At 49.8% G+C, this 46,798-nt stretch carries 39 protein-coding genes and 1 pseudogene; 22 read left to right on the forward strand and 18 right to left on the reverse strand.

What is annotated here, in order from left to right:
• From IQ260_RS02035 to IQ260_RS02045, 3 genes and pseudogenes are all read left to right on the forward strand, one after another.
• Positions 1-624: pseudogene (locus tag IQ260_RS02035) on the forward strand (hypothetical protein); the annotation flags it as partial.
• A 96-nt stretch (positions 625-720) separates the two neighbouring features.
• Positions 721-1,668, forward strand: coding sequence for a lysylphosphatidylglycerol synthase transmembrane domain-containing protein (locus IQ260_RS02040; protein WP_193990379.1), 948 nt, complete (start codon positions 721-723; stop codon positions 1,666-1,668).
• Between the two features lie 119 nt (positions 1,669-1,787).
• A complete protein-coding gene (locus IQ260_RS02045) occupies positions 1,788-3,161 on the forward strand; it encodes an AAA-like domain-containing protein (protein ID WP_193990381.1) in 1,374 nt (457 codons plus the stop codon).
• A gap of 21 nt (positions 3,162-3,182) precedes the next feature.
• Here IQ260_RS02045 and IQ260_RS02050 read toward each other — a convergent pair whose 3' ends face one another.
• Complete coding sequence (locus IQ260_RS02050) at positions 3,183-4,217, reverse strand: TIGR00341 family protein (RefSeq protein WP_193990440.1); 1,035 nt, start codon at positions 4,215-4,217, stop codon at positions 3,183-3,185.
• A gap of 262 nt (positions 4,218-4,479) precedes the next feature.
• On the opposite strand from IQ260_RS02050, the gene IQ260_RS02055 reads away from it, so the two are divergent.
• Positions 4,480-4,881 (forward strand): BON domain-containing protein, encoded by a 402-nt coding sequence (locus IQ260_RS02055; protein WP_193990383.1) that lies wholly within the window; start codon positions 4,480-4,482, stop codon positions 4,879-4,881.
• 86 nt (positions 4,882-4,967) lie between these two features.
• Here the strand turns inward: IQ260_RS02055 and IQ260_RS02060 are convergent, their stop codons facing one another.
• Positions 4,968-5,957, reverse strand: coding sequence for a sugar transferase (locus IQ260_RS02060; protein WP_193990386.1), 990 nt, complete (start codon positions 5,955-5,957; stop codon positions 4,968-4,970).
• A 506-nt stretch (positions 5,958-6,463) separates the two neighbouring features.
• Here IQ260_RS02060 and IQ260_RS02065 point away from each other — a divergent pair.
• Positions 6,464-7,051, forward strand: coding sequence for a GIY-YIG nuclease family protein (locus tag IQ260_RS02065; protein ID WP_193990388.1), 588 nt, complete (start codon positions 6,464-6,466; stop codon positions 7,049-7,051).
• Here IQ260_RS02065 and IQ260_RS02070 read toward each other — a convergent pair.
• Positions 7,048-8,028 carry an ABC transporter ATP-binding protein gene (locus IQ260_RS02070; protein ID WP_193990389.1) on the reverse strand — a complete coding sequence of 327 codons (981 nt, stop codon included), beginning with the start codon at positions 8,026-8,028 and terminating at the stop codon, positions 7,048-7,050. The genes IQ260_RS02065 and IQ260_RS02070 overlap by 4 nt on opposite strands.
• A 475-nt stretch (positions 8,029-8,503) precedes the next feature.
• Between IQ260_RS02070 and IQ260_RS02075 the strand changes: the two genes are divergently transcribed.
• A complete protein-coding gene (locus IQ260_RS02075) occupies positions 8,504-8,884 on the forward strand; it encodes a DUF4864 domain-containing protein (protein ID WP_193990391.1) in 381 nt (126 codons plus the stop codon).
• A 67-nt stretch (positions 8,885-8,951) separates the two neighbouring features.
• Here IQ260_RS02075 and IQ260_RS02080 read toward each other — a convergent pair whose 3' ends face one another.
• Both IQ260_RS02080 and IQ260_RS02085 read right to left on the reverse strand, forming a co-directional pair.
• Complete coding sequence (locus IQ260_RS02080; RefSeq protein ID WP_193990393.1) at positions 8,952-9,740, reverse strand: alpha/beta fold hydrolase; 789 nt, start codon at positions 9,738-9,740, stop codon at positions 8,952-8,954.
• A gap of 7 nt (positions 9,741-9,747) precedes the next feature.
• Positions 9,748-10,470, reverse strand: a complete 723-nt coding sequence (locus IQ260_RS02085) for a lysophospholipid acyltransferase family protein (protein WP_193990395.1) — start codon at positions 10,468-10,470, stop codon at positions 9,748-9,750.
• 194 nt (positions 10,471-10,664) lie between these two features.
• Between IQ260_RS02085 and IQ260_RS02090 the strand changes: the two genes are divergently transcribed.
• A complete protein-coding gene (locus IQ260_RS02090; protein ID WP_193990397.1) occupies positions 10,665-11,717 on the forward strand; it encodes a hypothetical protein in 1,053 nt (350 codons plus the stop codon).
• Positions 11,718-11,767: 50 nt separating this feature from the next.
• Complete coding sequence (locus IQ260_RS02095; protein WP_193990399.1) at positions 11,768-12,739, forward strand: hypothetical protein; 972 nt, start codon at positions 11,768-11,770, stop codon at positions 12,737-12,739.
• A 19-nt stretch (positions 12,740-12,758) separates the two neighbouring features.
• On the opposite strand, the gene IQ260_RS02100 is transcribed toward IQ260_RS02095, so the two are convergent.
• A complete protein-coding gene (locus IQ260_RS02100; RefSeq protein ID WP_193990401.1) occupies positions 12,759-13,577 on the reverse strand; it encodes an alpha/beta fold hydrolase in 819 nt (272 codons plus the stop codon).
• A 297-nt stretch (positions 13,578-13,874) separates the two neighbouring features.
• On the opposite strand from IQ260_RS02100, the gene IQ260_RS02105 reads away from it, so the two are divergent.
• The 3 genes from IQ260_RS02105 (at position 13,875) to IQ260_RS02115 (ending at position 17,071) form a co-directional block, all read left to right on the forward strand.
• Positions 13,875-14,501, forward strand: a complete 627-nt coding sequence (locus IQ260_RS02105; RefSeq protein ID WP_228015401.1) for a DedA family protein — start codon at positions 13,875-13,877, stop codon at positions 14,499-14,501.
• Positions 14,502-14,667: 166 nt separating this feature from the next.
• The gene (locus tag IQ260_RS02110) at positions 14,668-15,960 is read left to right on the forward strand and encodes a glucose-1-phosphate adenylyltransferase (RefSeq protein WP_193990403.1); all 1,293 of its coding nucleotides are present in this window, start codon (positions 14,668-14,670) and stop codon (positions 15,958-15,960) included.
• 223 nt (positions 15,961-16,183) lie between these two features.
• The gene (locus tag IQ260_RS02115) at positions 16,184-17,071 is read left to right on the forward strand and encodes a metallophosphoesterase (RefSeq protein WP_193990405.1); all 888 of its coding nucleotides are present in this window, start codon (positions 16,184-16,186) and stop codon (positions 17,069-17,071) included.
• A 115-nt stretch (positions 17,072-17,186) separates the two neighbouring features.
• On the opposite strand, the gene IQ260_RS02120 is transcribed toward IQ260_RS02115, so the two are convergent.
• The 6 genes from IQ260_RS02120 to IQ260_RS02145 form a co-directional block, all read right to left on the reverse strand.
• Entirely contained in the window at positions 17,187-17,996 is an 810-nt protein-coding gene (locus tag IQ260_RS02120) for a hypothetical protein (protein WP_193990406.1), read from the reverse strand.
• A gap of 306 nt (positions 17,997-18,302) precedes the next feature.
• Positions 18,303-18,668: a hypothetical protein gene (locus IQ260_RS02125; RefSeq protein ID WP_193990407.1), complete on the reverse strand. Its 366-nt coding sequence runs from the start codon at positions 18,666-18,668 to the stop codon at positions 18,303-18,305.
• 493 nt (positions 18,669-19,161) lie between these two features.
• Positions 19,162-20,511, reverse strand: coding sequence for a TrkH family potassium uptake protein (locus tag IQ260_RS02130; RefSeq protein WP_193990408.1), 1,350 nt, complete (start codon positions 20,509-20,511; stop codon positions 19,162-19,164).
• Between the two features lie 62 nt (positions 20,512-20,573).
• The gene (locus IQ260_RS02135) at positions 20,574-20,828 is read right to left on the reverse strand and encodes a hypothetical protein (protein WP_193990409.1); all 255 of its coding nucleotides are present in this window, start codon (positions 20,826-20,828) and stop codon (positions 20,574-20,576) included.
• Positions 20,829-21,111: 283 nt separating this feature from the next.
• Positions 21,112-22,113 carry a DUF3616 domain-containing protein gene (locus IQ260_RS02140; RefSeq protein ID WP_193990410.1) on the reverse strand — a complete coding sequence of 334 codons (1,002 nt, stop codon included), beginning with the start codon at positions 22,111-22,113 and terminating at the stop codon, positions 21,112-21,114.
• 159 nt (positions 22,114-22,272) lie between these two features.
• Positions 22,273-23,565 (reverse strand): hypothetical protein, encoded by a 1,293-nt coding sequence (locus IQ260_RS02145; RefSeq protein WP_193990411.1) that lies wholly within the window; start codon positions 23,563-23,565, stop codon positions 22,273-22,275.
• Between the two features lie 315 nt (positions 23,566-23,880).
• Between IQ260_RS02145 and metG the strand changes: the two genes are divergently transcribed.
• Entirely contained in the window at positions 23,881-25,572 is a 1,692-nt protein-coding gene (metG, locus tag IQ260_RS02150; RefSeq protein ID WP_322744877.1) for a methionine--tRNA ligase, read from the forward strand.
• Between the two features lie 5 nt (positions 25,573-25,577).
• The gene (locus IQ260_RS02155; RefSeq protein ID WP_322744874.1) at positions 25,578-26,624 is read left to right on the forward strand and encodes an ABC transporter substrate-binding protein; all 1,047 of its coding nucleotides are present in this window, start codon (positions 25,578-25,580) and stop codon (positions 26,622-26,624) included.
• Positions 26,625-26,630: 6 nt separating this feature from the next.
• Here IQ260_RS02155 and IQ260_RS02160 read toward each other — a convergent pair whose 3' ends face one another.
• Positions 26,631-27,236 (reverse strand): hypothetical protein, encoded by a 606-nt coding sequence (locus tag IQ260_RS02160; protein ID WP_193990413.1) that lies wholly within the window; start codon positions 27,234-27,236, stop codon positions 26,631-26,633.
• A 186-nt stretch (positions 27,237-27,422) separates the two neighbouring features.
• Here IQ260_RS02160 and IQ260_RS02165 point away from each other — a divergent pair, with 186 nt between their 5' ends.
• From IQ260_RS02165 to IQ260_RS02180, 4 genes are all read left to right on the forward strand, one after another.
• On the forward strand, positions 27,423-28,295 hold the full coding sequence (locus IQ260_RS02165; protein WP_193990415.1) for an ABC transporter permease: 873 nt from the start codon (positions 27,423-27,425) through the stop codon (positions 28,293-28,295).
• A 9-nt stretch (positions 28,296-28,304) separates the two neighbouring features.
• On the forward strand, positions 28,305-29,090 hold the full coding sequence (locus tag IQ260_RS02170) for an ABC transporter ATP-binding protein (protein ID WP_193990417.1): 786 nt from the start codon (positions 28,305-28,307) through the stop codon (positions 29,088-29,090).
• Between the two features lie 575 nt (positions 29,091-29,665).
• Positions 29,666-30,622, forward strand: coding sequence for an RNA polymerase sigma factor, RpoD/SigA family (locus IQ260_RS02175; protein WP_193990420.1), 957 nt, complete (start codon positions 29,666-29,668; stop codon positions 30,620-30,622).
• A gap of 147 nt (positions 30,623-30,769) precedes the next feature.
• Positions 30,770-31,759, forward strand: a complete 990-nt coding sequence (locus IQ260_RS02180) for an aldo/keto reductase (protein WP_322744875.1) — start codon at positions 30,770-30,772, stop codon at positions 31,757-31,759.
• Positions 31,760-31,852: 93 nt separating this feature from the next.
• Here the strand turns inward: IQ260_RS02180 and IQ260_RS02185 are convergent, their stop codons facing one another.
• Entirely contained in the window at positions 31,853-35,497 is a 3,645-nt protein-coding gene (locus IQ260_RS02185; protein WP_193990422.1) for a PAS domain-containing sensor histidine kinase, read from the reverse strand.
• Between the two features lie 232 nt (positions 35,498-35,729).
• Here IQ260_RS02185 and IQ260_RS02190 point away from each other — a divergent pair, with 232 nt between their 5' ends.
• Positions 35,730-36,530 carry a peroxiredoxin-like family protein gene (locus IQ260_RS02190; RefSeq protein WP_193990424.1) on the forward strand — a complete coding sequence of 267 codons (801 nt, stop codon included), beginning with the start codon at positions 35,730-35,732 and terminating at the stop codon, positions 36,528-36,530.
• A gap of 49 nt (positions 36,531-36,579) precedes the next feature.
• Here the strand turns inward: IQ260_RS02190 and IQ260_RS02195 are convergent, their stop codons facing one another.
• A complete protein-coding gene (locus IQ260_RS02195; protein ID WP_193990426.1) occupies positions 36,580-38,853 on the reverse strand; it encodes a caspase family protein in 2,274 nt (757 codons plus the stop codon).
• A gap of 56 nt (positions 38,854-38,909) precedes the next feature.
• Between IQ260_RS02195 and IQ260_RS02200 the strand changes: the two genes are divergently transcribed.
• Complete coding sequence (locus tag IQ260_RS02200) at positions 38,910-39,062, forward strand: hypothetical protein (RefSeq protein ID WP_193990428.1); 153 nt, start codon at positions 38,910-38,912, stop codon at positions 39,060-39,062.
• Positions 39,063-39,416: 354 nt separating this feature from the next.
• On the opposite strand, the gene IQ260_RS02205 is transcribed toward IQ260_RS02200, so the two are convergent.
• The gene (locus IQ260_RS02205) at positions 39,417-41,003 is read right to left on the reverse strand and encodes a glucose-6-phosphate isomerase (protein WP_193990430.1); all 1,587 of its coding nucleotides are present in this window, start codon (positions 41,001-41,003) and stop codon (positions 39,417-39,419) included.
• A gap of 388 nt (positions 41,004-41,391) precedes the next feature.
• On the opposite strand from IQ260_RS02205, the gene ccsB reads away from it, so the two are divergent.
• Positions 41,392-42,378, forward strand: coding sequence for a c-type cytochrome biogenesis protein CcsB (gene ccsB / locus IQ260_RS02210; RefSeq protein ID WP_193990432.1), 987 nt, complete (start codon positions 41,392-41,394; stop codon positions 42,376-42,378).
• 273 nt (positions 42,379-42,651) lie between these two features.
• Here ccsB and IQ260_RS02215 read toward each other — a convergent pair whose 3' ends face one another.
• The gene (locus IQ260_RS02215; RefSeq protein WP_193990434.1) at positions 42,652-43,305 is read right to left on the reverse strand and encodes an SDR family oxidoreductase; all 654 of its coding nucleotides are present in this window, start codon (positions 43,303-43,305) and stop codon (positions 42,652-42,654) included.
• Between the two features lie 494 nt (positions 43,306-43,799).
• Here IQ260_RS02215 and IQ260_RS02220 point away from each other — a divergent pair, with 494 nt between their 5' ends.
• Positions 43,800-44,474, forward strand: coding sequence for a DUF1997 domain-containing protein (locus tag IQ260_RS02220; RefSeq protein ID WP_407657712.1), 675 nt, complete (start codon positions 43,800-43,802; stop codon positions 44,472-44,474).
• 8 nt (positions 44,475-44,482) lie between these two features.
• Here the strand turns inward: IQ260_RS02220 and IQ260_RS02225 are convergent, their stop codons facing one another.
• Positions 44,483-45,289, reverse strand: a complete 807-nt coding sequence (locus IQ260_RS02225; protein ID WP_193990438.1) for a DUF362 domain-containing protein — start codon at positions 45,287-45,289, stop codon at positions 44,483-44,485.
• On the opposite strand from IQ260_RS02225, the gene folP reads away from it, so the two are divergent.
• Positions 45,288-46,406 (forward strand): dihydropteroate synthase, encoded by a 1,119-nt coding sequence (gene folP / locus IQ260_RS02230; protein ID WP_322744876.1) that lies wholly within the window; start codon positions 45,288-45,290, stop codon positions 46,404-46,406. The two genes, IQ260_RS02225 and folP, sit on opposite strands and share 2 nt — an antisense overlap.
• The last annotated feature ends 392 nt before the right edge of the window (positions 46,407-46,798 follow it).

Consider the following 46,798-nt stretch of genomic DNA (forward strand, 5'->3'; position numbering starts at 1 on the left):
GGCCGAGTCTGGTTCCCTAACGCTCGTATTCTGATCGACCAGCGAGACGACACAAAACTCTATCTAGCCTTAAATAAAGGCGGAGCCTTTAAGTTTTTTCGCCATAACAAACTGGTGCTCTCAGATACCCAATTTTCGCTACAGGTGCGGGTAGGCAGCAACGTAAAAAATGCCGTGGGTCATCTGGTCGGCGATTACCAATACGACATCCAGGATGACCAAATCACCATCGAAGGTCCTTTAGGCTGGGCCAAGCAAAAACAGATGACCCCACTGAATCTTATGATTCTGCGAGTAGTGATGCTCACCGTTGGCCGATTCTTTCCCAATCTGATCCGTAAGCTGTTGCAAAAGATGCTGATTACGGGCAAAAATGATGCCCCTTTCCGGTTTCAGCGCACATTTCACTGGCAGGATGGTCATTGGACCCTTAACGATCAGCTGATTGCCACCGATGGCTGGAGCAAGGTTCTGACCGCAGGCATTGGCAGTGACCAAACGTCGATTTATGTGGTGATGAGTCGTACATTTCAAGCAGGTCAGCTGCAGCCCTGGAAGGATTTAACCAGTGAAATAAATGCTCTCTCTTCTAACCAGCCTCTGGAGGTAGAACGACAGTTATAGATAATCTTTTTTGGACACTGCTCTTTCTGGTGGGCGGTGCCCGCCCTGCACAGGCGTTCCATGGAACACCTCTTCATATCTCTACCAAGATTTTATATGAAACGCTTTATATCTATCTTCGTTAGCACTCTAATTTTAGTCATCTTGTACAACAAGATTGACTTTCCGGAGCTGATTAAGGTCTTTCGAGAATGCGACCCTTTCTGGATGGTCATTAGTCTAGGCATGGTCATACCGATTACATTCTTTACGGGTTGGCGGCTAAAGCAGCTGATTCCGGTACAGGCAAAACTAAGTATCTGGGAAACCAACAAACTAATTTTGGCCGCCAGTGTTCTCAATATGGTGCTGCCCTCCAAAATGGGCGACATTGCCAAGTCGTATTTTATGAAAGAGCGGGGCAATCTTAGCGGCACGCTTTCCCTTTCCATCGTGATTTTTGAAAAAGCCTGCGACATGCTGTCACTGCTGCTGTGGTGTGCCTTTGGCCTGCTGCTATATCCACAAAAAGACGCCTTCTTTTGGACCATGACCGCCGGTATTCTCGGCGGTTTAGTTTTTGGCCTCTTAATGCTGGGTTCTAAAGACTTTGCCCGACTTGGATTTACCACCATGCGTCGCATTGCTCCTGGCAAAATTGGCAAAAAGCTTGCCTCGTTTCAAGAGTCCTGGGATGAAATGCACGATTACTTTTGGGGTAATCCAGCCCAGCTGACGCGTATTGCTGGCATGTCAATTTTTGTTTGGTTTTTACACCTGCTACAAATCTGGCTATTTATTTTGGCCCTAAACGCCTGGGCACCTCCGGTCATTAGCTTTGCTTTGGCTCCCTTGGCCATTCTAGCCGGTCTTCTACCCTTAACCTTTGCCGGAGTAGGTACCCGAGATGCGGCCCTGGTTGCTCTCTATGCCCCCTACTTTAGCGCTGCCACCGGAGCTGCGTTAGGCGTACTCTGCACCTCTCGTTATTTTTTACCCGCCATCGGTGGTCTCCCCTTTCTCAATCAGTACCTCAGCACTGTCAAACGATTCAAAAAAGCTTAAGCAATTTTCAGCCGTTTAAGAATGCTGGATACTACAGTCCGTTGCCTATGAGAGTGAATGCAGCCCAGTTTCTGGGATCGGAATGTTGCTTCACTGTCACCAGTATGACCTTTTGAATCATGACCGAGCCCCATGAGCAAGTCTTAGAAATTCTTGAACAGGACTGGATCAAACGTCCCTTAAGCTCACTAGAAAAGTTTGTCTTTGCTCAATCCTGGCAAGGACGTAACTACGAGGAAATTGCCACACTCTCAGGCTATAGCCTCGATTATATGAAGCAGATTGGCTCGCTTTTGTGGGTTGATTTATCTCGAGCCGTGGGTAAATCAATCACCAAAAAGAATCTTAGGTTAGTGCTAGAACCTCTGATATCAGATGGCTTTGAAAGTGATAGCTTGTCATTTAGCTCGCTGCCTAGCTCTTTATTGACAGCCTCGAATCCTACGGCCAACCCAGACTCTCTTCGTCGTTTTCCGTCTGGTCCACTGCCCTTAGACTCCCCCCTATATATTGAGCGTTCTCCGATAGAACAGATTACCTATGATGAGTTGCTTCGGGATGGATGTTTGTTGCGGATTAAAGCCCCGCGTAGAATGGGAAAAAGTTCGTTACTCAAACGCTTAACGTGGCAAGCCCAACAGCATGACTACCATGTTGTCACCCTAGATTGTCAAGAAGCCAATGAAGAGTTATTAGCCAGTACTGAGATCTTTTTACAGTGGTTTTGTCGATATATCACCCAGGCCTTACGCCTAGACGATCAGCTTGAAGCCGTCTGGATTCCTGACATGGGGAGCAAGGTCAATTGCAAAAATTATATAGAAACTTGCATCTTAGGGGTTCTACAAACGCCACTGTTGCTGAGCATGAATGAACTCAATCGGCTCTTCGAATTTCCTCAGCTGGCTCGAGATTTTCTATCCATGCTGCGATTTTGGCACGAGCAGTCAAAAGATAATCCCCTCTGGCAAAAGCTGCGTTTGGTGCTGGTCTATTCTACCGATGTCTATGCGCCCTTACAGCTAAAAAAATCGCCATTAAATGTAGGCACACCGATACGACTCCCCCCGTTTACATTCGACCAAATTCGGACATTGTCCCATCGATATGGCTTAGCTTGGCCAGACGATCAGCTCTCAGAGCTTCAGTCTTTACATCAGATGGTGGATGGGCATCCCTATTTGGCAAGTTTGGCCTTTTATTATTTGCAGCGAGGTGAGATTTCTTTGCGGAAGCTGCTGAACACGGCCCCCACATCTGAGGGTATCTATCGTAGTCACCTACAGGAGCAGTTGATTACGCTAACAGAAGATCCTGCATTGGCGGATATGTTCAAAACTGTTGTTGAGTCAGAAACTGGGGTTGTGTTGGATGCGATCGCAACCCATAAACTAGAAGGCATGGGACTAGTTCACCTTAAGCAGGGTAAAGCTCAGCCCATTTGCGATCTCTATCGCCTCTATTTCCAGGAACAGCTGCGAAATTTGCAGTAATCTGTACGCATATGGGGCAGACTATTCTTCGCTGACGGGTTCACTACTGGCAGGTTGCACCTCTTCCTTGGTCACCTCTTGTACCTGACTCACCTCAAAAATCAACGTAAAGTCTCGTTTCATGCGCCGACTTACATAGGCTTCTAACAAAGCAACCTGTTTTGGCGTCACAGGCTCCACGCTGTATACCGTCAACCGCACCTCCGGTGGGCTGGCGAGCCAGTTAATATTACTGTCGATCAGCTCTAAGCGGGCAAAGGTTACCGTACCGTTGACCAGGGCATCACGGACACTGTCTTCAGCGCGATTTTGCCGCACCAGCTCGACTAAACTTATGGCCAGCGGTACCACCAACGCCGCCGTAATCATCAGTACAAAACGTAGGGACTTACGAGCTTTTTGAAATGGAGCATAGCCGGTTAGCCAAAAGGCCAACATACAGGACAGGGTAATGCCAATCAGATTGGTCACATACAGCAGGGTGGCTCCCCAGCTGAGGGCCATTTTGCCCTGGGCCATACCCAAGCCAATGACACAGACCGGTGGCATTAAGGCCACTGCGATCGCAGTGCCCGACAATGTATTGGATATCTTAGGCTGGACCTTAGCAAATCCGCTGATCCCGCCCGCCGTAATCGCAATCCCTAGATCCAACAGCGTTGGTTCCGAACGCGCCCACACTTCTGTGCCATATTCCGATAGGCCCAGCATCAGCCCCAGGGAAATCGACAGTGCGATCGCAATGGCCGTCCCCACACAGAGTGCCTTGGCCCCCTCTTTAATTAAGGCAATATCCCCTTCCAAAAAACCAAAGGCCATACCGCGAATCGGTAACATCAGCGGCGCGACCAGCATCGCTCCAATAATGACCGCCGCGCTGTTGGACAACAGACCCAGGGTGGCAATGATACAAGCACCAATGGTCATGACCACATAGTCACGATTGAGTTCCGAATCATCCATCAGGCTATCGCGCATGTGTTTCAGCGCCATGGGCGATACCCGCCGCCCCCCAAAGTAGCGGTTTGTTAGCGTTTGCAGCTCGTCTCGTACCATGGTTCGCCGTACCCGCACAATCGTGTTCAGACTATAGCAAGTTCCTTCAATCTCCATCTCGCCGATTACGTACTTTGGCAACCTTTAACAAGTGCAATCACCAAGCCTGGCTAAAAATCTGCTATCCAGCGTAGGAAAATACGCCATTAAAATTATTTGTTCCTGAAGATGCATGTGAGATCAGAACTAGACCGGTAACCTGTTCAATAGGATGTGGGTCTATTGGCTCCCATCCCTAATGGTATTCACGTAGGAAGTTTTTATGGGTTTTCTAAAACGTATTTTCAAGCAAGATAAGCCTGCCGGAGCCAGCACCAAGGCTGGACGTCGCCCTGGTGCTAAAAAGTCAGCGCCTAAAGCTGCTGCTGCACCCACCGCCGCTGCACCCGCTAATGCACCTGCAGCAGAAGACGATATCCCTCTGTGTAAAATTGGTCTCACGGGTGAATTCGACGAAAGTGGCTTAGCCAAGCGCGTCACCCTGGCCTTTGACGAAGATTCTCAGCTAGACGATGTGGAAACCCTTTGGGTAGCTCAGCTCAGCAGCAAGGTTGTGCTCAAGGGTAAAGTCCCCAGCCAAGCCATTCTTGATAAAATGGTCGCCGTTGCTAACGATGTTGAAGGTGCCACAGCTGTGGATACTAGCCAAGTAGAGATCGGCTAACCCACCCAGGATTGGCAACCCCAATAGAAAAGGGTGATGGCACTTCAACCATCACCCTTTCTTCTGATATCTTTTAGCTCAACAGGTTAGTGGGCACCGGACTCTTTGCTAAATAACACCAGCACCGTTCTAACGATCAGCTGAATGTCATAGAAAAAGCTCCAGTTTTCCTGATAGCGCAGATCCAGTTTAATCACATCCTCAAACTTGGTGATGCTCGAACGACCATTCACCTGCCACTCACCGGTCATCCCGGGCTTGACGTTGAGACGCTGCCACTGTCCCACTTCATACTGATCAATTTCATCTGGTGTCGGCGGACGGGTCCCCACCAAACTCATGTCTCCCTTGAGCACATTCCAAAACTGGGGAAACTCATCCAAACTGGTTTTACGCAAAAATGCACCAATTTTAGTAATGCGGGGGTCGTTTTCGTTTTTAAATAAAGGCCCTTCTACCTGATTAACCACCTCATTCTTACGAGCTTCGGCATCGGTCACCATCGAGCGAAACTTCCAGATCTTAAAGCGCTTACCTAACCAAGAACAGCGCGTCTGGGCAAAGAAGACGGGACCACCATCATCAAATTTAATGATGGTAGCAACCGGAATATAAACTAAGAACGTTAATAATAGTCCGACTAAAGCCCCGGCTATATCCAAAGCACGCTTTGCCTTGGAGTTCACTGATGGGTGAGTTTCAGGTAAAACTTGATTCTCTTCATCTGACTCTTCAGGAGCTGCTAGGGTAATGTCAAAGACCTTATCCAGCTCGGTCAAAGACAGGACCATCATGACCTGGGGGGGCACATTGATCAGCCGCAACCTGGAGCCATTAGTCGTGCTCAAGCGATGGCAGATAACCAGGGCACCGATACCGCTACTGTCAATAAAACGAGTTGCCGAAAAATCTAGTACCAGCTCAGACAAATTAGGCTGGTCAGCAAACAGTGTCTGACATTGCTTTTTAAATGCCGTTGCTTCAACCACTGCCACACTGACAGGTAGCTGAATAGTTTGAAACTCCGATTGGACTAGGGCTGACGCAGGAGAAGACGTCTTAATACTATCGACCATAAATCTAATAGCAATATTTACAACAGACTGTCAGAATCATCGGCAACCTTTAGATTGCCCAGAAGTTCTACCAGACGGGTTATCTATAAAGTTTGTTCACCTTGTCTAGCTTAACGAGTAAACCCTGAGTAAGCATAAACGCAATTCGGTGTTTACTCGGTAGCCACCCTCTGCTGTATCCAATTTTAAGCAACAACAACAAAACCAGACTCAGGAAAAGGATGTGTCTACAGAATCAATACAAACTACCCATGGGTTCGGTAGCTGTCTTCATATTTTGGGTCACTTTTGCATCATTATACGGGAGGTGTCATCACTTAGAACATCCCCATAGGCTGAGGATATATGTAGATACAGGGATTACTTTGCATATTCCTGACTACATGTCCCTAGATCCCCCATGATGATAGTTGTAAAACAGGTATTCTTGATGCTAGATAGAGAGGTATTGTCGTTCTTTGAACCGATGATCCCTCTACATCTAGCGTTCAACCTGGAGTATATCCATGGGTACCCGAAAGCAGCCCTCCCTGCTCAGCGATGCCGTCCAGCAGTCTGTCAGCCGGTCTCGATTTCAAAATTTGCAGCCCCAAATAGACCTCAGCCAGCACGAGATCACAGCGTGGAAATGTAAAGTTGCTACATTCCAGACGTCCGTAAAAACGGCACCCGTGATGGAGCAAGCGTGTCTGTTTGAGCCCGTCAATGATTCCACAGAGACGATTGATCCGTTTGCGTTACCACAGCAAAATACGGAGTTTTGGCGCTGGCAGTTTAGCGATGTGGGGGTGGCAGCCCTTTATTTTGTGATTGATTATCAAAGTGAGTTGTTGCTATATGTCGGTGAGACCGTCAAGTCTAATCAACGGTGGAAGGGGGAACATGACTGTAAGCGCTACTTAATGAACTACCGTCAGGCCCATTACCATCACGGTCTAGATAGCCAGCTGGGGATTGCCTTTTGGCGTCACGCACCGGCTGAACGTCGCCCCCGTCAAAAAGTAGAGTCAGCTCTGATCTATAAGTGGCGTTCGCCGTTTAATAAGGAAAATTGGAAATTTTGGGGCACCCCGTTTATTGGGGCGGGTGGCTAAACTATCCCGGCGTCAAACACTCGCCCAATCACATCCTCAATCGGGGGATCGGTTACGGTTAGGTCCAGCACTGGCAGCTGAGCTAACACCTGGGATACGGTTTTAGTGAGGTCTTCCCGCCGGACAAGAAATACAACTTTACAGCCCTCCATGGTCTGGATTTCGCCGTAGCTGCCCAGGGTTTCCATCGGTATATCTTGAGCGAGTTCGGCTGTGACTTCACGATAGGGGGCAAATTGCTCCACTAGACTGGTCAACGCGCCGTCATAAATCAGCTGTCCTTGGTAGATGAGTAGGACGCGATCGCAAAGCGCTTTAATATCCGCCATATAGTGACTGGTGAGCACAATCGTGGCCTGATAGCGCTGATTATAATCCTGCAAAAATTGTCGGACAGCCATCTGAGCATTAACATCTAACCCCAGGGTGGGCTCATCTAGAAATAGCACCTGAGGTCGATGCAGCAGGGCCGCCAACATTTCGGCCTTCATCCGCTCCCCCAGAGACAGCTTACGCACTGGCTGGGTAAGCTTATCGGTTAGATCCAGCATGTCAGCCAGCTCCTGGATCCGATGACGCAGCTCCTGGTTAGAAAGCTCATAGATGGCTCCATTGATCCGTAGAGAGTCCAGGGTGGGCAAATCCCAAATCAGCTGCTGTTTTTGCCCCATTACTAAGGTAATTTGCTCTAAAAATGGACGCTGTCGCTGAAACGGCGTATGGCCCGCTACACTGACCTGACCCGCAGACGGATAAATTAACCCGGTCAGCATCTTTAGAGTAGTGGTCTTGCCCGCCCCATTAGGGCCTAAGAATCCGACCACTTCCCCTGGCTCTATGGTAAACGACACGTCATTAACGGCTTTTACCTGGCGGTACTGACGCCGGAAAAAGTGGCGCAATGTTCCCACCACCCCAGGCTGCTTAACAGCAACGGGATACACCTTGGTCAGATTTTGAACATCTATAGCAAGCATCGGTATTGCGATAGTTAGCCAGTCCTTTGCTCTACACTATGGGCCATGTCAGCCTTCAGCCTCAGTTTAACCCTTTGTCATATATTGCTAAAATTCGGTCTAAAATTTTCCTGATCCCGTTAACAATACTCGTCTATTGAGTGAGGGAGACTTTTAAATTGACACTGAATTGACGCTAATGACTATATATCTTTAGTAACAATTTACGTGTTGTTGAGTAAACCGCAAAACCTTGGTTAACTGGTTCCCAGGCTCGAATTGAGTGATACATTAAATGACATCCAACAACAATTTGCCGTTACTGATTTAGGAGATGGACCAATCTGGTAATGATGCAATTTATCAGCACTCTTCAGATGAAATCATCTCGGGGATCAGCAACGCCAACAATTTTAAACGGAGCGGTTGTTAGCTTATCGTTTGCTAGGCCACGCTCAGTCAGTCACACTCCTGCCACGGCTTCAGGACAACAATTGTGTACAAAAAAAACCTGTCAACTCAAGACGAACTAGCTATTCGCAGCATTGTTGAGCGTCAGCTTCAGGCATTCCAGGCGAATGATGCAACCACCGCATTCTCCCTAGCCTGCCCGGAGCTACAGCGCCAGCTGCGCCAGCCCCGAACATTTATGGAGATGATTCGTACAAATTATCAGCCGGTCTATAATCCCCGCGCTGTCATCTTTGAGGGGATTGTTCATATCCAGCAGCGGCCCACGTTGCAAATGATGCTGATGACCCAAGCGGGTAATTTGGTGCGGGCTTTATATATGATGCAGCAACAGGCTGATTTTAGCTGGCGAATCGCAGGCTGTCAGCTCCTGCCAGTGAGTATTGAACATCGTCACCGTCGTTAGAGTGCAAAATCATATTCCATCTTCAGCTTGTCTTTCATAGCAGCAACTTGTCCCATGCCTTTGTGCTTTAAACTTTGACCCTGGGCATAAACTGAGCCTGCTGCAGTAGCTGATAAAGATCAACCTCTGTTTCTAGTAAACAAGCATGGCCGCTGTGGTTGAGGGTCAGCGTTTGAGCATGGGGCAGGAGCGCCGCTATTTTTTGAACTTCAGCAACAGACGGGAGTAGGCGATCGGCCCCTGACGCCACTAACAAAGTAGGCGTTTTAAACTGTTTTAAGACAACTTTATTGAGCTGAAAGTCCTGTAGCAGCGACAGCCGCCAAGCAGCGGATTCCGGTGTGATCCGTTGCATAGCATGGAGTAAGGCCTGTCGATTTTCCTGGGATACTCGCTCAGGTACAATCAAAAACAACAGCAATCCTAGAGCGCCTAACCGGTAAGTGTTGCCTGGCAGCCACTGCACCAAAAACGCACCCAAAGGACTCCAAATTTGACGATTAAATGCAGAAGCCGGATTGATCAAAATCAGTCCGCTAAACAGATTAGGGCGATGGCTAATGGTCTTTAAGGCCAGACAAGCCCCAAAAGATTCACCACACAGATATATGGGCCGGTCGGGCCGAGATTTCTTCTCAATGGTAACCAGCTCAGTCAATTGAGCGACCAGATCAACCCAGGCTGTCTGATCATTCTCTGGAATGATCAAACAGCGGATATCAAACACAGTCTTTAAACCTGCTGCTTGCTGCCGTAGGGAGAGATCGCTACCGTCCATACCCGGTAAAAACACTAGCAGAGGCAGCTCCTGCCGTACCTCTGATACAGCTAACAGACAAATATGTTCGATTAGCATGGTGCGACTAACAGAAGCCCTCCCCTAACAGGTTGGCGACTTCACCATAGCAGGTCTGAGTTAGCTCCCTGGCCACACGACCGGCCTGTTTGCCATGGTACTGCTCACGATGGGCAGCGGTGATCCGAATCGGGTGACCAATGGATAGGGTGACCCGCTGGTAGTTAACAACAGGATGCCAGCCTGGCTGATCAAACAAAGGCTCTGACGGGTCAAATAGACTCAGGAGCTTTAACGGAGCAACAGGACCCACGATTTCTTCTACCGATGAAATTGCCACCGGTAGAATGGCCAAATTTTGCACCGGGGCACGCAGGGCTAAATGGGCAAAGCCACGATGAAATTTTCCCATCTCCCTGGGGGGTGTAGTCTGCACCATCGGCTGCGCCCCTTCCGGAAAAATGCCGATAGGACGGCGCTGTTTTAACGACCGAATGGCTGTTTGAAAAAAAGTTTGATGTCGCTGACCTGGAGCATCCAGGGGAAAACAACCCATGGCAGCAATCACCTCTTTGAGTACAGGCACCTGGCTCATATAGTGGTGGCAGGCAAACCGCACCGAGCGGTCCACAGCTGTCATCACCAGCGGCGCATCTAAAAAACTACGGTGGTTGCTAATCACCACGAGGGAACCGCCATGGGGTACGCGCTCTTGATGACGGACAACGACTTGGGTACCCAGCGTTTTGAGGATGCTGTGGGAAATGTGAAGGGACGGGTCGAAAAGCATGAATACCAATGGGTTTAATAAGTACTAAAATTCATCGCCAGCAAGTCTGGCGATGAATGTACCCAATAGAAATCTATAGCAATTATAAAGAAATGTAAACTGTAGTCCCCTCTTCCCCATTAATAAGGCTGTGGATAGATGACACCCGAGCAACCAGTCTCTACTGTCGGGGGATAGGCAGAACTACAGAGACTATGGAGCTACTTTTTTCCCTCATTGCTGGGCTGATTATTGCCATTGCCTTTCAGCTGGTCCTAGCAAATTTTGGGATTGCCCTGGGGCTAACGGTGCTTGATCTATCGCCTCGAGAGAAGCAGTCGTCGGCCTCTGCCAATGCCAATATTGCGCTACCGATCACCCATTTACTGGGGTTTGGCGTTGCCCTCAGCCTATCCACGGTGCTATTTGCTGCTGGGCTACTGACCACGGAGTTTAGCGAGATTGCCGAGCCTCGCCGTGGGATTATCTTTGGGATTGTTCTGTGGGCCACCTACTGGCTGTTATTTGTCTGGCTAAGTTCTACAACGCTATCCAGCATTGCTGATTCCCTGCTGGGTACGGCCCTATCTGGCGGACGGCGATTAATTACCGCTATCCAACAGGCTGTTGGTGCTAAAGAGCAAACGTCAGACGAGCGGGCAATATTGGAGGAGTTAGCTGAAGAGGTGGCAGAACTCGCCAAAGAACAACAACAGCTGCCCCAACGGCTGGCCACTGAGAGAGCAGCTTGGCTGGCTGAGATCGCTCAGCTGAGCGATGATGTAGCCGATCAAAATCACCAATCCTCCCATGCACCTGTTATAGAAAATGCCGTTATCGAAGATGCTGTAGTCGCCCCTAGCGCTTCATCTAGCCTGCTGTCTCGCTTAGATTTGCCCAGTAGGCGACAACTGCTCGAACGGATAGCTGACAGTCTAGATTTACCGAGTAGACAACAGCTGCTTGAGCGAGCGACTGACAGCTTAGATTTACCCAGCGCTCAGCAGCTACTGCAGCAGGCAGCTGACCATGTTGATATATCTAATGTTGACCTGTCTGATCTATCCAATATTGATATCCAAGCTCTATGGCACCAGCTGCGGTCAGACGATTCAGTAGACAATACAGAAAATATCATTCAGCTGGATGTGGCGGACTATCTGAGTCAGACGCCTGCCTGGATGCTGCAGTCAGATAGCCTCAAAGAGACTTTTACGACCGTATTTATGACCCAGAGGCGGCCCCTGAACAGCTCAAGGTACAGCTAGCGGCGATTGAGCGCAGTCATTTTGTTGACTGGCTTCAGGCACGCGGAGATTTGGCTGCCGACCAAGTTGCCACCGTGGTTGAACAGCTCAGCCAGGTCAAAGATTCAGTCATGGACAGGGTCTCCTCTGCTGTCCAATCTGCTCGGGCCACCCACCAGACAGCTACTCCAGAAGCCCTAAAGCATGTCCAGAACAAGTTAATTGCCTACTGTCGCTATACCAATTTAGATGTACTCACCCCCGACAGTTTGGTGGAGAAGGTCCAGACTCAGCTAGATGAGAATTCCCTAGAATATAGTGCGATCGCACACCTCGACCTGGAAGCAATTAAACAGGTACTCGATCGACGGCAGGGGCTGAAGCCTGCTCAGCAACGGGCACTTTTAGATGTTTTCCAGTCGCTGTCTGCATCGCCACAGCCCGCCCTGCAAGCACCTCGACGCTGGGCCATACGCTCAGGGCAATCCGCTCAGCATCTAACTGAAACACTGGCTACTCAGGTTGCTTACTATCTAAAGCACCAGGATAAGTCCGCTTTTTCACCGACTCAAATGGCCCGTGACCTGACGCAGTTGACCCAAGCCACCGTCGGTTCATTCCCCAAAAAACTGCCGCAGCTGGAATCGCTGTTTGATAAAACCGTCTGGCAACGGGAGCTGGAAAAACGCCGCGACCTGACCACCGACGAAATTCAGCATATCTTGTCTGAAGCTGAGGCTGCCTGGCAGCATTCTCTCCAGCAGGTGAATAGCTGGGCTGAGTCAGCCTGGGCAGACCTGCAGGAGACTTTAGATGCAAAAAGCGATGAACTGCTAGAGACTGCCAGTCAGCAGGTTACAGAGAAACTTGCTAGCGCTCAGCAGGCCCTAGAAAATCAGGTGGATGCGGTAAAAACAGATTTACAAATCCAAGCGGAGGTAGCCCGAGGTCAGGTTGCGATCGCAGCCTGGTGGCTATTGATCAGTCTGCTGTTATCGGGGGCTAGCGCTGGCGCTTCAGGGTGGCTAGCCGTCATGTATTAGTACTCGGTCAACCTACTCACTAGGCAACAAAAGCAGCGGGGAGAGTTGCATCTTTGATCTCAGGAATCAGCTGAGACTGCTGGAGAATCTTAAACAGGCTAATATCTCTTTCTAACAAACAAGCATGACCGCTGCCGTCCAGTGTTATCGTCTGGGTGCGCTGCAGTTCTACTGCCAGACGTTTTACTTCAGCGGTTGAAGGCAGTAGCCGGTCGGCGGTGGCAGCCACTAGCAGCGTCGGAGATTTAAACCGTCTGAGCTTGGCTTGATTGAGGCGAAAGTCGCGCAGCAGCGACATCCGCCAGGCCACCGTTTCGGGTGTGAGCCGTTGCATAGCACCGCGTAAAGCCTGACGGTTATGTTTGGCGACCCGGTGGGAGGCGACTAAAAAGGGGGTTAGCCCCAAAGCTCCTACTCGGTAAGTTTTTCCAGGCATACGACGAACGACGGCAGCCCCCAGGGAGCGCCACAGTCGTCGATTAAACGAGGAGGCAGGATTGATTAAAGTTAACTGATCAAACAGATCGGGGCGATGGCTAACAGTTTCTAGCGCCAGACAGGCCCCAAACGACTCGCCACACAGATAGATAGGCCGATCTGGCTGGGACATTTTCTCAGGTTCTAGTAGTTCCACTAAGCGATTGACTAACCCTTCCCAATCATCAACGCTGTCGTCTGGAATCGAAAAATAGCGGACGTCAAATACTGTTGCTAGAGCTTCAAAGTGATTACGTAGAGACACATCACTGCCGTCTAAACCGGGCAAAAATACAAAGAGGGGAAGCTGGTTGCTCACCTGAGACATCACGACAAGCTTGGCTCTGCTCTGGGTCAGCATGATGATTGAGAAAATTTGTACAGGAAAACAGCGTTAATCAGCGCTTATAGTAAGCGATCTTATGAACAAACTTATCTATCCGCAGGAAGAAATATCATGCTTTTTCTTGTCTTTTCTAGGCCATAGGGCCACTGTATTCACACATCTAAGAGATTGGAATGGAAAATAGCGCCACATACTGCATTGACCCTCTCCCTAAATCCCTCTCCCAAACCAGCAGAATTAGCCTATAGACAGACGACTTAGTCAGAAAGAATCGTTCATGATGTCTCTAGATATTTTTTACAGGAACCCAGTTTGGATATTCTAGAACGTCTAACGGATGTCATTGCTCAGTCTGGCTACTGGGGTATTGCCCTGCTAATGCTGCTAGAAAATGTGATTCCCCCCATTCCATCGGAGGTGATTATGCCTCTGGCTGGCTTCTCGGTAGCCCGTGGTGAGATGAGTATGGCGGGTGCGATCGCAGCTGGCACCGTCGGCACTGTTTTAGGAGCACTCGTCTGGTTTTACATCGGTCGGTTACTAGGACCACGGCGCATTCAACGGCTGGCACAGCGCTATGGCAAATGGCTGGGAATATCTGGCAAAGACGTCATGGCCGTCCAGAAATGGTTTGGTCAAAGGGGTGGCTACTGGAGCATTGCCCTAGGACGCTTGCTGCCTAGCATTCGCACCTATATTTCTGTTCCCGCAGGCATTGCTAAAATGTCGCTGGTTCCTTTTGTATTTTTCTCCACCCTGGGTTCTGTTATTTGGGTTACACTCCTAACCAGTGCAGGCTATTACCTGGGTGACAATTATGAACAGATTGGTGTTATCTTAGGTTCCGCTAGCAAAATTATTTCTATTTTATTAGTAACGTCACTAGTCGGCTGGCTGGTCTATCGCTGGTATCAGCAACGCACCTCAGCCACTTCGTAAACGATTGAGAATCAGCAGCGCCTCAAGTTTTTTACACTGATGGCTCAAATTTCATACCTTAGACCCATGCAAATAAATGCATAAAGTATGAGACTGCAGTTGAGACCGACGGCTTATTGGTTAAAGCTGTCGAGATTTGACTGCAGAAATCAAGAATAAGATAACTATGAATAAAGTACTGGCGATTATTTTAGGGGGCGGCGCAGGTACCCGCCTTTACCCACTTACCAAAATGCGCGCCAAGCCAGCTGTACCCTTGGCAGGTAAGCATCGCCTTATTGATATTCCTATTAGTAACTGCATCAACTCAGGCATCTTAAAGATTTATGTTTTAACCCAGTTTAACTCGGCGTCACTCAACCAGCATGTAGCCCGCTCCTATCGATTTGCAGGCTTCCAACCCGGCTTTGTGGATGTGCTAGCGGCCCAACAGACCCCTGATAACCACGAGTGGTTCCAGGGAACTGCAGACGCTGTGCGGCAGTATATACAGGCGTTTAAGGAGATGGACGTTGACGAATATCTCATTTTATCCGGCGATCATCTCTATCGCATGGACTATCAAAAGTTTATTCGGCGTCATCGGGAGACTAACGCAGATATCACCCTGTCCGTGTTGCCAGTAGACAACCAGCGGGCCTCTAGCTTTGGCTTGATGAAAGTCGATGATGCCTCTAGTAAGATTGTTGACTTTAGCGAGAAACCGACAGGCGATGCCCTCCGAGAAATGCAGGTGGATACCTCCAGGCTGGGTCTATCTCCTGAGGAGGCAAAGTCAAAGCCCTACATTGCCTCCATGGGTATCTACGTCTTTAAGCGCGATGTCCTGATCGACCTGCTGGATAGGTATGCCAACTGTACTGACTTTGGCAAGGAGATTATCCCTTACTCAATTAAGGACTTTAATGTTCAAGCCTATCTGTTTAACGACTACTGGGAGGATATCGGCACAATCCGCTCTTTCTTTGATGCGAATTTAGCCCTAGTCAAACAGCCTAACCCGCTGTTTAGCTTTTACGATAAAGATGGTCCTATCTACACGAGAGCCCGCTATCTGCCTCCCACAAAGCAGCTGGAGTGCCAGGTGTCCCACTCGATGATTAGCGAAGGCTGTATCCTTAAGGACTGTACCATCGCTAATTCTGTTATCGGTATTCGGGCCAGAATCGAATCAGGCTGTACGATTCGCAACAGTTTGATTATGGGTGCGGACTACTACCAAGATGATTTTGAACGTCGTAGCGGTTGCGATCGCGCTCCTATCCCCTTAGGCATTGGTGCTAATAGCGAAATTGAAAATGCCATCATCGATAAAAACGCCCATATCGGCTGTAACGTAAAAATCCTCAATAAAGATAACGTAGAAGAAGCCAATAGAGAATCAGAGGGTTTTTACATCCGTAACGGTATTGTGATTGTCCTTAAGGATGCTACCTTGCCTGATAACACAGTTATCTAGCATCTGAAGACAAAGAATTTAATAAAGCCCATGCCCTCATTATTGTTAATAGAGGGAAGAGAGCAGCTGCGTTTTAGCGATATGTTCTCTTTATATAAAGCCCCCTTTAGTCTTTTCTAAAGGGGGCTTAAACTGTTTAAACAACAGGTCAATGTGTGCAGAGAATTAATTTAGGAGATTCTTGCATAGCATCGTATATTGACTTATCCAAAAAGAGAAAATTATGTTGAAGACGCTAAAATACTCTGCCATAGGTTTGGCCAGTGCAGTTGGCTTCCTGGCTATCTGGGGATTTATCGAACCCCGACTTTTAAACACTGAAATAGAGACAGCAACCATTCCTGGTTTGCCCGCCGTTTGGGAAGGAAAGCAAATCGGCCAAATTTCAGATTTTCAGGTCGGTCTGTGGGGTGACAACCCTGGCACTGCACGTAAAGGTATCGCTCGGCTGATAGAAGCTAACCCAGCCGCTGTACTCATCAGCGGTGACTTTATCTACCACGCTATGCCAAACCCAGAAGCTGAGATTACGTTAGCTGCTAGCATCGTCGAGCCTCTGATCAAAGCAGGAATTCCAACCTACGCCGTCATGGGCAATCATGACTATGGCATGAGTAGCAAAAAAGCGCCACCCAACATGGAACTGGCCGCTCAGATGGAGGAAGCTCTAGAGACTGTCGGTGTCGATGTGCTGAAAAATGAGACAGTTGCTATGACGCTACCAGATAGCGAAGACCCGTTGTTTCTAGTCGCACTCGGCTCACGCTGGGCAAACCAAGCCGATGTTGACCAAGCACTTGACGGTATTTCAAACGAGCGCCCTAGAGTTGTACTGATGCACAATCCCGATACCTACGAGCAGTTACCGGCTAACTCAGCGCCTTTGGCAGTGGCCGGACATACCCACGGCGGTCAGATCCGCGTTCCTGGTCTACCGCAGTGGTCATGGCTGAGGTTTACTCAGAAAGATAAGGCCTACGCGGATGGATGGGCAAAGGGCTATGGAGCACCTGGCAACAATCTCTACGTTAATCCTGGTATTGGCATGAGTATCGTACCAATACGCATATTCTGCCCTCCAGAAGTCACTTTGTTCACTCTGGAGGGCTAAGGGGGCTTACAGCTAATATTGCAGCGATTTAAACTAAACAAAAAGGCACCAAGTTGGTGCCTTTTTAAAAGTCTCTTAGATTGTGATTGCTAACGCTCTACAGAATTAGTGAAGCTTACTTTGCAGAAGGATAGACTTCATCAGCTACAAAGACGGGCTTTTCTATATATTCTGCTTCGATCTTCTCCTGCACAGTGGCATCCCAGGTCAGGTCATAATCAGTTTCAAATTCTGCCTTTACATAGGGACGGAGAACACCCGTTACGGCCACTCTCTCACCGTCATCAGTTAGGGGATTGGCCATGGTAGAAACCACTAGTAGGTCATCGCCGCCAAAGAGTTGCTCTTCATCAAGCGTAAAGGTATTGCCATCTAGCTTTTCTTCCACTTCGCCAGCGACTGCGATTCTTTGATTGTAATAGGCTTCTGGATTAGCGGTAATATCGCCAGGATCTGGAGAGAGAGCGATAGACTGCGCAACAACAACCGGACGCTCTTCAAAGTCAGCGTATAGATCAAGATCCAAGCCTAACCCGTACTCAGACTCAAACTCGGTAGAAATAAACTGCTGAACTTCACCACTAACTTGTACGGGAGTATCGTCACCTTCAGTCAGGACGAATGGCTCACCAGACGCGTTGATAACAAGGATGTCTTCACCACCAAAAAACTTATCGTTTTCCAGCATGAAGGAAGTCTCATCAACGGTCTCGCTGACTTCTGCACGCAGAGAGACTGTTTCGCCGATTAGACCTTCTACACCGCTAGCAACTTCTTCAGTTGTTACGTTCTCGGCGGCATCTTCTGGCGTTGTTGTTTCTGAAGGAGAGTTTGCACAGGCTGGAAGTATGGCCACAGAGGCTGCCAACAGTAGACCAGTCGCTGCAGCACGCTGTCGAGAAAAGTTTTTCAGAAAACTAACCATGGCTAATATATATCCTTTTTAAGTACCTCGCTTGTAGTCTATACGACAATATTGCCCATAACCTCCTCCTTGGGGAAGACAGCCAATATGGCTGAACTATATCTGTTGAAAGAAGAGCCAGTGTTGGCTGCTTTTCTCTCTCAGCTTAATATGAATAGCGTAATCCTAATTCCAACTCAGTTTGTTTGGCTATAATGAGGACATATTTTGCCGTTGTTGATTTCAGGGATGAATCGGTCTGTTAATTCTGCTGGTGGCCGACAGCTGGCAGATAAAATCATACCGGGGATCAGCAACGCCCTCTTTTTATGGAGCTTTTGTTTCAACATAGTTAATCACAGTCGGCACCAGCTTTTGCACAGTATGAATAATCAATGAATGATCAAACTGCATCCACGGGCGGGGACGATCAAAAACGCAGATACGCAGGATTCCCCATAGCTGACCTCTCTTAGAGATGTGACCTTGAACGAGTGCCTGCTCGCCGCGCACAAATGGATCAACAGTTCTTAGTGTTTCACTTTTAGCGTCAACGTTCTCAATAAATACAGAATATTCGGTTGCCATCGCTGACGCAAATAGTGGGCTATCAGCCAATCGCTGATCGTCAAAGTGCCAGCTATCGTCCAGCAGCGCTGAATAGCGGTCAGACCTTGCCCAGTAATGGGTCACTTTGCTTTGATACCGTTGAGGATGGCGGAGATAAAGGAAACAGCAGTCACAGGGAAGCAAATGGCCAAGAACCGTCAGTAGCTGAGTGAGCAGTGCTTCATCGCTGTCAGCACGATGAAAACAGCTTCTAGTTCTCTCGGATAAGCAGGATTATAAACAAAGTTTGGACCGTTATTTGAGTTAGATATAGTCATGTTAGATGAATGGAAATCAAGGGGTGCCGAAGCTATTAGGTGGGTGAGCCTAATCGTTTATAAAATAGAACATCAGGTGTTTAGCTCCGTCAAAAAAGCCACCAAACCCCTGGAGGACGGAAGGGGCCTCGGAATCTGAAGCATAATTTGGACAACCTACTTATTCTATTTTTGGCAGTTTCTAGTAGCAATGTTAACAACAGCTGAGGGTAATTATTCCCTCAGCTGTTGTTACATATCGGTGTGACTTTGTTAATTAGTACACCAAACTAGCTCAGCAAAGTAATGCAAGCTATTTATTAAACGGCGAGATCTTCTTCAGGCATCTGCACCATCCTACGGGAACGATCGTAAAGCAATGCCATGCCGAAGGATATAGGACCGACACGACCAACGTACATGACGGCAATGATGATCAATTTGCCAAAAGTTGTCAAGTCGCCTGTGATACCTCGTGATAGCCCAACCGTACCCAAGGCAGACGCCACCTCAAAAATCACATCCTCAAATACCTGATCTTGAACTAATAGCAAGCATCCACAGCCCACAAGAAAACACAAAATATAAAATACGATGGATGCTGATGCCGCTGTAATTCGTTCTTCAGGGATGCGGCGTCCTAGATAGGCAGTGGATTGGTTGCCGCGCAGGCTACTCCACATACCACCCAAAGCAGCGGATACAGATGTGGTTTTGATCCCGCCCCCCGTTCCTGACGGCGATGCTCCCACAACCATTAGCCCCAGGGTAACCAGGACCGAGAAGGCACTGAGAGCACCGATGGGATGGGTATTGAACCCAACCGTGGTCAGGGCTGTCATTGACTGGAACCAAGCGGCTAGCAGTCGTTCTCCCAGAGGTAGAGCCTGCAGTGATGTGTCAAACAATAACAGTAGGAAAAATCCAGCCAGTATAAAACAACTGGTGAACGACAGAATAATTTTAGAGGTCAGGGACATGGTGCGACGACGCTTTACTCGGCTTTGCCAAACGTCTGAAGCGACCAAAAAGCCAATGGCCCCCAATAGGCTCAGAATACTAACGACAAAGTTGATCCAAAAATCACCTCGAAAGTCCTCTAAGCTGTTGGGGAAAATGCTAAAGCCAGCTGTGCAAAACGCAGACACTGTATGAAAAACAGCTGCCCATAGAGGGTTATCTACGCCTTGTACGCTAAACAATGGAGTCAAGATGAATATGCCAGCGATTTCTGCCAAGGCGGTAAAGATTACCGTATGCTGAATTAACGTTTTTAGTGAGAATCCCTCCGGCAGTGAAAATACAGCTGAGCCAATGCGCTGGCGAAAAGACGATAGCGTATCGTTGCCCATTATCACTAAAAAAGAGCCGACGGTCATATAGCCCAAACCACCAAGCTGAAAAGCAATCAGAATTACAAGCTGACCCCAGAAGTTATAGGCTACAGGCGTGTTGACGGTCACCAGTCCGGTTGTACTCACGGCTGAGGTGGCAATAAAGAGATTGTCTAAAAACGAAATCGGGCCATCTTTCCAGCAGATGGGTAAGTTGAGTAAACAAACTGCAACAATGATGTAGCTAGCGTAGCCAAACAAAATCATTCTTAGCGGATTGCCACTAATTTTTCGCAGGTATGTCTGCAGCGCTGATGACGAGGGACGTGGTTCCATGGCTTATGAAACGATAGGTGCGGTGATGGTATATAGAATTGCGGGTTGACAACTATTGCTGACTACAGTTCACTGACCGTTTCCGGTGCTATTTCAAGACCACCTTCTTGTGTGACTTGTTGTTGGTCTGTCAGCAGATCGGCAATACCATCCACCTCCACACCCATGTCTGCACAGGCTTTCTGCAGAGCGGCTCTAAACTGCTCAATATTGGTACCATAGCCACAGTTTTTTGCAACGGTGGCGACACCAGCAGATGCACTAGCCTTGGCGCAGCTCACAAGTTCAATACCTTCCAACATTGTTTTATCAGTCATATGTTAGGTGATTTTAATTAGTAAATGTAGACACAACAAAGCTATCAAACCGCTGTTCTACAGGTATCTAACTACGGGCATAAATTACCTAACGACTTCAGATAGACTGTTCTTTTGGTATTGTTGGAACCGGCTGATGAACGTAAGGTTTGGGTAGATAGTCTGACATCGCTATGCTGAGCTGGACTTCGACTCCGCTCAGTCCTCAGCTTTCTGGGAATATCAAACATTTAGCGGGTTGAGCGGAGTCGAAACCCGCGACATTAAGAGTGTTTATTTTAGGCTATTTGCTTATGTGCCAAAGCTGAGGATTGCCGTCTTTAATGCTGTCATAAATGATTAAGGCTCTGTATTCGGTAGCTGTCTCTGCTAACACCGTAATCCCTTCGGCTTTGCCTTGTGCTCCATCTGTGCCTATGGGAGGCTCAATATCTTCTAAATGAATCACCGCTGGTGGCATCGGTCGGGGCCGATCTTTTCCATAAACCATATCCGTGCCATCCCAGAAGTAGAGGCTGTAGGGGCCAGGCGCATCTCCCATGGGTCCAGCAATGATCAAAAAGCCGTCATCCACCGCTGTCATATCTCGAATCGCACTGCCGTTGAGCTGTACCAACCGAATTTCATACTCTTTTGGGGCTTTTGAGTCGTCTAAGTCGTTGCAGTCGATCACCATGACTGGCACATAGTTACCCCTGAGTATGGGACCTCTAAAGCCTAAGAATAGATGATTCTGTTGCAAAGCTAGCCCTTCAATGTCAATGCCGTTTTCTTTACTGGGGATATCAATAAAACGTTTGAGATAGTTGTCCTTGGCAAACACTTCTTTTAGCCAATCGGTTTGTTTGATCTCTCCCTTGACTTTGCCAGTTTTGGGTTTCAAGAATACCTGAAAGATGCGATTACGATCAGTCTCAGGAGAGATTTTAGTATCTGTTAATCTCACTCGATTTTCAGCTGCTGTTTTGTCTGTAATCTTTACCGTCTTACGTTTTTGGGAGTGGGAACCCATGATGTAAAGACAGGTGCTTTTGGGGTCGAAAGCTATACTTTCGATGTCAATTTCATCGGCTTTTTCTGAAACAGGCAAGGTGATTTCTAGGTCATCATCAACGACATAACCCTGATCAGATTTTTGTTTAAGCAGCTGAACCCGGCGTTTGCTTTCGTCAGAACCGACGACAAGATACGGTCTGCCATCAATCTCAAAGTTTGCGATCGCACTTAAATCCTCACTTTTATGGATTTTGCCTGAAAACGTCACGATTTGAGAAAGAATCGGCATGGTACCCTCTAAACTTCTACATATACAAACACCCCTTCATCTTGCATCACACTTCGAACCAACCCTAAGCCAATCATAAAAAGTAAAGATCCAAACCTGGTAGAGCCTCTGTCATGTAGCCCTACCAGGTTTAGATGGCTCTATTTACCAAAAAGGAATCTATTTACCAAAAAGAATCGGCATACCTTCTTCCTTAGCCTGGTCAGCTGAATACGGGTAATCCACAACAGAATCCTCCTCTGGAGACCGCAGTTGAATAGTGCCAGCCTTATTACGGAGAACGCCTTGATTACTAGGGACAATAAACTTAAAGACATCCCCAGGTGCCACCTCAATATCAGCTAGCTCAAAGGTGGTGCCATTGGGCGCTACAATCTTCCACCCCAGCAGTGATGCCGTCTGTTTAGACGCATTGATCACCTGAATAAACTCTCTGCCACCTTCTGGATTCTCGGGATTGACCATCGCAGCAACAATCTGAAATGTGGAGTCCTTCGCCTTTCCAGGGGCTTTGTCTGGATCGGGCTGATCAGGCTTGTCAGGATCTATATGAACAACATCAGCCCGCCGAAATCGCGGGAAAAAAGTACGGATTGCATTGGGGCGATTATCCAGACGGTGCAAGTCTAGCTGATATTCAGCACCGTTAATCCGGGTGATTTTATCGCTTTTTGTACGACTCCTGACTAAACCCAGTGCGATCAGTCCTTCAGGGCTACAGCCAACAAAAAAACCTCCGATCGGTTTATGCAAGCGTTTAGTGTTTTGACTGCCATCACCCACAGGAGCGGTCCATGTCAGCTGCAATGTCACAATCTCTGGTACCAGCACCCCCTTTCCAGGTTCTGTTGCTTTTTCGTATCGAGTGCCCAGATATTGGATCCTATCCTGCAGATCATGACCGGGGGTAACGCTCGGCCCCCCATCATCTAGATAGTACTTGTACCAAAAATGATAGCCGCCCACATGACTGGATTTACTGGCCTGTTCCCCAACGAAAACATGTTCAAATCCAGACGCATCCCGTTGGGTGCCGGCAGGCCCCATGGCAAACCAGGTTTCTTTAATCATGGCGGCCATCAAGCTCTGGGAAATGGTGAGATCGAGGGATGATTCTAGAAACTGTCTAGCCTTCTCAATGGGGGGAGTCGGTAGAATCGCATCAATAAAATCAAGCTCTTCTTGCGTTTCAGTTTGGCTAATCTGTTCGCGTACCGCTCGCTCTAGGGCGTAGTTATCAAAAATTTGTTCGCACAGCCGGTAGGTTTCTAGCTTGGCTGGCGGAATGACGACCTGGCTGAGAACCCGATGCTCAGAATTAACGGCAGCAGCTCGTTCATCAACGACGACATATCCCCTGGTCTCATCTCGCTTTTCTCCAGGTCTGAGGGCAGGTACCCCATTCCCACTTTGGTCCGCATCCCATATTTCTTGAAAAATATTGTTTGACATGGTTGTTTCTATAACAAATGTCTATAAATGTCCATAACAGAAAATGTCTATGACAGGGGGCCTGAGCGGTAGCGGGCATCTCCATCAAAATTTTTCTACGCTATGGCTGTGTCTTAGGCTCAAGTCTTACGATTCAAGTATGAAATTGACCCGGAAGTTTTGCAGTACCCCTGGGGGTGCTCTTTGCTTAGAGAGCCGTTTTTATCGAGCCTAAAAGTATTCCTGGAGGTTGTGCTTGAATGGACCTTAAATCGCTACTATTGAGCCAAAGCAATTAAACCGTTAGGGTGTATAAGGCCCAAGCGCCGACAAACGATCAGCAAACCCAGAATGCGATACCTCATCACCAGTGCACTTCCCTATATCAACGGTATTAAACACTTGGGCAACCTGGTGGGGTCGATGTTGCCCGCCGATGTGTATGCTCGCTTCCTGCGTCAGGAAGGCGAAGAGGTTCTCTATATCTGTGCCACTGATGAGCATGGCACCCCCGCTGAAATCGCGGCCCTAGAAGCGGAGCTGGATGTGGCTGATTTTTGTACCCGCCAGTACCAGAAGCAAACGGATATTTACCAGCGCTTTGGTCTCTCCTTTGATTATTTTGGCCGCACGTCGGCACCGGAGAACCATGAGCTTACACAGCACTTTTATCGTCAGCTAGCAGAGCACGGGTTTATTGAAGAACGGGAAATTAGCCAGATCTATTCCCTAGACGATGAGCGCTTTTTGCCCGACCGCTATGTTACTGGCACCTGCCCTAACTGTAGTTATGAAAAGGCCCGAGGCGATCAGTGTGAGAACTGTACTAAAGTGCTGTCCCCCACGGACTTGATTGATCCTCGTTCTACCATTTCTGGCAGCACTAATTTAGAAGTGCGTAGTTCTAAGCATCTGTTTTTATTGCTGGATAAACTCAGCGACGAGGTGCGTACCTGGGTGGAGCAACAGACCCAGTGGCCAAAGCTAACTACATCCATTGCTTTTAAGTGGCTAGATGAAGGACTGCAGAGCCGAGGCATTACCCGCGACCTGAGCTGGGGGGTGCCGGTACCTGCCGAGGGCTTTGACGGCAAGGTGTTTTATGTGTGGTTTGATGCTCCCATTGGCTATGTGTCGGCCACTAAAGCCTGGGGCAATGCTACGGGCAATGATTGGGAGAGCTGGTGGAAAGGCGGCGACAGCGTGCACTACACCCAGTTTATGGCCAAGGATAATCTGCCGTTCCATACGATCATGTGGCCTGCGACGATTCTAGGCAGTCGCGAGCCGTGGAAAATGGCTGACTACATTAAAGGGTTTAACTGGCTCAACTACTACGGGGGTAAGTTTTCCACCAGTTCGAAACGGGGCGTATTTTTGGACCAGGCCCTGGAGATAGCCCCAGCGGACTACTGGCGCTATATGCTGATGGCCAGTGCGCCGGAATCGTCCGACTCTGCCTTTACCTGGGAACAGTTTCAGAATCGGGTAAATAAAGAGCTGGCGGACAACCTGGGCAACTTTGTCAACCGCATTCTCAAATTTACGGCGTCTAAGTTTAGTAAGGAACTTCCGGCAGGCGGCACCCCTGGCGCAGCTGAAGCTGAGCTAGAAGCCACCTGCAAAGACCTGGTGGAAAAACTGCGGGGACATCTGCGCCAGCAGGAATTCCGGCGGGCCACCGAAACGTTAAATGCACTTTGGACGGCGGGCAATCAATATATTGATGTGCGAGCACCCTGGGCGCTATTCAAGACAGATAAAGATGACGCTGCTGTGGTGATTCGCACCTGTGTTAATTTGATTCGGCTGTATGCGATCGCAAGTGCCCCCTTCATTCCCCATACCGCCGAAGCCCTCTACGATGCGCTGCAGCTGACTGATGCAGAGCGTAACAGCACCATGGCCGCCGCCACGGACTTGACTATTCTGACGGCAGGTCGAGCTTTTGAAGTGCCTGCTCCCCTATTCCAGAAGCTCGACGATGATCGAGTCGCTGAATTAAAAGCTCAGTACGGAGGTGAATAACACCAGTGCAATCCTCATTTCAGACCCACACCCGCTTTTTAGCTAAAACCCTGATTGCTCCTGTCTTGCTATCAGCCACTCTGCTAGGCTGCGGCCCTGGCGATACCGATGTTGCCAGGGATGAATACGGCGATCCCATTGCTGCCGACGCACCTGCCGATGCACCCTATGTAGCCGTTACTCAAATTGTCGAGCACCCGGCCCTGGACGCGGTGCGTGATGGCCTCCAAGACAAGCTTAAGGAAGAAGGCTACGAGGCCGATAGCACCCTGAAGTGGGAGTGGGAAAGTGCCCAGGGTCAGCCCGCCAATGCGGCACAAATTGCCCAAAAGTTTGTGGGAGATAGCCCGGATCTGATTGTGGCCATCGCCACGCCGTCTGCCCAGGCGGTGGTAGGCAGCACTGACACCATTCCGGTGGTGTTTTCTGCGGTGACTGACCCGGTGTCGGCTGAATTAGTCCCTAGCCTGGAGGCTTCTGGGGGCATGGTTACCGGCGTTAGCGATCTGTCCCCCATTGATGAGCATCTGGCGTTGATTGCTGATATTGACCCCGATGCCAAGTCCGTTGGGGTGATTTACAACGCTGGAGAATCCAACTCCGTCAGCCTGGTGGAACTGCTCAATACCGAAGCCGAGGCTCAGGGATTCACCATTACCGAAGCAACGGTTTCCAGCTCTGCCGATGTGGCCACGGCAGCGCAAAGCTTAGTGGGTAAGGTGGATGCTATTTATATTCCCACGGATAATACAGTGGTCTCGGCCCTGGAGTCGGTGATCCAGGTGGGCAATGAGAATCAGCTGCCGGTATTTGCCGGTGATACGGATTCGGTGGAGCGAGGTGCGATCGCAACCGCCAGCTTTGACTACTACGAAGTCGGTCGCCAAACCGGTGATATCGTCGCCCGCATTCTCGGTGGCGAGGCCCCCGGTGATATCCCGGTGGAACTGGCCAAAACCGTGGACCTAGCCGTCAATCTAGCTGCCGCTGAAGCTATGGGTGTCACCATTCCAGATGTCATCAAAGACAGCGCTGACCAAGTATTTGAATAATTCATTTCAGCTCGACGGTCCCACAATTCCCAATAAAATTCCCAACACGGTCTCCACTGGCGGCACTGCGTAGTCAGCCAGATCAATCTCAACTGTCTGACCCGATAATTTCAGAAAACGCCAGAGGCTGCCGGTCGTTACCGCCCCATATATAGCTGGAATCGGGCGGTCATGGGCCTGATTAAACCGCTGAGCTGCCACTAGCTCAGCAATGCACTGACCCAGACCGGGGTTCAGATCTTCCTTTTTGGCCTCAACAATCATCACGGCTGGGGCTTCAATTAAAAGCTGCTCCTGGGACTGGCTCAGCAAAAAGTCACAGATACCGTTGAGGCCAACAGACGCATCCACGGTAAAGTCGGTCCCTGAGAACAAACTAACCCGGCGCTGTAACCGTTCACGCACTTCCACCAAAATAGGGCTAATCAATAGCTCAGACCTGGCTTTCTCTGTCCCTACGGCGATAGCCATGGCCAAGTTCCGAGCCAGTGTTTGCTGCAAGTAGTCACTGGGCTGTACGGGGGCAAATCCAGTCAAAAATGAGCCAGTCTCCACTAGCTTGAGAGAAAAAGTATCCTTGACCTTGCGCAGGGTGAAGTCACTGTAGGCCATGTCACGATATCGTTTAGAACCCTATTCGTTATTTGTAGCTTGGCGCACATAGTTCACAACATAGGTGATCGCTGAAAGCTCTAGATAGCAGCAGCTATGTGCGCAGCAAACTGCTGAATGTATTCAGCAGTTTGCTATACATAAGGCTAGCCCATCGCTGTTCCGCCAACGCCCCCTTCAACGCCCATGTCCTTTGTTGCCTTTCTTGGGGCCATTGAAACCGGTCTGCTCTACGGCTTTCTCAGCCTGGGGGTGTACCTGTCCTTTCGGGTGCTCAAGTTTCCCGACCTGACCGTAGACGGCAGTTTTCCCCTGGGGGCCGCTGTCGTTGCCACCCTGATTACCCAAGGAGTCAATCCTTGGCTGGCCACTGCTATCTCTATGGTAGCTGGGGCCTTAGCCGGTCTGTGTACGGCCATTCTGAGCGTGCGGTTTAATATCCTCAACTTGCTGGCCAGCATTCTCACCATGATTGCGCTGTACTCCATCAATCTGCGCATCATGGGGCGACCCAATGTGCCGCTGCTAAATCAGCCCACCCTGTTTGATGGTCTCGAGACCGTGGCCCCCATTTGGGTGATTTTGCTGGTGGGGCTGGGACTGACCAAACTGGCCATGGACTTTTTCCTCACCTCGGAGTTGGGGCTGGCTATGCGGGCCACCGGTATGAATCCGGTGATGGCCAGTGCCCAAGGCATTTATACCGACCGCCTGATCTTGCTAGGGATGGCCCTGAGCAACGCCCTGGCGGCCCTATCGGGAGCGCTATTCGCCCAGGTCAATGGCTTTGCCGATGTGGCCCTGGGGGTGGGGACCGTGGTAATTGGCCTAGCCACGGTGATTTTGGGTGAGGCGATTTTCCCCAGCCGCACTGTTCGCTGGGCCACCCTGGCTGTGATTGCTGGCTGCTTGCTCTATCGCCTGGTGATTGCCATGGCCCTAAATGCTGATTTTCTAGGATTGCAGGCCCAGGATCTAAACTTGGTGACGGCTGTAATTGTGGTGCTGGCGCTGGTGGTGCCCCAGGCCAGTGTGCTGACAAAATTTAAGCGACAGTGATTTTCCTCGATGATCTCTCTTTCTGACATTCACGTGACCTTTAACCCCGGTACGCCCCTGGCTAAACCAGCGCTGCTGGGTGTGAATTTGGACATTACTGCTGGGGAGTTTATCACCGTCATTGGCAGCAACGGCGCGGGCAAATCCACCCTACTGAACAGCATTAGCGGTGATATTTTATGTGACCGGGGACGGATTACGGTGGGGACACAAGACGTCACCTCCTGGCCGACGGCGCGGCGGGCTCCTTTAGTATCGCGGGTGTTTCAAAATCCGCTGGCGGGCTCCTGTGCTGACCTGACCATTGAGGAAAATTTGGTTTTAGCCCGGCGGCGCGGCCAGCTGCGAGGACTGCGACCGGCCCTCAACAATCGATTGCGGGATCAGTTTCGGGCTAGGCTGGCCAGCCTGCAGCTGGGTTTGGAGGATCGACTTTGCGATCGCATCGGTCTCCTTTCCGGTGGTCAACGCCAGGCCCTCAGTTTGGTCATGGCCACCCTAGCCCCGGCTAAAATTCTGCTGCTGGACGAGCACACCGCCGCCTTAGACCCGAAAACAGCCCAATACATCATGCAGCTCACCGACCAGCTAGTAGCCGAGCATCGTCTAACCACCTTAATGGTCACCCATAGCATGCGCCAGGCATTAGCCGTGGGCAATCGTCTTTTGATGCTCCACGAAGGTCAGATCATAGTTGACGCCATCGGTTCAGAAAAAGCCACCCTGACCATCAATGATCTACTCAACCGATTTACAGGGGACGCCCTAAGTGACGATAGCCTGCTTCTGGGCTAAGGATTTCCAAGCATTACTCAATACCATGCATAAGCTGGCTTAAATGAACAGCCATTAACGGCTAAAAACGTCGCATAGTCCACAAAAATAGTCTTAGATCTCTAAAAAAATACTTAATGTTTTCATTATAGTTTTGTCATGGTTGATGCAGCTAATCTCCCGTGAACCCAGTAATGTGGGTCACACTAACCCACAGCTATCAAGCCAAATACAAAAATACTCATTTAAGGTAAAAAATATTTCTAAGAAAAGTTACATTACTTAAAATTGTGATACGCTTGGTTCATAAGAACGCAGCATCACTACTCCACAAGCAATTCGTGTAGTTTATCCCTGCTATCAGGATTCAGGGGCCTGGCTAGGTGACGGTGTTCGCTCAGTGCATATGGCGTCTCGTTTGTATGTATAGAGAAACATCCAAGCAACTAAAAACGACAGGTGTTTTAGGGTCTTACGAATTTGCTGCCTTTATGGGTCTTTACTAGATAGTCTTACACCTCCTTCGTGGTGTCTTCACTTCCTTTCGTTTTAAGGAATTATTTCTTTCTCTCTGTAGTTTGCGCTGTGTCATTTTTATGAAAGCTTCTCAGACATCCAGCGACTTGGTTCGCACCTATCTTAAAGAAATTGGGCGAGTGCCACTTCTAACCCACGAACAAGAAGTAATTTATGGCAAGCAGGTACAGAAATTTGTTGCTCTCCAGGCTTGTCGTACTGCTCTGCAAGAGAGTCTAGACCGTGAACCCACTGTCCACGAGTGGGCTGAAGCCGCTGAGCTTTCTGAAGCTGAGCTAACTCAGGCGATTGACGCTGGCGAGCTAGCTAAGCGGCGGATGGTGGAAGCTAACCTGCGGTTGGTGGTATCGGTTGCCAAAAAATATATTAAGCGCAACGTCGATTTACTGGACCTGATTCAAGAGGGCACCATCGGCATGCAGCGCGGTGTGGAAAAATTTGACCCCCTCAAGGGCTATCGGTTTTCCACCTATGCCTACTGGTGGATTCGTCAAGCGATTACCCGAGCCATTGCGGAGAAGAGCCGCACCATTCGTTTACCGATTCACATTACCGAAAAACTCAACAAAATTAAAAAGGCGCAGCGACAGCTCTCTCAAAAGCTGGGACGTGCCGCCACCGTGGCTGAGCTGGCAGAAGAGGTCAAGCTAACGTCTAAACAAGTTAGGGATTATTTAGAAAAATCGCGGACGCCCCTGTCCTTGGATTTACGCATTGGTGATAACCAGGATACGAACCTGGGCGATCTGCTAGAAGATCCCGGTGAATCGCCTGAGGCCTATGCCACTCAGTCCCTGTTGCGCAAAGATCTTGACCGTTTAATGGCGGAACTGACTCCCCAGCAGCAGCGGGTGCTGAATCTTCGGTTTGGTTTGGATGATGGCAAACACATGACCCTGGCAAAAATTGGCGAGATGCTCAGCATCAGTCGTGAGCGCGTACGTCAAATTGAGCGTGAGGCGCTGACTCGACTGCGTAAACGTCAGGCCGATATGCGTGAGTATCTGGCTAGTTAGAAGCCGGTTAAGGTCATGGGGTACGCTTAAAATTTGACTATCGAAGGATGCGCTGACAACGCATCCTTTGTTTTTATGGTGTTTGGGCGCGCCGACAAATGTACAGGCAAGCTCACAGCAGGCATGGAGACTATAGCAGCAGAGACTATGACAAAAGAGAACATGGCTGAATCATCACCGTTCGCAGAACATCCCATGGTGAAGCTCATACCCAACGGTCCTGAGATTTCTCCCCTGGGGGTGGGTACCTGGTCCTGGGGAGATTCTTTATTTTGGCAGTATGGCAAGGGCTATGGGGCCAATGAGGTGCAGCAAGCATTTGAGGCATCCCTAGCCGCTGGTGTTACCTTCTTTGATACGGCGGAGGTGTATGGCTTCGGAAAGTCTGAAGAGCTGTTGGGACAGTTTATTCAACAGTCAGCCTCTCCGGTGGTAGTAGCAACCAAGTATTTTCCCTTACCCTGGCGATTTTCAGCCCAGGCCGTAGCCGATGCCCTGACGGCTAGCTTGAAGCGCTTACAGCTGCCAACGGTGGCGCTCTATCAAATTCACTGGCCTTTCGATTTTCTGCTAGGGCAAAAGTCACTGCTAAATGCCCTAGCAGATGAGGTTAAACAGGGACGGATTCAGTCAATCGGGGTGAGCAATTACTCGGCTAGTCAGATGCACAAGGCCCACAGTTACCTGGCCGAGCGAGGCATTCCCTTGGCGGTTAACCAGGTACAGTATTCGCTTTTGCACCGGCAAATTGAGTCCAATGGTGTGTTTAGTGCCGCTAAAGATCTGGGGGTAACAATCTTGGCCTATAGTCCGCTAGCGCAGGGGCTGGTCACGGGTAAGTATACGGTGGCGACCTATCAACCTCCCACCGGGGCACGCCGGATTGATCCGCGTTTTAGTAAGGAGGGTCTGCGCAAAATTGAACCCGTGATTGCGGTGCTCAAAGACGTGGGCCAGCGCTATGACAAAACACCGGCTCAAGTTGCCCTTAACTGGCTGATAGGTCAAGGAAATGTGGTGCCCATCCCAGGGGCAAAAAATGCGCAACAGGCGCAGCAAAATGCTGGAGCCCTGGGATGGACCATGACGCTAGAAGAGCGAGAAAAGATTAGTGGGGTGAGTGCTCCCTGGCTGTAAATGCTCTGCTGGTTGGGCAATCCCTCTTCCAGCTTCGAGAGTTGAGCGGAGTCGAAACTCGATCTACGGGTATTTCATGTTCGAGCCAGCCTCCTACTGTGTAATCGGCAGGGTAATGGTGAATGTGGTGCCCTGGCCTAGGGTGGAGTCATGAGTAATGGTGCCACCATGGGTTTCGGTAATGATTTGATAGCTGATGGACAGCCCCAGACCGGTGCCTTTCCCGACAGGCTTAGTGGTGAAAAAAGGGTTGAACAGATGGTCGCTAACATGCTGAGCGATTCCAGGGCCATTGTCGACAACTGCGATCGCAATTGCCGGCGGAGTTAACTGCCCCAGCAACCGGGTCCGAATTTGGATGGTGCTGGGTATGGCCTCCATCTGTTGCCAGGTGCGATCGCGATCGCGTTCCTCTAAGGCATCCACCGCATTGCTCAACAGATTCATAAAGACCTGATTGAGCTGTCCGGCATAGCACTCGATCTGGGGCAGATCACCATACTCTTTGATCACCTGAATCTGAGGACGCCAGGGTTGAGCCCGCAGTCGCGTTTGCAAAATAGTCAGGGTGCTGTCAATACCGTCATGGAGATCCACCTGTTTAATATCCGCCTCATCCAATCGGGAAAACATCCGTAGAGACTTGATAATTTCTCGAATGCGTTCAGTCCCCACTTCCATGGAGTGGAACAGTTTGGGTAAATCCTGTTTTAAAAACTCCAGCTCGATGCTGTCAATGGCAGTCTGAATAGCAGGATGTGTTTCGGGATAATGGTGCTGATAGCTGTCAATCAGATGAACTAGATCTTGGGTATAGTCCTTAGCATGGGTAAGATTGCCATAGATAAAGCTCACCGGATTGTTAATCTCATGGGCCACCCCGGCCACCATCTGCCCGAGGCTAGACATTTTTTCGCTCTGAACCAGCTGGGACTGGGTTCTTTGTAGCTGGTTCAGCAGCACTTCTAGTTCCTGGGCTCGAGCCTGACTTTGAGCCAATAAATGCCCCTGCTGCAACGCAATTTCCAGCTGGGCCACAACGGCTTTAAGCAGGTCTAATTCATCCTTTAGCCAGGGTCGGATCGTCTGGTGGTGGATACAAGAAATAATTCCAACTTGGCCACATTCCGCCCGAATCGGAAAAACTAACATGGATTTGTTTCCCAAGGCAGTCAGGACAGTTTTGACACCCTCATCATGAATCGTTGCCACATCATCTAACTGCAAAATTTCCTGATTTAATATTCTCTCCGTGAGAAAGCCAAAACTGGTAGCGGCATGATGGCCGACAAGGCTAGGTAAATCAGCTCTCTGGACTTCTGTAATCACATCCCAATAAGATTCATCAGCTGTTTCGACATACCAGGCAAAATGACAGCGATCCACCTCCAGAAAAGACTGAATTTCCCGCACGGTCGTGTTGAGAATGCGGTCAAGATTGAGGGATGTCCGAATCTGGTTAGCAATCTGGTTTAGGAGCTGCTCTCGCTGAGCCTGTTGCTGAATTTTCTCTGTAGAAGCAAGCAGCGCCTGCTCAACCTGCATACGCTCTATTTCGGCACCGGCCCTAGCCGCAAAAATCTCTAGAATAAATGTTTGCAGGTCTAAATCTTGCTCCATGGGCTCAGTATGGACAACGAAAAGGTAGCCCAAAAGCTTGCCACTGGGATTCAGTATGGGAGTGCCAAGATAGCTTTCTGCGTTGAGGGTAACAAGATCAGCATCGTTAGGAAAGAGTTGCTGGATAGAGTGGCTATAGCGACAAATCTGATGGGACTTCACAATGTTGAAGCATGGAGTACCTTCTAAGGAATATTGAAAGTTGTCACCAAAGTCAGAATCGTTCCAAAAGGCTAAGGTTTGCCCCATGGGCTGATCGTCCTTATCAATGACCTTGGCAATAGTGGCACAGCGTACATCTAGGGCGATTGCCAAATGCTTAACGCAGGCTCGAAAAAAAGCTTCGCCCATTTGGGTAGCTGTTCCTCTGACGATGGAGCGAAAGGCCTGTTCTTGACGTTTACGTTCGGCTTCAAACTTAACGCGTTGGGTGATGTCCCTCAGGGTGCATAGGGCGTGGGGTTTCCCTTGATAGGGATAGGGAAGACCTTTAATATCTAGCTCAATTAAACTACCGTCGCGATGGATGTTGGTTGTTTGTCCGCTAAAGGTACGCCCTGCCCTTACGGCTGCAATACATGTTTGATAGACATGTTGAGACTCTGGGTGAACATAGGTTTCAGAGGGTAGGGTGATAAATTCTTGGTAGGAGTAACCATGCATCTGATGGTATGCTGAGTTCGCTTCTAACAGTTCTCCTGTTTCCAGATTGAGAATCCCTAAACCGTCGGTCACCGTTTCAAAAATTTGCCGATACTGGGTTCTTTGCTGGCGTAACCGTTCTTCAGCCTGCTTGAGATCGCTAATATCTCGCATGACTGAAGATAGAAATTCTAGATGGTCGTCCTCATCTCGATGGGCCAAAATGACCTGAGAAACCGGGAAATCTTGTCCGCTCTGACTCCGCAGGCGCGATTCTCCTTGCCACATACCCGTTTGGATAGCGGTTGGAATGGCTTCAGATTCGATTTTTTTTAGGTTTTTGGGCGGATGACATTCTCGGATATTGACTCGCTCTAGATCCTCTGGGGGAATCTCTAACGAAGTATGTCCAGCCTGGTTAAGATAAAGGTGGTTACCCTGAGCGTCACAAATACCAACAATATCGGGGGTGGCTTCTAGAATAGATAGCAGACGCTGCTGCTCTTTCTCAGCTTTTTTGCGATCGCTAATCTCAATCATTAACCCGTCCCAGAGGATGGCATCATCTGCTTCCTTTTCTGGTCGAGCAATAGTTTGCACCCATTTGAGTTTGCCGCTAGGAGTCATAATCCGATGTTCGTGGTGCAGGCCAGAAAGCGTGACGGCAGAGTCCTGAAGTGCCTGTTCTAGACCATCACAATCGCTAGGGTGAATTAACTGACAACACTGGAGAAAATCCTCCGGCTCCAGTTCATAGATATCGCGACAGCCCTCAGATACATAGGGAAACGAGCGTGTGCCATCAGCCTCTATCCGAAATTGAAAAATCAGCCCCGGTAAATTGTCAGCCAACCGCTGCAATCGAGCTTTACTGGTTTGTAGTTCCTGGGTGCGAGCCTCCACCCGTTGCTCAAGCTGCTCATTAAGCTGCTTGAGCTGCTTCTCAGCCTCAATGCGCGCTGTAATTTCCTTAAATGTACCTAGAATACCTACGACGGTACCTTGAGAATTATGTAGCGGAATTTTGTTGGTCTCCAGCCAATATTGGCTGCCATCAGCTTGGCGCTGAGGTTCGATAATGCCTAGCTCGGGGCTATCTGACTCCATCACCCGGCGATCGCAGGTACGAAACCATTCTGCTTCTTCCAATTTCCATGGCAAATCAAAATCGGTTTTACCGATAATCTCTCCAGGCGAAGCAAGACCTGCCACCTTACTAAACTGTTGGTTACAGCCAAGATAAACAGAATTGCGATCTTTCCAGAATGCGGCTTCTGGCATGTTATCCAGGACTAGATATAATGACTGCTCAGGCAGTGGCGTTTGGGGATTTTTTAACTGCTGGCGAACAAACTGAAGTTCTTGGGTTGTCTGCTGGTGTGCCTTCTGAGCCGCCGCTAATTGGTTCTGAAGCAGACGGTTATCGGCTTCTAGCTCAGCCATTCGTTTCTGATAATTGTGTAAGTCTTTATCCATCAGCGTTTTGAATGGTTGATAGAGCAGTGGTAGAGCTAATTGTTGAATAAATAGATCATCTGATAGATCTTACCGTTGCCAATTTTTGACTGTCGTAGAATTTATAGTAGTTTGAACTACGATGGCGCGATTATGGCAGACCATAGGCCTCAGTAAGGTATACGTTAGTATTCACACTGTCCTGATAGTGATTCGCTATATTGACGCAAATGTTAAGGGGGCTGTAAATATAATGGCTGTAGATACCCAGCTAGACAATGTAGGTGCAGCCGCTATTTATGAACGCTTGGGTCAGACTCAACGACAGCAGGTCAGCGATGGGACCGAGACCGCGTTACTAACAGGGACCAAACAGCTAGTGCTGGTGTGGCCGCAGCTAGGCGACTTTGACAGTTTGGAATATGCCTGGTGGCTGCGACGAGAGGCTGATGTGCTCGCGGCATCAGGCTTAACGGTGCGAGCTGTGGGCATTGGCGATCGCAACTCGGGCAAGGCCTTTTGTGCCTACACCGGTTTTCCTGAAGAATCGCTATTGCTGGATCCAGACGGTGTACTACACCAGGAATTGGGCCTTTATCCGGGATTGACCCTATCGGTACCCGGCTTTAATCAGCGTCAAAATGCCTGGCTAAACCTATTGCTGATGTGTGCGGGCATTGGCAGTCCTGGTACATTGACAGAGGTTTTTCGTGGCTATCTGGGCGATCGCAAGGCTCCTCAGCTGATTGAGGATGATGAAATCGTGCAGGCAACACCATTGCCGCCGATCAAAGGAGAATTTTTCAAACGAGCTGGAGGTAAAGGATTTCAGCGGCCCTTTGAGCTGGCCACATTGCGGCTGCGGAACATGGCAGAGGTATTGGGCAAGTGGACCACCTACGTACCGGAGGTGAAGCACATTACCCAGCGGGGAGCGACCTATGTGATTGTCAATGGTGAAGTGGTTTATCAGCATTGCGATCGCAACATTCTGGGTTTTGCGACCAATATGAGTCGTCCACTGTCATTTTTAGACGAGTTAGATCTGGCTTAGGTGCTCTGCCTTAGAGGCAAGTGTGCTGTGCGATCGCACAGCACACTGGTCAGTTTGCCATAGCCTCCACCTCAATGATGGTTGAAAAAGCTGCTATTGAACTGTTATCAACGGCAGTCGCGGTTGTATCCAGACTCTCGACAAAAAAGCTGGCCCCACTACGAGACATCGTATTAATGTCCCCCAGTAGCTCGCTGAGTACGTCTAAACTCTCATCTTCATTCATCGATACATAGCCACGGCTTTGACCACGGCTTCTGGCAATGGTCTGTAGCCCCCGCAAGGCATTACGCAATGACTGAGTACTCACCAACGTTAACAGCTCCACATAGCCAGCCCCGCTGACCATAAAGCGCACCTGATCCTCCGGTCGAGGAATCTCCAATGAACCATTAGGATCAATTCGGGCCGCATCATCTGGGGCATCCCAGTTGACTGGATATACCACCGTCATTTTCCCTGTACTACTAATGGCAATACAGCTAAGAAATAAAGCCTGCTGAGAGTTTTGATTCTCCATGCGGATTTTTAACTCCTCATTGGCCCTAAAAGACTGAGTTGTCGAAAATGCCCGATTGCCCCGCTCGACAATCGGTAGCGGTGGCCTGTTTCCACTGACCGCAAAAATCTCTCCACTAACCTGTAGTTCTGACGAGGTGGACGCGAGGGATTTCAAAACCAGGCTCGCCAATAATCGTTTTAGTCGGGGTCTGAGTCGACTGACGGCGGCGGTCGCCGATTCATTGACGCGACCGTAGGAAGCAGGCACCGGTTCTAAATTGGATGGACGAAATAGGGCAATACTGCCCACAGGGGGCATCTCAATCGTACTGTCCAACTCTTGTCGAAGCTGTTGAGCCGCCGCCGCCGTCATCCGACCGATTAAAAAATCAAAGGCCGTTGCCGTGGTATTGGTCACAGCCTGAGCCACAATGCGGCTGATATTGTTTTGGGACACCAGAGCCTGATTGAGCGCGGAAACCGTAGCATTAACATCAGTCCCCAGGGACCGATCCACACCAATTTTGAGGACCGGGTTGGCGGGTAAGCCCACCAGCTTTTCGCGCAGCAGCATCCCCGGTTTTAGGGAACCAGCTGCACTGGCTTTACCATTAGCAATCAGCCCAGACCGCGATGTTTGCACAATTTCCCCTACAGGAATTCCCCGATCAAGGACGGTAAAGACCGCTTGATTCCCCGCCGCATCTAAGTACTGGGGCGACACACCACCCAGCCAAAACTCTACTTGAGCCCCGGTGGATGGATTGGCGCTATGACCGGCAACATGGGTAATCACCGCTTCAGCCGGTGACGACACAGGCCCTGTAAAATAGAGAGGTTTTTGAGCGTTGCCACTATTGGGGGCCGCCTCAAACTGGGGAACCTGGCCATGGTCCTGCTGGCGAGCAGCGGCAGCGGTACTACGCACCAGGTTGGCTTGCACAGTGGCGGCTGGGGTACGGCTGGGTAGCTGCCACAAATATCGCGTCAGCAAATAGGTAAACGCGCCAGCATAAAACCCATTAAAGGCCATATCCAAAGCCGTCTCATTCCGACTGGCAGACCCGAGGGCGATGCCCTTAGCAATTCCCTGGGCGCGACGACGCTGAAACTCATCAAAGGACAGGCCTAACTCAGCCATGAGTTCCTGCTGATAGGTGTACTCGGCTTCATTAGCCAGCAGGTCTCTGCCATCTAGGTCAGACCGCATCGGAGCTGCTCGCACCAGCGTATTTCCCCGAAATCCGCCCCCTGAGTAACAGCTATCCAACACCATGGTCAAATTTTCGGTTCGGATGGATGCCATCAGCAAGAACAGTGTGCGGCTAGTAATGTGATTGACGACATTACTGTCCTGGTTCGCATCCATCGGTACCAAAGTACCCATTAGGGGATTTTCTGGATTGAGGGGATCTCGATCGGCAACGCGCGAGCCGTGGCCAGAATAGTGGAAAACGACTACATCACCAGGTTTAGCCTGGTCAATTAGATGCTCTTTAAAGACCCGTAAAATGGTCTCGCGGTTAGGTGATAATGCCTCTCCAGAGGCCACTCGAACAATATCATTCGGATTGAAGCCAAACCGATTGACCAGTAGCTCGTACTGCAGATCAATATCGGTTACACATCCCCGTAAATTACTGGATAAAAGGGGATAGTCGTTGATGCCCACCAACAGGGCCAACTTGCGCGGGGTACTTTGGCCGAGCACTTGCCCATAGTCTTGAATTTGGGCTAGCAGATCTAGCTGACTTAACCCTAGGGTAGCGAGGGTGGAGCCAGTAAATTGGAGGAAGTGGCGGCGCGAGGGAACGTGGGACATGGAGACAGTCTCCAAGGATGGTTTGGTAGGTAGATGAAACAAGCCTAGCGGCAGGGGTGGCCCATGAAATTAACAATTCCCTCGGCTTTGTCGGTGGCAATGTGTCTGAGCTACAGCTATCGCTCAAAGATATGACTGACTATATCCAGCTATTCGAGCGTACCTTCTCTGCACCTGGAGCTACGGTGTATGCACATCTAGAAGATTGAGCTGGAAAGTGGTTCTAACTCCTGCATTACCCCTCATCCTAAATCCTTCTCCCTGGGGGAGAAGGACTTTGAGTCTAGCTCCCCTTTTCCCTCAGGGAGAAGGGGCTGGGGGATGAGGGCTCGAAGCTTTGAGCTTACTTTTCGATTTGTGTGTACACCGCAGCGCACCTGGAGAGAAAATCACCACCGAAAAACACGGTGGCCACCTGAGCGTCTATTCTGAGCTAGATCAAGGGACCGAATTCTCAATCCGTTTGCCGGTTAAGTAACGTTTAGGCAACTAGATCAACCGGCTTTAGCCAGCGGATGGAGCATACGCTACCGCTGGCTAAAGCTACCCGCTGGTTAAAGCTCCTACCGAGCCATCACCCGCATCGTGCCAGGATTCCCCGCATTGCCATCAATTGCCACCAGGCGACCGTTAGCATCCAGATGTCGCACAATTTTGTAAATATCCTCAGCGGCATCAGGACGACCAACTTTGTCAGCGACTTCTGCCAGAGTTAAAGAGCCACCGGTTTTACCCAGTACATCCACCACCATGTTTTGCAGATTGAGAATGCTGGCCGCTGCTTTTTTACCCGCTTCCACACCCGGCTGGTGATAGGCGTTAATGTTGACCACTGCAGCATACAAGCTGACTGCACGCTCATAGAGGGCAATCAGGGCACCCACAATCATCGGTGTCACTTCGGGGATAGTGATAGTAATTGACTGACGCTTATTCTCAAACAGGGCCTTGCGAGTCCCCTGTAAAAAGCCCGAGAGATAGTCACCGGAGGTGACACCGGGGTCAATCTCGGTGGAACTGCCTTCACGATCTTTAAGAACCTCGATCAGGGTCACAAAAAAGTTATTCACCCCCTCGCGCAGCTGCTGTACGTAGGCATGCTGGTCAGTCGAGCCCTTGTTACCGTAGACCGCAATCCCCTGAAACACCTTGTTGCCATCGAGATCGGTTTCTTTCCCCAGTGATTCCATAATCAGCTGCTGCAAATAGCGGCTAAAGAGCAACAGACTATCCTTATAGGGCAAAATCACCATGTCCTTTTCACCCTGGCCATTACCGGTGTGGTACCAGGCTAGGGCCATGAGGGCGGCTGGATTATTGCGCAGATCGGGCACCCGTGTAGCGGCGTCCATCTGCTTGGCGCCAGCCAGAATGGCACGAATGTCGATACCCTGCAGAGCTGCCGGCAGCAAACCCACCGAAGATAGCTCCGATGTGCGCCCACCGACCCAGTCTTGCATGGGGAACATGGCCAACCAACCATCAGCTTTGGCCACTTTATCGAGCTTGCTATCCCGACCCGTGGTCGCCACCGCATATTTCGAAAAGTCTAGACCCCGCTTTTCATAGGCAGCCTTGACCTCTAACATACCGTTGCGGGTTTCTGGAGTGCCCCCAGACTTGGAAATCACCAATACCAGGGTGGTCTTCAGCCGATCGCCCAGCTTAGCCAGGATCTTGTCCACACCGGCTGGGTCTGTATTATCAATAAAGTTAATATTCAACGGTGGATTGACTGGACCAATGGCTTCAGCCACAAACTCCGGACCTAGGGCTGAGCCGCCGATGCCAATGGATAGAATATCGGTAAAACGCTCTTCATCAGGGGGAGTAATAGTGGCTGTATGAATCTGCTGAGTAAAATTTTCTATATCTCGTAGGGTGTTAACAATTTCACTGCGCAGGTCATCGTTGGGGGCAAGGTCCGGATCCCTGAGCCAGTAATGACCCACCATGCGGTTTTCATCAGGGTTTGCGATCGCGCCCTTTTCCAATGCATCTACCGATGCAAATGCCTTTGCAAATTGAGGCGTCAGATCAGCCACAAAGGCATCATCGAACGTTACCCGACTGACATCCAAGTAGATTCCTAGCTCCTCATTGTAATAAAGCCAGTCTTGATATCGTTGCCACAATGCAGTCGCATCCATAGTTACCTCTCTAGGGCTGCCAATTTTTTTGTCACTAAATCATAGTCACATTCAGCACTGATATTTTTCGTATTAGAAAACTCAGAGTTTGTAACCCGAATGTGTGTTATGCCATTAATCTCAATGCGCTAAGTTTTAATGCACCCAGCCAATGCACCAAGCAATGTACCGATCTGTCAGTGTAGTGATCATTTCTCCCCAGGACACCAAAATTCTTGAAGGATTTCAGGATTCGTTGTGGAAATACTCAACGGTTTAACACCCTGGTTTATTCTTGCTTTGTCTTTCGTTGGTAAAATTTCTTTAGTAAAATTGTAATGATTGTCACACTAATGGCTGTCATATGACAGCCATTAGTGTGATTTGCAGGTCCCATCATCACCTTCTAATGGATCTAGTCACCCTTCAAGGACTGCTGGACAATGTTTCCTTTGCCGTCCTCTTTGTTACCATGCTCCTCTATTGGAGTAGCCTTGCCTTTGAGAGTGCCAACTGGCTCAAGATCTTGGGCACGACGGGCATGGCTATTGCCAATCTCTGTATCGCAGCGTTACTGATAGCTCGGTGGATTGAAGGTGGCTATTTCCCCCTGAGTAATCTCTACGAGTCTCTCTTTTTTATCGCCTGGGGGATCACAGCCATCCATTTTGTGGCCGAGCGTATGAGCAATAGCCTCTGGGTTGGGGCCATGACCGCACCCGCTGCCATGGGGATCACCGCCTTCGCCACCCTCACCCTGCCCGACACGATGCAGGTGTCCGAGCCTCTGGTGCCGGCCCTCAAGTCCAACTGGCTGATGATGCACGTCAGTGTGATGTTGCTCAGCTATGCCGCTTTGATGGTGGGTTCTTTGATTGCGATCGCATTTCTAGTAGTTACCCGTGGTCAGGCTGTCGAACTAAAGGGGAGTTCTGTCGGCACAGGTGGATTTCGCGATCGCAAGTATGCCCTCAAACGCGCCGCCGAAAAAACAGCTGAACCAGCCCTATCCACAGCAGGTGGCGGTACCGCAGTTCTAGAAAAGCCGGTCACCGCTGCCCTGTCCATGCAGCGACTGACCCTGGCCGACACCCTAGACAACATCAGCTACCGCATCATCGGCCTCGGCTTTCCCCTGCTAACCATCGGCATTATCTCTGGCGGCGTCTGGGCCAACGAAGCCTGGGGCTCCTACTGGAGCTGGGATCCCAAAGAAACCTGGGCACTAATCACCTGGCTCGTATTTGCCGCCTACCTCCACTCCCGCATTACCAAAGGCTGGCAAGGCCGCAAACCCGCCTTTATCGCCGCCACCGGTTTCGTAGTCGTTTGGGTCTGCTACTTAGGGGTAAATTTGCTAGGCAAAGGGCTACACAGTTACGGCTGGTTCTTTTAAAGCTCAAATTCTTGATGTCACGGGATGGTGGGCAATGCCCACCCTACGGGTCAAAACCTTCGCCTATCAGCGACTCCGGGCAATAACCCATGCCCTTTCCAAAATTCTGGAAGGCCTTCCAGAATTTTGGAATTCACCCCACCGTAACCCCAAATCCATGCCATTAGCGATAGCCCTATGTGAGGGTTGTAGGGCGGCACCCCGCCCTGCTCAGGGGGTTTGGGGAACTCGAAGGGACCCCAAGCAGCCGGTTTTGCTTTTTACCATCCCCTCTCAAGCAACCCCCGAAAACAAATCCCCAAACGCCTGCACCTGCGCCTCCGGACGCGTCACCACCTCCACAATTTTATTCTCCGCCGCAGGCTCACCCAACGCCGCAATACACACCTGCGCCACCTTTTCCCGAGCAATCCCCCCATCAAATAGCGTATCCGCCGAGGCCATCACAATCGCCTCCCCAGTATCCTCACTCCGTAACCCCCCAGGTCGCACAATCGTATACGTCAGACCGCTCTGAACGATGTACGCCTCCGCCTGCTTTTTCCAATACAGCACCAACCAAAACAAGTTCAGCGGATGGAAAAACTTAGACACACAGAGCGAAGATACAATGACAAACCGTTTTACACCGGCTGTCTTAGCCACATCCACTAAATTTTTTGTCCCCACAAAATCCACCTGATAGGGACCCGTAACATCAAAACTAGGAGCCGCCCCTGTGGCACAGATAACGGCATCACATCCCGTCATTGCCGTCTTCAAAGTTTCCGGCTTTAAAACATCCCCAACCACCACCTCGACCGTATCCACAAAATCAGCTTTTGAGCGATCCCGCACCATAGCCTTGACAGTCATGTCACTTGCCTGCAGCTGGGTGGTCACATACCGTCCCGTTTTGCCCGTTGCACCTACCACCAATACATTCATGCTGTTTCTTTTACCGCAATCACTGCAGCCATTGTTTCCCCGACTCGACCAAAATATCAAACTGTAATGTTGACTGCACTATGGGACTAAATGCTCTGTTATTAATGACCAAGTAACCCAATGGCTCAACCGCCTACCCAACACTCACATTGGCCATCACCATATTTCAAAATCATTAAGCAACCACCGAAAAAATGGTGCTCTTGAGAAAATCGACTAAACTTAATGAAACACAATAGTTCTTAAATCAACAGTTGCAGGTTATAGAACTCTGGCAGCTGGCGTTCACAAGTCTATATCCGTGATTTAACGATGGTTGCTTGTTTTTTTAAATCAGTACCCTATGGACATGACCCATTGATTTATCTCTCTTTAATCAATTTCACTGTCCCAAGTGCTATAAAAGCGGTCTAGAGGTGCCGTTATCATCGGTACCCATTGCAATCCTGGTATTTCATTTTTAGGCTATCTTAAAAAACTTTGACTTTATGAACGTGTCTTCTACGCAGTATCCTCACTCAGGAATTCCCGACACTACATTGGCTTCGTCCCCAAGCGTCCCAGGTGCGATCGCATCAGACAGCAGCGATACTCTACAGACACCTGAAACCATCGTTTTTGAAGGCTATTACGTTGGCAATATGGAAATGTATGCCGATGTCGATACCGTTGCCAGCTACCTCGACTCCCACCAAGGCTGGTTTACCCGCTGCGCCCAGCCCATGGATGTAAAGCCCATTGGCCATAATGGCTATGCCATTTCCCTGGGGCGTTTTGGCAGCCTAAACTTTCAGGTCCAGCCCAAGATTGGCTTACATTTGCTACCTCAAAATCGAGGTGTGTATCGCATTGAAACGATCCCCGTGCCGGGGCATGAGCCGGAAGGGTACGATGTCGATTTTCGTGCCGCCATGTCCCTGGCAGAAAAGCAACAGCAGGCCGTTCCAGTCGAACAGGCCACCCATGTGGAATGGGAACTCAACCTCCAAACCAAAGTCCAAATGCCAAAGTTTATCCAGGCATTACCCCAATCTTTGGTCAAAGCCTCAGGAGATAAGCTACTGAATCAGATTGTACGGCAGGTCTCTAAGCGGCTCACCCGCAAAGTCCAGGAAGACTTTCATACGATGATGAACCTGCCGCTACCCGGTCGCAAACCTCGGCGTTAGTCACGGCGTTAGTCAAGATGTCTCAGCTGTTCAATGGGCTCTAGATAGTTTGCTATCGGCTCCTGGGCCAGGTGACAAGCTTGGCGATCAATGGCCAGCAAATCATCACCCCACACCACGTGCCCCAACTCAAAGCCGGTCCCCACATCTGGCCGCCAGTCCTTGCTAATAAACTTTTGACTACAGTCAGCCACCCCACCGTCAAACAGGTGACCAATGGAAAAGTAAACATCCTGCAGGATTTGTGGCACTGAAGGCCGATGCAGCTGTCCCCTAGAGTGAGTACTGCGAGCCTTATACTTTGCTATAGGAAACAGCCCATAGAGGTTCTTCAGCGTCGCCGATACTAGGGGCTGCTGCTTAAGACTGGTAATCTTAAAGGCACTAACTGAAATACGGCAGTCCACCTCCTGCAGCAGCTGCGGAGCCCACATTTCCGAGTAGCGTACAGGTTGGGATAAACGGTTAGGGTAGGCAATACAGGGCAGCGTATCCGCATCCAGCACCGTCATACCCTCGTCCAAAATGTCATAAAGACCGTTTTTCTCGGCAATGTCTTTCAGGGATACCTTTGAGCACACCCCTTCTACCACCAGGATTTCAGCGTTGGGGCTGGCCTGGCGCAGTCCCTGCAACACCTTAGACAAAACTGGCATACCCACCGTTACGGGGGGGCCTTTGGGATAGCCCAGGTTGGGTTTTACCAAAATTCTCGTTGCCCCCTGGGCCGCTGCTGGCGGACTATAGGTAAAGTCTGCCACCTTTGCAGTGTGAGCAGTATGAATCTTTTTTGTCTGAGTAGTCTGAACAACCATGACCTTTACGGTGATCACCCGCGGTTTTAGGCAGGAATTTGAACGATGGACCGATGCGCTAGAAACCGCCAACGGTCTAAGACCCCAGCTTAAAAGCTGGTTTGTGGACATCCGTATCTTTGATGATAAAGACCTGGTGTGGATGTATAGCAAGCTGCGCGCTCATCCAGAGTACATTGGTCCTGGCACCTACGATCGGCTGGCCCGCTTGTTTATCGCCGAGGGGCAAAAGGTAGCGGCAAGTCGCCAACCCTGGCAAATTCGCGACCAGTCGTTTAACTGGGGGGAACGCACCTATTTGATGGGGGTGCTCAACGTTACTCCCGATAGTTTTAGCGATGGCGGTCAGTTTAATACGGTCGAGGCGGCCTTACAGCAGGCTCAAGCATTACTTGCTCATGTCGATATTCTAGATATCGGTGGGCAGTCTACCCGACCGGGGGCAGAGCAGATTTCCCTGGGGGCAGAGCTGAACCGAGTGGTGCCCGTAATTGAGGCTATCCGGCAAACCGAAACGCTGCAGCAGGCGGTGATATCGGTGGATACGACCCGCGCTACGGTAGCCCGTGCCGCAGTCGAAGCGGGGGCCGATATTATTAATGACATTTCAGGAGCTACCTACGAGCCCGATATTCTTAAGGTGGCGGCAAAAGCAGAGGTGCCCATTATTCTGATGCATCTGCGGGGCACACCAGCCACCATGCAACAGATGACCGACTATGACGATCTCATTAACGAGATTGTTGAGTTTCTTCGTCAGCAAATTGACCAGGCCCTAGCGGTCGGTATTCCTATGCAGAATATCTGTATTGACCCCGGTATCGGCTTCGCTAAAACCTATCCCCAAAACCTAGAAATTTTGCGCCGACTGCCAGATTTGGCAGCACTCGGCTGTCCTGTCCTGGTGGGGGTGTCCCGCAAACGCTTTATTGGCTGGATTTTGGACCAGCCTGATCCCCAGCAGCGAGAATGGGGCACGGCGGCGGCTTGTACCGCTGCGATCGCAAATGGAGCTGATATTCTACGCATCCACAATGGTGCCGCCATGGCCGATGTTGCCCGCGTCGCCGACGCCATTTGGCGGTCAACTAAAGATCCAGCCCTGACTGCGTCATGAAATGTACTGAGCTGGGCACTCTAATCCATAGATGTTGATGGATGTTGATGCTGAACCCCTTAAAAGTGACCGGAAAACTGCGTAAATCTTAGTAGGGAAGAGGTTGTAAAGGCCTGCCAACCCAATGCGATCGATCGGCCCGTGCCACTACTCGTTTATGAATTGGCCATTGGCTGTGATACAGTCAGCACGAGAAAATTGGGCGTTGCAAGCAGTATTCAGGCGGTCGCAACTATCTTGTGAAATTAAGAGGCTTGTGGAATTAAGAGGAGACCTATGCAACAAAAACTAACACCCCTTGTTTTGTTGAGTACCATAATTGGTCTCGGAGCAGGCGCTACGGCCCAAGCTATTAGCCCCCCATTGGCAGAACTATCGGCAAACCCACCGGC

This window comes from Leptolyngbya cf. ectocarpi LEGE 11479, assembly GCF_015207065.1.
Lineage (GTDB): Bacteria > Cyanobacteriota > Cyanobacteriia > Phormidesmidales > Phormidesmidaceae > Leptothoe > Leptothoe ectocarpi.

What these genes read in the sequence shown, in the direction of transcription:
- IQ260_RS02040 (WP_193990379.1), top strand. Translation starts at nt 721, where the DNA reads ATGAAACGCTTTATATCTATCTTCGTTAGCACTCTAATTTTAGTCATC.
- IQ260_RS02045 (WP_193990381.1), top strand. Translation starts at nt 1,788, where the DNA reads ATGACCGAGCCCCATGAGCAAGTCTTAGAAATTCTTGAACAGGACTGG.
- IQ260_RS02050 (WP_193990440.1), bottom strand. Translation starts at nt 4,217, where the DNA reads ATGGTACGAGACGAGCTGCAAACGCTAACAAACCGCTACTTTGGGGGG.
- IQ260_RS02055 (WP_193990383.1), top strand. Translation starts at nt 4,480, where the DNA reads ATGGGTTTTCTAAAACGTATTTTCAAGCAAGATAAGCCTGCCGGAGCC.
- IQ260_RS02060 (WP_193990386.1), bottom strand. Translation starts at nt 5,957, where the DNA reads ATGGTCGATAGTATTAAGACGTCTTCTCCTGCGTCAGCCCTAGTCCAA.
- IQ260_RS02065 (WP_193990388.1), top strand. Translation starts at nt 6,464, where the DNA reads ATGGGTACCCGAAAGCAGCCCTCCCTGCTCAGCGATGCCGTCCAGCAG.
- IQ260_RS02070 (WP_193990389.1), bottom strand. Translation starts at nt 8,028, where the DNA reads ATGCTTGCTATAGATGTTCAAAATCTGACCAAGGTGTATCCCGTTGCT.
- IQ260_RS02080 (WP_193990393.1), bottom strand. Translation starts at nt 9,740, where the DNA reads ATGCTAATCGAACATATTTGTCTGTTAGCTGTATCAGAGGTACGGCAG.
- IQ260_RS02085 (WP_193990395.1), bottom strand. Translation starts at nt 10,470, where the DNA reads ATGCTTTTCGACCCGTCCCTTCACATTTCCCACAGCATCCTCAAAACG.
- IQ260_RS02090 (WP_193990397.1), top strand. Translation starts at nt 10,665, where the DNA reads ATGGAGCTACTTTTTTCCCTCATTGCTGGGCTGATTATTGCCATTGCC.
- IQ260_RS02100 (WP_193990401.1), bottom strand. Translation starts at nt 13,577, where the DNA reads ATGCTGACCCAGAGCAGAGCCAAGCTTGTCGTGATGTCTCAGGTGAGC.
- IQ260_RS02110 (WP_193990403.1), top strand. Translation starts at nt 14,668, where the DNA reads ATGAATAAAGTACTGGCGATTATTTTAGGGGGCGGCGCAGGTACCCGC.
- IQ260_RS02115 (WP_193990405.1), top strand. Translation starts at nt 16,184, where the DNA reads ATGTTGAAGACGCTAAAATACTCTGCCATAGGTTTGGCCAGTGCAGTT.
- IQ260_RS02120 (WP_193990406.1), bottom strand. Translation starts at nt 17,996, where the DNA reads ATGGTTAGTTTTCTGAAAAACTTTTCTCGACAGCGTGCTGCAGCGACT.
- IQ260_RS02130 (WP_193990408.1), bottom strand. Translation starts at nt 20,511, where the DNA reads ATGGAACCACGTCCCTCGTCATCAGCGCTGCAGACATACCTGCGAAAA.
- IQ260_RS02135 (WP_193990409.1), bottom strand. Translation starts at nt 20,828, where the DNA reads ATGACTGATAAAACAATGTTGGAAGGTATTGAACTTGTGAGCTGCGCC.
- IQ260_RS02140 (WP_193990410.1), bottom strand. Translation starts at nt 22,113, where the DNA reads ATGCCGATTCTTTCTCAAATCGTGACGTTTTCAGGCAAAATCCATAAA.
- IQ260_RS02145 (WP_193990411.1), bottom strand. Translation starts at nt 23,565, where the DNA reads ATGTCAAACAATATTTTTCAAGAAATATGGGATGCGGACCAAAGTGGG.
- IQ260_RS02160 (WP_193990413.1), bottom strand. Translation starts at nt 27,236, where the DNA reads ATGGCCTACAGTGACTTCACCCTGCGCAAGGTCAAGGATACTTTTTCT.
- IQ260_RS02165 (WP_193990415.1), top strand. Translation starts at nt 27,423, where the DNA reads ATGTCCTTTGTTGCCTTTCTTGGGGCCATTGAAACCGGTCTGCTCTAC.
- IQ260_RS02170 (WP_193990417.1), top strand. Translation starts at nt 28,305, where the DNA reads ATGATCTCTCTTTCTGACATTCACGTGACCTTTAACCCCGGTACGCCC.
- IQ260_RS02175 (WP_193990420.1), top strand. Translation starts at nt 29,666, where the DNA reads ATGAAAGCTTCTCAGACATCCAGCGACTTGGTTCGCACCTATCTTAAA.
- IQ260_RS02180 (WP_322744875.1), top strand. Translation starts at nt 30,770, where the DNA reads ATGACAAAAGAGAACATGGCTGAATCATCACCGTTCGCAGAACATCCC.
- IQ260_RS02185 (WP_193990422.1), bottom strand. Translation starts at nt 35,497, where the DNA reads ATGGATAAAGACTTACACAATTATCAGAAACGAATGGCTGAGCTAGAA.
- IQ260_RS02190 (WP_193990424.1), top strand. Translation starts at nt 35,730, where the DNA reads ATGGCTGTAGATACCCAGCTAGACAATGTAGGTGCAGCCGCTATTTAT.
- IQ260_RS02195 (WP_193990426.1), bottom strand. Translation starts at nt 38,853, where the DNA reads ATGTCCCACGTTCCCTCGCGCCGCCACTTCCTCCAATTTACTGGCTCC.
- IQ260_RS02205 (WP_193990430.1), bottom strand. Translation starts at nt 41,003, where the DNA reads ATGGATGCGACTGCATTGTGGCAACGATATCAAGACTGGCTTTATTAC.
- ccsB (WP_193990432.1), top strand. Translation starts at nt 41,392, where the DNA reads ATGGATCTAGTCACCCTTCAAGGACTGCTGGACAATGTTTCCTTTGCC.
- IQ260_RS02215 (WP_193990434.1), bottom strand. Translation starts at nt 43,305, where the DNA reads ATGAATGTATTGGTGGTAGGTGCAACGGGCAAAACGGGACGGTATGTG.
- folP (WP_322744876.1), top strand. Translation starts at nt 45,288, where the DNA reads ATGACCTTTACGGTGATCACCCGCGGTTTTAGGCAGGAATTTGAACGA.
- IQ260_RS02225 (WP_193990438.1), bottom strand. Translation starts at nt 45,289, where the DNA reads ATGGTTGTTCAGACTACTCAGACAAAAAAGATTCATACTGCTCACACT.